This window comes from Arthrobacter sp. 10T425 (assembly GCF_056393985.1).
Genome location: NZ_JBFTGZ010000003.1, coordinates 110,820 through 166,722, shown reverse-complemented (window position 1 = coordinate 166,722; position 55,903 = coordinate 110,820). Strand labels below are relative to the sequence as shown.

At 68.6% G+C, this 55,903-nt stretch carries 52 protein-coding genes and 2 pseudogenes (2 of these 54 only partly in view); 17 read left to right on the top strand and 37 right to left on the bottom strand.

Features of this window, described 5'->3' with window-relative positions:
• Both pstC and pstS read right to left on the bottom strand, forming a co-directional pair.
• Window positions 1–235: the beginning of a phosphate ABC transporter permease subunit PstC gene (gene pstC / locus AC1DDH_RS05040; RefSeq protein ID WP_223914675.1), read on the bottom strand. The gene continues 698 nt to the left of window position 1, outside the view; 235 of the gene's 933 nt are visible here — the first part of the coding sequence; it begins with the start codon at window positions 233–235; its stop codon lies off the left edge, out of view.
• A gap of 211 nt (window positions 236–446) precedes the next feature.
• Window positions 447–1,568, bottom strand: coding sequence for a phosphate ABC transporter substrate-binding protein PstS (gene pstS / locus AC1DDH_RS05035; RefSeq protein ID WP_476849890.1), 1,122 nt, complete (start codon window positions 1,566–1,568; stop codon window positions 447–449).
• A 275-nt stretch (window positions 1,569–1,843) separates the two neighbouring features.
• On the opposite strand from pstS, the gene AC1DDH_RS05030 reads away from it, so the two are divergent.
• The 4 genes and pseudogenes from AC1DDH_RS05030 to AC1DDH_RS05015 form a co-directional block, all read left to right on the top strand.
• Window positions 1,844–2,971 carry an FUSC family protein gene (locus tag AC1DDH_RS05030; RefSeq protein ID WP_230007454.1) on the top strand — a complete coding sequence of 376 codons (1,128 nt, stop codon included), beginning with the start codon at window positions 1,844–1,846 and terminating at the stop codon, window positions 2,969–2,971.
• Between the two features lie 85 nt (window positions 2,972–3,056).
• The gene (radA, locus tag AC1DDH_RS05025; RefSeq protein WP_476954964.1) at window positions 3,057–4,430 is read left to right on the top strand and encodes a DNA repair protein RadA; all 1,374 of its coding nucleotides are present in this window, start codon (window positions 3,057–3,059) and stop codon (window positions 4,428–4,430) included.
• A 157-nt stretch (window positions 4,431–4,587) separates the two neighbouring features.
• Window positions 4,588–6,594, top strand: a pseudogene (locus AC1DDH_RS05020) (heavy metal translocating P-type ATPase); the annotation flags it as partial.
• 37 nt (window positions 6,595–6,631) lie between these two features.
• Window positions 6,632–6,973 (top strand): annotated as a pseudogene (locus AC1DDH_RS05015) (class I SAM-dependent methyltransferase); the annotation flags it as partial.
• A 320-nt stretch (window positions 6,974–7,293) separates the two neighbouring features.
• Here the strand turns inward: AC1DDH_RS05015 and AC1DDH_RS05010 are convergent.
• Window positions 7,294–8,505, bottom strand: coding sequence for a fatty acid desaturase family protein (locus tag AC1DDH_RS05010; protein WP_243178328.1), 1,212 nt, complete (start codon window positions 8,503–8,505; stop codon window positions 7,294–7,296).
• Window positions 8,506–8,518: 13 nt separating this feature from the next.
• A complete protein-coding gene (locus tag AC1DDH_RS05005; RefSeq protein ID WP_028276907.1) occupies window positions 8,519–9,598 on the bottom strand; it encodes a ferredoxin reductase in 1,080 nt (359 codons plus the stop codon).
• Window positions 9,599–9,695: 97 nt separating this feature from the next.
• Between AC1DDH_RS05005 and AC1DDH_RS05000 the strand changes: the two genes are divergently transcribed.
• A complete protein-coding gene (locus AC1DDH_RS05000) occupies window positions 9,696–10,904 on the top strand; it encodes a PucR family transcriptional regulator (RefSeq protein WP_476849894.1) in 1,209 nt (402 codons plus the stop codon).
• Window positions 10,905–10,963: 59 nt separating this feature from the next.
• Here the strand turns inward: AC1DDH_RS05000 and AC1DDH_RS04995 are convergent, their stop codons facing one another.
• Window positions 10,964–12,322 (bottom strand): protein kinase domain-containing protein, encoded by a 1,359-nt coding sequence (locus AC1DDH_RS04995; protein WP_476859583.1) that lies wholly within the window; start codon window positions 12,320–12,322, stop codon window positions 10,964–10,966.
• 172 nt (window positions 12,323–12,494) lie between these two features.
• Entirely contained in the window at window positions 12,495–14,108 is a 1,614-nt protein-coding gene (locus tag AC1DDH_RS04990) for a peptide chain release factor 3 (RefSeq protein ID WP_079552135.1), read from the bottom strand.
• 376 nt (window positions 14,109–14,484) lie between these two features.
• Here AC1DDH_RS04990 and disA point away from each other — a divergent pair, with 376 nt between their 5' ends.
• On the top strand, window positions 14,485–15,561 hold the full coding sequence (gene disA, locus AC1DDH_RS04985; RefSeq protein WP_018774911.1) for a DNA integrity scanning diadenylate cyclase DisA: 1,077 nt from the start codon (window positions 14,485–14,487) through the stop codon (window positions 15,559–15,561).
• A gap of 56 nt (window positions 15,562–15,617) precedes the next feature.
• Here disA and AC1DDH_RS04980 read toward each other — a convergent pair whose 3' ends face one another.
• Window positions 15,618–16,334 (bottom strand): hypothetical protein, encoded by a 717-nt coding sequence (locus AC1DDH_RS04980; protein WP_476954963.1) that lies wholly within the window; start codon window positions 16,332–16,334, stop codon window positions 15,618–15,620.
• 275 nt (window positions 16,335–16,609) lie between these two features.
• Here AC1DDH_RS04980 and AC1DDH_RS04975 point away from each other — a divergent pair, with 275 nt between their 5' ends.
• Both AC1DDH_RS04975 and AC1DDH_RS04970 read left to right on the top strand, forming a co-directional pair.
• Complete coding sequence (locus tag AC1DDH_RS04975; RefSeq protein WP_476954962.1) at window positions 16,610–17,446, top strand: HhH-GPD family protein; 837 nt, start codon at window positions 16,610–16,612, stop codon at window positions 17,444–17,446.
• Window positions 17,447–17,462: 16 nt separating this feature from the next.
• Window positions 17,463–17,960, top strand: a complete 498-nt coding sequence (locus AC1DDH_RS04970; RefSeq protein WP_476849899.1) for a hypothetical protein — start codon at window positions 17,463–17,465, stop codon at window positions 17,958–17,960.
• Between the two features lie 3 nt (window positions 17,961–17,963).
• On the opposite strand, the gene dhaM is transcribed toward AC1DDH_RS04970, so the two are convergent.
• From dhaM to AC1DDH_RS04950, 4 genes are all read right to left on the bottom strand, one after another.
• Window positions 17,964–18,635: a dihydroxyacetone kinase phosphoryl donor subunit DhaM gene (gene dhaM / locus AC1DDH_RS04965; RefSeq protein ID WP_476954961.1), complete on the bottom strand. Its 672-nt coding sequence runs from the start codon at window positions 18,633–18,635 to the stop codon at window positions 17,964–17,966.
• On the bottom strand, window positions 18,632–19,264 hold the full coding sequence (gene dhaL, locus AC1DDH_RS04960; protein WP_223914688.1) for a dihydroxyacetone kinase subunit DhaL: 633 nt from the start codon (window positions 19,262–19,264) through the stop codon (window positions 18,632–18,634). The genes dhaM and dhaL overlap by 4 nt, the downstream gene beginning before the upstream one ends.
• 2 nt (window positions 19,265–19,266) lie before the next feature.
• A complete protein-coding gene (gene dhaK / locus AC1DDH_RS04955; protein WP_476849901.1) occupies window positions 19,267–20,268 on the bottom strand; it encodes a dihydroxyacetone kinase subunit DhaK in 1,002 nt (333 codons plus the stop codon).
• Window positions 20,269–20,425: 157 nt separating this feature from the next.
• Entirely contained in the window at window positions 20,426–20,707 is a 282-nt protein-coding gene (locus AC1DDH_RS04950) for a hypothetical protein (protein ID WP_476859503.1), read from the bottom strand.
• Between the two features lie 94 nt (window positions 20,708–20,801).
• On the opposite strand from AC1DDH_RS04950, the gene AC1DDH_RS04945 reads away from it, so the two are divergent.
• Window positions 20,802–20,954: a hypothetical protein gene (locus tag AC1DDH_RS04945; RefSeq protein WP_476954960.1), complete on the top strand. Its 153-nt coding sequence runs from the start codon at window positions 20,802–20,804 to the stop codon at window positions 20,952–20,954.
• Here AC1DDH_RS04945 and AC1DDH_RS04940 read toward each other — a convergent pair.
• From AC1DDH_RS04940 to lysS, 6 genes are all read right to left on the bottom strand, one after another.
• Complete coding sequence (locus tag AC1DDH_RS04940; RefSeq protein ID WP_476954959.1) at window positions 20,941–21,474, bottom strand: amino-acid N-acetyltransferase; 534 nt, start codon at window positions 21,472–21,474, stop codon at window positions 20,941–20,943. The genes AC1DDH_RS04945 and AC1DDH_RS04940 overlap by 14 nt on opposite strands.
• 60 nt (window positions 21,475–21,534) lie before the next feature.
• On the bottom strand, window positions 21,535–23,658 hold the full coding sequence (locus AC1DDH_RS04935) for a S9 family peptidase (protein ID WP_476954958.1): 2,124 nt from the start codon (window positions 23,656–23,658) through the stop codon (window positions 21,535–21,537).
• 252 nt (window positions 23,659–23,910) lie between these two features.
• Window positions 23,911–26,403: an ATP-dependent Clp protease ATP-binding subunit gene (locus AC1DDH_RS04930; protein WP_028276917.1), complete on the bottom strand. Its 2,493-nt coding sequence runs from the start codon at window positions 26,401–26,403 to the stop codon at window positions 23,911–23,913.
• A gap of 590 nt (window positions 26,404–26,993) precedes the next feature.
• The gene (locus AC1DDH_RS04925; RefSeq protein WP_028276918.1) at window positions 26,994–27,320 is read right to left on the bottom strand and encodes a histone-like nucleoid-structuring protein Lsr2; all 327 of its coding nucleotides are present in this window, start codon (window positions 27,318–27,320) and stop codon (window positions 26,994–26,996) included.
• A gap of 152 nt (window positions 27,321–27,472) precedes the next feature.
• Window positions 27,473–27,643, bottom strand: coding sequence for a hypothetical protein (locus AC1DDH_RS04920; RefSeq protein WP_223914693.1), 171 nt, complete (start codon window positions 27,641–27,643; stop codon window positions 27,473–27,475).
• 2 nt (window positions 27,644–27,645) lie between these two features.
• The gene (gene lysS, locus AC1DDH_RS04915; RefSeq protein ID WP_223914694.1) at window positions 27,646–29,178 is read right to left on the bottom strand and encodes a lysine--tRNA ligase; all 1,533 of its coding nucleotides are present in this window, start codon (window positions 29,176–29,178) and stop codon (window positions 27,646–27,648) included.
• A 100-nt stretch (window positions 29,179–29,278) separates the two neighbouring features.
• Here lysS and AC1DDH_RS04910 point away from each other — a divergent pair, with 100 nt between their 5' ends.
• The 3 genes from AC1DDH_RS04910 (at window position 29,279) to AC1DDH_RS04900 (ending at window position 31,927) form a co-directional block, all read left to right on the top strand.
• Window positions 29,279–30,256: an alpha/beta fold hydrolase gene (locus tag AC1DDH_RS04910; protein ID WP_476954957.1), complete on the top strand. Its 978-nt coding sequence runs from the start codon at window positions 29,279–29,281 to the stop codon at window positions 30,254–30,256.
• A gap of 56 nt (window positions 30,257–30,312) precedes the next feature.
• Window positions 30,313–30,939 (top strand): thymidine kinase, encoded by a 627-nt coding sequence (locus AC1DDH_RS04905; protein ID WP_028276920.1) that lies wholly within the window; start codon window positions 30,313–30,315, stop codon window positions 30,937–30,939.
• Window positions 30,940–31,093: 154 nt separating this feature from the next.
• Window positions 31,094–31,927 carry an alpha/beta fold hydrolase gene (locus AC1DDH_RS04900; protein ID WP_028276921.1) on the top strand — a complete coding sequence of 278 codons (834 nt, stop codon included), beginning with the start codon at window positions 31,094–31,096 and terminating at the stop codon, window positions 31,925–31,927.
• A gap of 102 nt (window positions 31,928–32,029) precedes the next feature.
• Here the strand turns inward: AC1DDH_RS04900 and AC1DDH_RS04895 are convergent, their stop codons facing one another.
• The 15 genes from AC1DDH_RS04895 to dacB all read right to left on the bottom strand — a co-directional run bounded on the left by AC1DDH_RS04895 (window position 32,030) and on the right by dacB (window position 47,464).
• Entirely contained in the window at window positions 32,030–33,547 is a 1,518-nt protein-coding gene (locus tag AC1DDH_RS04895) for an MDR family MFS transporter (RefSeq protein WP_476954956.1), read from the bottom strand.
• A 183-nt stretch (window positions 33,548–33,730) separates the two neighbouring features.
• On the bottom strand, window positions 33,731–34,633 hold the full coding sequence (panC, locus tag AC1DDH_RS04890; protein WP_476954955.1) for a pantoate--beta-alanine ligase: 903 nt from the start codon (window positions 34,631–34,633) through the stop codon (window positions 33,731–33,733).
• Between the two features lies 1 nt (window position 34,634).
• Window positions 34,635–35,555: a Rossmann-like and DUF2520 domain-containing protein gene (locus AC1DDH_RS04885; RefSeq protein WP_476954954.1), complete on the bottom strand. Its 921-nt coding sequence runs from the start codon at window positions 35,553–35,555 to the stop codon at window positions 34,635–34,637.
• On the bottom strand, window positions 35,548–37,146 hold the full coding sequence (locus AC1DDH_RS04880) for a PH domain-containing protein (RefSeq protein ID WP_476873314.1): 1,599 nt from the start codon (window positions 37,144–37,146) through the stop codon (window positions 35,548–35,550). Before AC1DDH_RS04880 ends, AC1DDH_RS04885 begins: the two co-directional genes overlap by 8 nt.
• Before the next feature lie 18 nt (window positions 37,147–37,164).
• Complete coding sequence (locus AC1DDH_RS04875; RefSeq protein WP_476859510.1) at window positions 37,165–37,677, bottom strand: PH domain-containing protein; 513 nt, start codon at window positions 37,675–37,677, stop codon at window positions 37,165–37,167.
• Window positions 37,658–38,182 (bottom strand): DUF3180 domain-containing protein, encoded by a 525-nt coding sequence (locus AC1DDH_RS04870; RefSeq protein WP_223914701.1) that lies wholly within the window; start codon window positions 38,180–38,182, stop codon window positions 37,658–37,660. The genes AC1DDH_RS04875 and AC1DDH_RS04870 overlap by 20 nt, the downstream gene beginning before the upstream one ends.
• Window positions 38,179–38,748 (bottom strand): 2-amino-4-hydroxy-6-hydroxymethyldihydropteridine diphosphokinase, encoded by a 570-nt coding sequence (gene folK / locus AC1DDH_RS04865; protein ID WP_476870204.1) that lies wholly within the window; start codon window positions 38,746–38,748, stop codon window positions 38,179–38,181. Before folK ends, AC1DDH_RS04870 begins: the two co-directional genes overlap by 4 nt.
• Window positions 38,745–39,104: a dihydroneopterin aldolase gene (gene folB, locus AC1DDH_RS04860; RefSeq protein ID WP_476849912.1), complete on the bottom strand. Its 360-nt coding sequence runs from the start codon at window positions 39,102–39,104 to the stop codon at window positions 38,745–38,747. Before folB ends, folK begins: the two co-directional genes overlap by 4 nt.
• Before the next feature lie 13 nt (window positions 39,105–39,117).
• Window positions 39,118–40,059, bottom strand: a complete 942-nt coding sequence (folP, locus tag AC1DDH_RS04855; RefSeq protein WP_230007205.1) for a dihydropteroate synthase — start codon at window positions 40,057–40,059, stop codon at window positions 39,118–39,120.
• 11 nt (window positions 40,060–40,070) lie between these two features.
• Complete coding sequence (gene folE / locus AC1DDH_RS04850) at window positions 40,071–40,715, bottom strand: GTP cyclohydrolase I FolE (RefSeq protein WP_230007204.1); 645 nt, start codon at window positions 40,713–40,715, stop codon at window positions 40,071–40,073.
• A gap of 9 nt (window positions 40,716–40,724) precedes the next feature.
• Window positions 40,725–42,791: an ATP-dependent zinc metalloprotease FtsH gene (gene ftsH / locus AC1DDH_RS04845; protein ID WP_028276931.1), complete on the bottom strand. Its 2,067-nt coding sequence runs from the start codon at window positions 42,789–42,791 to the stop codon at window positions 40,725–40,727.
• Between the two features lie 198 nt (window positions 42,792–42,989).
• Complete coding sequence (gene hpt, locus AC1DDH_RS04840; RefSeq protein WP_018774939.1) at window positions 42,990–43,541, bottom strand: hypoxanthine phosphoribosyltransferase; 552 nt, start codon at window positions 43,539–43,541, stop codon at window positions 42,990–42,992.
• A gap of 30 nt (window positions 43,542–43,571) precedes the next feature.
• Window positions 43,572–44,606, bottom strand: a complete 1,035-nt coding sequence (tilS, locus tag AC1DDH_RS04835) for a tRNA lysidine(34) synthetase TilS (protein ID WP_476873379.1) — start codon at window positions 44,604–44,606, stop codon at window positions 43,572–43,574.
• A gap of 98 nt (window positions 44,607–44,704) precedes the next feature.
• Window positions 44,705–45,844, bottom strand: a complete 1,140-nt coding sequence (locus tag AC1DDH_RS04830) for a zinc-dependent metalloprotease (RefSeq protein WP_476954953.1) — start codon at window positions 45,842–45,844, stop codon at window positions 44,705–44,707.
• A 126-nt stretch (window positions 45,845–45,970) separates the two neighbouring features.
• On the bottom strand, window positions 45,971–47,464 hold the full coding sequence (gene dacB, locus AC1DDH_RS04825) for a D-alanyl-D-alanine carboxypeptidase/D-alanyl-D-alanine endopeptidase (RefSeq protein ID WP_476932408.1): 1,494 nt from the start codon (window positions 47,462–47,464) through the stop codon (window positions 45,971–45,973).
• A 142-nt stretch (window positions 47,465–47,606) separates the two neighbouring features.
• On the opposite strand from dacB, the gene AC1DDH_RS04820 reads away from it, so the two are divergent.
• The 3 genes from AC1DDH_RS04820 (at window position 47,607) to AC1DDH_RS04810 (ending at window position 49,660) form a co-directional block, all read left to right on the top strand.
• Window positions 47,607–48,098 carry an inorganic diphosphatase gene (locus AC1DDH_RS04820; protein ID WP_018774943.1) on the top strand — a complete coding sequence of 164 codons (492 nt, stop codon included), beginning with the start codon at window positions 47,607–47,609 and terminating at the stop codon, window positions 48,096–48,098.
• 127 nt (window positions 48,099–48,225) lie between these two features.
• Complete coding sequence (locus AC1DDH_RS04815; RefSeq protein WP_476873316.1) at window positions 48,226–48,981, top strand: DUF429 domain-containing protein; 756 nt, start codon at window positions 48,226–48,228, stop codon at window positions 48,979–48,981.
• A 79-nt stretch (window positions 48,982–49,060) separates the two neighbouring features.
• Window positions 49,061–49,660 carry a hypothetical protein gene (locus tag AC1DDH_RS04810; protein WP_223915353.1) on the top strand — a complete coding sequence of 200 codons (600 nt, stop codon included), beginning with the start codon at window positions 49,061–49,063 and terminating at the stop codon, window positions 49,658–49,660.
• A gap of 51 nt (window positions 49,661–49,711) precedes the next feature.
• Here AC1DDH_RS04810 and AC1DDH_RS04805 read toward each other — a convergent pair whose 3' ends face one another.
• Both AC1DDH_RS04805 and serS read right to left on the bottom strand, forming a co-directional pair.
• The gene (locus AC1DDH_RS04805; RefSeq protein ID WP_476849918.1) at window positions 49,712–50,647 is read right to left on the bottom strand and encodes an HAD family hydrolase; all 936 of its coding nucleotides are present in this window, start codon (window positions 50,645–50,647) and stop codon (window positions 49,712–49,714) included.
• Between the two features lie 144 nt (window positions 50,648–50,791).
• On the bottom strand, window positions 50,792–52,072 hold the full coding sequence (serS, locus tag AC1DDH_RS04800; protein WP_476886759.1) for a serine--tRNA ligase: 1,281 nt from the start codon (window positions 52,070–52,072) through the stop codon (window positions 50,792–50,794).
• Between the two features lie 78 nt (window positions 52,073–52,150).
• Here serS and AC1DDH_RS04795 point away from each other — a divergent pair, with 78 nt between their 5' ends.
• On the top strand, window positions 52,151–53,215 hold the full coding sequence (locus AC1DDH_RS04795; protein ID WP_230008895.1) for a diacylglycerol/lipid kinase family protein: 1,065 nt from the start codon (window positions 52,151–52,153) through the stop codon (window positions 53,213–53,215).
• Window positions 53,216–53,250: 35 nt separating this feature from the next.
• Here AC1DDH_RS04795 and AC1DDH_RS04790 read toward each other — a convergent pair whose 3' ends face one another.
• The 3 genes from AC1DDH_RS04790 to AC1DDH_RS04780 form a co-directional block, all read right to left on the bottom strand.
• Window positions 53,251–53,472: a hypothetical protein gene (locus tag AC1DDH_RS04790; protein WP_018774949.1), complete on the bottom strand. Its 222-nt coding sequence runs from the start codon at window positions 53,470–53,472 to the stop codon at window positions 53,251–53,253.
• A gap of 94 nt (window positions 53,473–53,566) precedes the next feature.
• Window positions 53,567–54,550, bottom strand: a complete 984-nt coding sequence (gene pheA, locus AC1DDH_RS04785) for a prephenate dehydratase (protein ID WP_476954952.1) — start codon at window positions 54,548–54,550, stop codon at window positions 53,567–53,569.
• 18 nt (window positions 54,551–54,568) lie between these two features.
• Window positions 54,569–54,895 (bottom strand): rhodanese-like domain-containing protein, encoded by a 327-nt coding sequence (locus AC1DDH_RS04780; protein ID WP_223914713.1) that lies wholly within the window; start codon window positions 54,893–54,895, stop codon window positions 54,569–54,571.
• 288 nt (window positions 54,896–55,183) lie between these two features.
• Here AC1DDH_RS04780 and AC1DDH_RS04775 point away from each other — a divergent pair, with 288 nt between their 5' ends.
• Window positions 55,184–55,903 carry the 5' end (the start) of an amidase gene (locus tag AC1DDH_RS04775; RefSeq protein ID WP_476954951.1) on the top strand. Its footprint extends 771 nt past the window's final position, so 720 of the gene's 1,491 nt are visible here — the first part of the coding sequence; the start codon lies at window positions 55,184–55,186; its stop codon lies beyond the right edge, outside the window.

Below are 55,903 nucleotides of genomic sequence, written 5' to 3'. Positions count from 1 at the left end.
CCGAGGCGATGAGGGTGCCGATGACGAGCGGCCAGATGTAGGTGAAGAATCCTTCGCCGCCCTGGATCTTGTCCGCCGGAGCCACGAGGGCGGGGAGCGCCTGGATCACCAGAAACAGTGCCACGCCGAAGAGCACGACGAGGATCAAACACCCTGCTGCCAAGGTGGCTGCGGAAAAGACTTTGTCACCGGCGTGGCCTGCGCCCCGGGACTTGGTCAGGGAGGTGGTGGTCACTTCACGGTCCTTCGGTTTGGATGGGATCCGGGCGCCGGGTGCGGAGGCCTCCGCGGCCGGTGCCCGGCAAATCTTGATGTATGGAACAAACGCGTCAGTTCCCTGCTCCATGGCGGCCGCCGGTGACGGCCGCCATGATGCAGGGAACCTTTGATCAGGCCTGTGTTTCCACTATGCCTTTTTCCACTTCGCCTCGCGGCGCAGCGTATCCCTAGGCCTTGGCCTTGACGGAGTCGACGGCAGCCATTGCCTTGTCCTGGAGGGTCTTGGACAGCGGCGCCGACTTGGCGGCGTCGGCGGCGGCCTGCTGGCCGGCGTCGGAGGCGGCGTACTTGACGAAGGCCTTGACCAGGTCAGCGGTGGCCTGCGTGTCGTAGCTGGTGCAGACGATGTGGTAGGACACCAGGACGATCGGGTAGGCGCCCGCGACCGTGGTGGTGCGGTCCAGCTTGATGGCGAGGTCGTTGGCGTTGCGGCCCTCGACCGGCTTGCCCTGGTCGACTGCCTTGGAAGCTGCCTCGGCGGAGATCTTCGTGAAGGAGTCGCCAACCTTGATCTGCGCGGTGCCGAGCTTGCCGCTGACAGCGGAGTCGTCGGCGTAGGTCACGGCGCCGGGGGTGTCGGTGACAGTCTTGACGACGCCGGAGGTGCCCTTGGCGTTCTCGCCCTTCAGACTGGCGGGCCAGACGCCGGCTGCCTTGTCGGTCCACACGGAGGGGGCTACGGCGGACAGGTAGTCGGTGAAGTTGGTGGTGGTGCCCGAGTCATCGGAGCGGTTCACCGGGGTGACCTTGAGGTCCGGAAGCTGGACGCCCGGGTTCATGGCCGCGATGGCGGGGTCGTTCCAGTTGGCGACCTCGCCGCGGAAGATCTTTGCGACGGTGGCGGCGTCGAGCTTCAGGTCCGTGATGCCAGGGACGTTGAAGGCGACGGCGATCGGGGAAATGTAGACCGGAATGTCAATGGCTCCGTCGGGACCACACTTTTCCTTGGAGCTGGCGAGCTCGTCATCCTTGAGGTAGGCATCGGAGCCGGCGAACTGGGCCGAGCCGTCGAGGATCGCCTTGCGCCCGGCGCCGGAACCGTCCGGGGAGTACTGCACAGTTGCGCCCTGGTTCGCGGTAGCGAAGTTGGTCTTCCAGACATCCATGGCTGCGCCCTGGGCGGAAGAACCGATGCCGGTCAGGGTGCCGGTGACCGCGGGACCCGAGGCAGATGGCGCCGCGGTCTGGGCCGTGTTGGTTGCGTTGTCCGAACCGCAGGCGGTCAGCGCAAGTGCGCCGACGGCGATTACAGCGATAGCCGCGTTGCGGCCGAAGCGGAGAGCCTTCACTGAGTTGTACCCCTTCCAGGGCTGTGAGTGCCGGGCCTGGAGAAGGCCCGCAGGGATGCGTACGGGTTTGTACCTTTACCGACCGTAAGTGGCCCAGGTGAAGAGAATTGCGGACCAAAGTGAACGGCCGGTGAACGACGCGGGACTATTGGCTTACATATGCCGGGCGGCCATTGTGTTCTGTGCGTCACAGTCGTATCGGCCGCGCAGTGCCCGCGGCCCGTGCCGTGTCCTGCCGTGCCGGCCGTCCCGGCGCAGCAAATAGACTGGAGGGCATGGCCTCCGCGACTGGACTCTCCGCAAGCGCACGATTCCTGCGCGGCCGGGTCCGCACCGGCTTTGTCCGGAGCCGGAACTCCCTGGGCCCGGCCATCCAGATGACCACTTGCGCCGTGGGCGCTTACGCTTTCGCAGAATACGTCCTGGGTCACAGCGGGCCGTTGTTTGCGGCCACGTCATCCCTTATTGCGCTCGGTTTTTCCCGCGACCCCAGACTGCGCCGCGTCATCGAGGTGGGCTTGGGCTGCACGCTCGGAATCGTGGTCGGAGACCTGCTGCTGCACTGGCTGGGCTCCGGAATCTGGCAGGCCGCCGTCGTGCTCCTTTTCTCCATCCTGCTGGCCAGGTTCCTGGACAGCGGGACGATTTTCACGACGCAACTGGGCCTGCAGTCGGTCCTCGTGGTGCTCCTGCCCGCACCGATCGGGGGCCCGTTCACCCGCAGCATCGACGCCGTGGTGGGCGGAGTGTTCGCGCTGCTGATGACCGTCCTCGTTCCCAAGGATCCGCGGCGTGAACCCCGCAGCGACGTCAAGAAGCTCCTGCACGAGCTCGCCGAGGTGCTGCGGGAATGCGCCTCGGCGCTGAGCTACAGCGATTCCACCCAGGCCTGGCATGCCCTCATCCGGGGCCGGAACTGCCAGCCGCTCGTCGACGCCATGCGCCAGTCGCTGCGTGCCTCCGGCGAAGTGGCAACCCTGGCCCCAGCCTACCGGCGGCACCGGGACGAGCTGGACCAGATGGAGCAGTCGCTGGACTACATCGATCTTGCGCTGCGCAACAGCCGGGTCTTTGCGCGCCGCCTGACCAGCGCCATCAACCATGCGGCGCTCTCGGACGAGGCCACCCAGAACATCGCCGAGGTCCTGCAGGAGACGGCCGCCGCCGTCGACGAACTCTCGCTCGGCCTGGCGGAAGTACACGACGGCGCCCGCCGCGCCCACCTGCGGACAGCACGCTCGGAGCTGCGCGAGATCGCCGTCCGGCTGCATCCGCGGATACTGGACGTCCAGCGGCTGGAGGGCGAAACGGTGGTCATGCTGTTCCGCCCGCTCATGGTGGACCTGCTCGAGGCCGCGGGGCTGGATTCCAAGGAAGCCCGGGACATCCTGCCCCCGCTGTAGCTGCTGCAGCTTGCGCACGGCGCGCTTGTTGTCGCTGGCCCCCGCCGGCGCACTTGTTGTCGCTGGCCCCCGATAGTGTGGACCAATGGCTACGAAGACTTCCCGGGGGCCGAAGGCGCCCGGCTATAAATGCGCCGAATGCGGCTGGACGACGGCCAAGTGGGTGGGCCGCTGCGGCGAGTGCCAGGCGTGGGGCAGCGTGGAGGAGACCGGCACCGCCGTCGCCCGGACGACGGCGGCCACGACGGTCCTGGAACCGGCCCGCCGGATCGCCGACGTCGACGCCACTACCGCCGCTTTCCTGCCCACCGGCGTGGATGAACTCGACCGTGTGCTCGGCGGCGGGCTGGTGCCAGGCGCCGTGATCCTGCTGGCGGGCGAGCCCGGGGTGGGCAAGTCGACGCTGCTGCTGGACGTTGCGGCCAAGTTCGCCCGCACGGCGCAGGACGTCCTCTACATCACCGGTGAGGAATCCGCGGCCCAGGTCAAGCTCCGCGCGGACCGGATCGACGCCGTCGCCGAATCCCTGTACCTGTCCGCCGAAACTGACCTGGGGCAGGCCCTGGGGCAGGTGGAGAAGCTGGAGCCGCGCCTGCTGGTGGTGGACTCAGTGCAGACCCTCAGCAGCGCCGACGTCGAGGGCAGCGCCGGCGGCGTGTCCCAGGTGCGCGAGGTGGCGGCGTCCCTGATCGCCGCGGCCAAGCGCCGCAACATGACCACGCTGCTGGTCGGGCACGTGACCAAGGACGGCTCCATCGCCGGGCCCCGGCTGCTGGAACACCTCGTGGACGTCGTCTGCCAGTTCGAAGGCGAACGGCACTCGCGGCTGCGGCTGCTGCGCGCGGTCAAGAACCGCTACGGACCCACCGACGACGTCGGCTGCTTCGATCTGAACGAGGACGGCATCGAGGGCCTCGCCGATCCCAGTGGGCTGTTCGTCTCCCGGACCAAGGAGCCCGTTTCGGGAACCTGCATCACGGTCACGCTGGAGGGCCGCCGGCCGCTGCTGGCCGAGGTGCAGGCGCTGCTCGCCGAGAGCGCCAGCTCCCAGCCCCGCCGCGCCACCAGCGGGCTCGACAGCTCGCGCGTCGCGATGCTGCTGGCGGTCCTGCAGCAGCGCGCCGGCTGCCTGCTGAGCAAGGACGACTCATACGTGGCAACGGTCGGCGGGGTCAAGCTCAGCGAACCCGCCACGGACCTCGCAGTGGCCCTGGCTGTGGCTTCGGCCAAGGCCAGGAAGCCGCTCCCCCAGCGGCTCATAGCCTTCGGCGAGGTGGGCCTGGCGGGCGAAGTCCGCCCGGTGCCCGGCATCAACCAGCGCATCCAGGAGGCGCACCGGCTCGGCTTCACCCATGCCGTGGTACCGGCCAGCCCCAACGGGCACGGACCGGTTCCGGCGGGCTTCTCGGTCCGCGAGGTCGGCCACCTGGCCGAGGCCCTGGGACTGCTGATCAGCTGACGCCGCGAATGCCGGGTGGTCTGGTGGTCTGGGACCTCGGGATGATGGGCGTTATCGAGGTCCGCTGAGGCTGGAAATGCCCTCTTGCCAAAGATACCCCCCGGGGGTATGTTTGGCGTAGCCGCAGATGACTGAGCATCCGTCAGGAGCACACACCATGGAACACCGGCACAGCAGCCCCGGCGCGGACCAGGGCCTCAGGAACCACAGCCCGGGCGGGACGCCGCACGGCAACCATGCCGTGGGCTCCGCCGCGGATGAGCACACGGTACACAGCCACGGCCAGCATGCCGGGCACAGCGTCGCGATGTTCAGGGACAGGTTCTGGCTGTCACTGGCCCTGGCCGTGCCGGTGGTCTTCTTCAGCCCCATGTTCGCGGAACTCCTGGGCTACGCTCCTCCCGCCTTCCCCGGCTCAGCGTGGATCCCGCCGGTGTTCGGCACGGCGATCTACCTCTACGGCGGCCGTCCGTTCCTCAAGGGCGGACTCAATGAACTGAAGACGCGAAAACCGGGGATGATGCTGCTGATTGCCATGGCCATCAGCGTCGCCTTTATCGCCTCGTGGGTGACCAGCCTCGGCATCGGCGGTTTCGATCTCGACTTCTGGTGGGAGCTGGCGCTGCTGGTCCCCATCATGCTGCTGGGCCACTGGATCGAGATGCGCGCCCTCGGCTCGGCGCAGGGTGCGCTGGATGCCCTGGCGGCGCTGCTGCCCGACGAAGCGGAACGCGTGACGTCCGCCGGCACGGAGACCGTCAGCCTCGCCGAACTCCGCGCCGGGGACACCATCCTGGTCCGCCCCGGCGGCCGGATGCCGGCCGACGGCACCGTAAGCGGCGGCCAGGCCGAATTCGACGAATCCATGATCACGGGCGAATCAAAAACCGTCCTGCGGGCCCCGGGGGATCCCGTGGTGGCCGGAACCATCGCCACTGACAACTCCGTGCGGGTCCGGGTGTCGGCCATCGGCGAGGACACGGCCCTCGCCGGGATCCGGCGCCTCGTGGCCGAGGCGCAGGCGTCCTCCTCCCGGGCCCAGGCCCTGGCCGACCGGGCCGCGGCCTTCCTCTTCTACTTCGCAGCCGGCACCGGCGTCCTGACGTTCATCTTCTGGACCCTGATGGGCAGCATAGGAGACGCGGTCACCCGCACCGTGACGGTCCTGGTAATCGCCTGCCCCCACGCCCTCGGCCTTGCCATCCCGCTCGTCATCGCCATTTCCACCGAGCGCGCCGCCCGGGCGGGCGTCCTGATCAAGAACCGGATGGCGCTGGAGCGCATGCGGACAGTCGATGTCGTGCTGTTCGACAAGACCGGAACCCTGACCAGGGGCGAACCGGAACTCAAGGAAGTCGCCGCCGCAGACGCGGGAACAACCGGCCAAGACGCCGCGCAGGATACGGTGCTGGCACTCGCGGCCGCCGTGGAGGCTGACAGCGAACATCCTCTTGCCCGCTCAATCGTTGCCGCCGCCCGGGAACGGGGACTGAAGCTTCCGACGGCGGACGGGTTCACGTCGCTGACCGGCCGCGGGGTCCGCGCCACGGTCGATGGCCGCACGGTCCAGGTGGGCGGTCCGGCCCTGCTCCGGGAGCTGGGTCTGCAGGAGCCGCCGGAGTTGGCCGCCACGACCGGCACCTGGCTGGAGCGCGGCGCAGCGGTGCTCCACGTCGTGGACAGCGGCAGGGTCCTGGGTGCTGTCAGCCTCGAGGACGCTGTACGGCCCGAGTCCCGCCAGGCCGTCCGGGCCCTGCAGGCACGCGGCATCAAGGTGGCCATGGTCACCGGCGACGCCCGGCAGGTGGCGCACGCCGTCGCCGCCGAGCTCGGCATCGACGAAGTGTTCGCAGAGGTCCTCCCCGCCGACAAGGACAAGAAAGTGGCGGAGCTCCAGGGCCGCGGGCTGAAGGTGGCCATGGTGGGCGACGGCGTCAACGACTCCCCCGCGCTGGCACGGGCGGAGGTGGGGATCGCGATTGGCGGCGGCACGGACGTGGCCGTGGAATCCGCCGGTGTGGTCCTGGCCGGCAACGATCCGCGGGCTGTGCTGTCAATGCTCGATCTTTCCAGGGCGAGCTACCGGAAGATGTGGCAAAACCTCGTGTGGGCCACCGGATACAACATCATCTCGGTGCCGCTGGCTGCCGGTGTCCTCGCCTTCGTCATTCGGGAGATCGTATGCCCGGGTGGGTCCGCGGATGGACGCCCGCGGCGCAGCAGAGCACCGCCGCCGGCTCGTCGCGCCGGCGCACGGCTTCGTCATCGAAATCGGGGCGGGCTACGGGGCCACCTTCCCGTTCTACCCTTCCACGGTGTCCGGCGTGCTGGCCCTCGAACCGGACCCCACGCTTCGTGCGCTGGCCCTCGCCGCCGCCGGCAAGGCGCCTGTGCCCGTCACGGTGAGGGACGGCGTGGCGGAAACGCTGCCGGCGGCGGATGCCTCGGCCGACGTCGTCGTCTCCAGTTTGGTGCTGTGCAGTGTGGCGGACCCGTCCCTCGCCCTGGCGGAGGTGGTCCGGGTCCTGCGCCCCGGCGGCCTGCTGCTGTTCTACGAACATGTCCGCTCAGCGCACCGCCTGCTGGGGGCTGCCGAAGACCTGCTCACACCGCTGTGGGGCCGGCTGGCAGGCGGATGCCACCCGAACCGTGACACCGCAGCCATGATCGCCGCGGCAGGCCTGAGCGTGCAGGGCATCGAGCGCTTCGGCTTTTCGGTGCTTCCCGGCAATCCGCGGCTGGCCCACGTCCTCGGCGTGGCGGGCAAATCCTGACCCCGTCCCGGCACAACGAAGAGGGGCGCCTGCCGCGATGGCAGACGCCCCTCTCATGATTTCGCTCCGGCTGAGCCGGCCTGGACTTGCTAGGCCTTCTTGGGCGGCAGGGCCAGCTTGAAGATCTTCGCCCACGTGGAGCCGACCTGCTTCAGCAGCGGACCCGTGGTGTACGGCAGTCCGTAGCGCTTGCAGATCTCCTGCACCTTCGGCTGCACCTCCGCGTAGCGGTTCGAGGGCAGGTCCGGGAACAGGTGGTGCTCAATCTGGTGCGAGAGGTTGCCGGTCATGAGGTGCATGAACTTGGAGCCGGAGATGTTGGCCGAGCCGATCATCTGCCGCACATACCAGTCACCGCGGGTCTCGCCCTCCACCATTTCCTCGGTGAAGGTGTCGGTGCCTTCGGGGAAGTGGCCGCAGAAGATCACTGCGTGCGCCCACACGTTGCGGACGGCGTTGGCGGTCAGAGTGCCGTAGAGGGCCTGCTTGCCGGAACCGGTCAGCATGGCGACGGCGGGAGTGGCGGCGTAGTCCTTGGTGAACTGCGTCAGTGCCTTGCGGCCGAGGGCCTTCAGGTCCTTGGTCAGGGCTTCCTTGGACTTCCGGCCCTCTTTGTAGTCCACCAGTTCGAGGTCGTAGATCGCGATGCCCCACTCGAAGACCGGTGCCAGCAGCGCGTTGTACAGCGGGTTGCCCAGGTTGAAGGGCGTCCATTTCTGGTCCGGATCCATCCGCAGCAGGTTGTATCCGATGTCGTTGTCCTTGCCGACCACATTTGTCCAGCGGTGGTGGAGATCGTTGTGGGTGTGCTGCCAGGAGCGCGCGGGGGTGACGAAGTCCCATTCCCAGGTGGTGGAGTGGATGTCCGGGTCCCGCATCCAGTCCCACTGCCCGTGCAGGATGTTATGCCCAAGTTCCATGTTTTCCAGGATCTTGGCGAAGCTCAGCAGCGCGGTGCCGGCGAACCAGGCGGGCTTCTTCTTGCTGACAAGGAGCAGGGCACGGCCGGAGAGCTCCAGGCCGCGCTGGATCTTGATCATGCGGCGGATGTAGGCGGCATCGGCGGACCCGCGCTTGGCGAGGATGTCATCCTTGATGGCGTCGAGTTCGCGCCCCAGCTCCGCCACCTGCTCGTCGGAGAGGTGGGCGGCCGCGGGCGGACGCAGCAACGGGCTGCCGGTCTCGGCGAGGGCGCCGGGCCGCGTCTTCGCGACCGTGACGACCTTTGCTGTGTCGGCTGAACCGCTGGTGGCGGGGGTGTCGGCGTCGGAAAGGTCCGGTTTGTTGGAAACAATCGTCATGCGGTGATACTCCTCAGAGGTCGAGGTTAACGGGGCCGGCGGCTGCCGACACGCACGTCTGGATTAGTTGGCCGGGCTCGCCGTGCACTTCGTTGGTGCGCAGGTCACGGACGTGGCCGGCCCGCAGCGGGATGAGGCAGCTGTGGCAGATACCCATCCGGCAGCCGCTGGGCATGAGGATGCCGGCGTCCTCGCCGACATCGAGCAGCGGGGTGTCGCCATCGGCCTCGACTTCACGGTCGGAGGCCTCGAAGGTGACCAGGCCGCCGTCGTGCCCGGCGCCGCCGGCGAGGCTGGTGCTGAAGCGTTCGATGGTCAGGGTGCCCGAGCTGGCCGCGGCCTGCTGGGCGTCCTCCGCTTCGGCCTCCCACAGCGCCTCGGCGTCGTTGAGGAACCCTTCCGGACCGCATGCGTAGGCGGCGCGCTGGCGCCAGTCCGGGCAGAGCCGGTCCAGGTCGGCGGCCGAGGTGAAGTCCAGCCGTCCGCTCTCACCGGTGAACCAGTGCGTGACGCGCAGGTTGGGGAACTGGTCGGCGAGCTCGGCGAGTTCTTCACGGAAGATGGTGTCCGCAGCGGTGCGGGCTGTGTGGATCAGGACGACGTCCGAATCCGGGCGGTGCGGAACGAGCGTGCGGATCATCGACATCACCGGGGTGATCCCGCTGCCGGCCGTGAGCATGAGCAGCGGCCGCGGATGCTCGGGCAGGACGAAATCGCCCTGCGGGGGCGCCAGGAACAGGACGTCGCCGGGCTTGGTGCCGCGCACGAGGGCCCCGGAGACGGCGCCCATGTCGGTCACGGTGATTGCCGGGTCCTGTCCGGCGGGGGCGCTGAGCGAGTAGGACCGCCAGTGGCGGACACCGTCGAGCTCGACGCCAATACGGGCCCACTGGCCGGCAAGATGTGCTTGCCAGCCGCGGCCGGGACGGAAGAAAATGGTGGCGGAATCGGCCGTTTCTGGAACCACCCTGGTGACTACGCCGCGCAATTGGCGGGCGGAAAACACAGGATTGAACAGCGACAGAATGTCTTCTGGAGCTAGTGGGGTGGTCAGTAGAGATGCGGCGCGCGCCAGCTTACGGAGCCGGATCATTCATCAAGCTTATGTCAGATTGCGCCATACTTCTTCACCCAAGGCATACGATCGACTCAAGAAAACTATCCCGCCGCAACAACTCATCGGACTGTTCATGAACACATCCCCTGCCCGGGAGCCTGCCGGCCCCACCCCCGCCTACGATCCTCCCTGGCTGGCCCTGCCGCGGGAGGTCAGCGACATGCTGCGGCCGCGGATGCCCGGCATTGTGGAGGCCATCATCGAAGCCGTCCCGCAGCTCGTCCCGGCGTACGCCAGACCGATCGAGGGGCGCTTTGGCAGGGGGCTGCGCAGGGGCGTGGCCGCGGCACTGGACCGCTTCCTGCAACTGCCCGGGACCCGGCTGCCAGCGCTGTCCGAGGAAAGCCGGGAGCTGGTGGCCGGGCTGGGCAGCGGCGAGTTCCGGCAGGGGCGGAGCATGGACGCGCTCCTGAGCGCCTACCGGATGGGCGCCCGCGTGACGTTCCGGGAGATGTCCAAAGTCTCAGTGGAACATCATCTGGGCCAGGGCGTCGTGGTGGATCTGGGCGAATCGATCCTCGCGTACATCGATGAGCTGTCAGCGGTCAGCGCCGAGGCCTACGCCTTTGAGCAGTCCGAACGGGCCGGAGCAGTGGACCGGCGGCGCACCGAACTGCTGGACCTGCTCCTGCTCGGCCAGGCGGACGAGGCGGCCCTGCGCCAGACGGCGGCGATGGCGGACTGGTCCCTGCCCCAGCGCATGGCGGTGGTGACGCTGCCGCTGGACCGCGCGGCCGGGCTGCGGCTGCGCCTGGGCCCGGGCACCCTTGTGATTGAGCGCGAGACCGATGTTGTCGCCCTGGTGCCGGCGCGGATGTCGCGCTCCGCCCGGGACGACCTGGACCGTGCCCTGAAGGGGCGCGGCGCTTCCGTGGGACCGGCCGGGGGCTGGGAGAGGGTTCCGGATTCGCTGCGGCTGGCCGTGCTGGCCGCCGCAGCACTGCCTCCGCGGGAGGGACCGGATGATCCCCCGATCTGGGCCGACGAGCACCTGGCGCAGGTGATTCTCGGTGCAGAGCCCTCGGCGATCACCGAACTCGCCAACCGCCGTCTCGCGCCGCTGGAAGGGCTCCGGCCCGCACAGCGCGACCGGCTCGCCGAAACCCTGCTCTCCTGGTTGCGCCACTGGGGCCAGCGGGCGCCCGTGGCCGCCGAGCTCGGGATCCACCCGCAGACCGTGGGCTACCGGGCAGCGCAGCTGCGCGAGCTCTTTGGCGACGCCCTCGAGGACCCAACGGCGCGCTTCGAACTCGAACTGGCCCTGCACGCCGGCCGGCGGTAGGCCAAGCCCGTCGGGCGGACCGCAGGTTACCCGGCGAGCGCCCGCCGGCGGACCGCAGGTTACCCGGCGAGCGCCCGCCGGCTGTGGAGCCGCAGCTCCAGGTCGTGCATCACGAGCGCCGCCAGGTCCTCCAGCGCGGCAGTGTCCTCATCGCTGAACTCGCGGGGCTCACGGTCCAGGATGCAGAAGGTGCCCAGATTGTAGCCGTCCGGAGTGCGCAGCGGCACCCCGGCATAGAACTGCAGGCCGAACTCGCCTGCCACGAGGGGGTTGGCCAGCGTCCGGGGATCGTTGACGGCGTCCCGGACAATCCAGGCATCGCCCTGCAGGACGGCGGAGGCGCACAATCCGGGGTCCCGGCCGATTTCCGTGACATCCGTGCCGTGGTGGGACTTGAACCAGATCCGGTCATGGTCCACAACACTGACAATCGCCACGGGCACCGAGAACATGCGTGCGGCCAGCGCCGCGATCCGGTCAAAGACGCCGTCCGCGGGAGTGTCCAGGATCCGGTACCGCTCGACCGCACGCATGCGCCCTTCTTCGTCGGTCAACAGCGCGGCCGGGTCCCGGCGGCGGCGTCCTGTGCCGCTGATGACTTCCTGGCGCAGGGCCAGGGACACTTCCCGGGCCGGCGGGCGGGCGGCCGGATCCCTGTCCAGCATGGAGGTCAGCAGGGCCGCCCACATGGGCGCGATGTCTTCGGGGACGTCCGGGTCGTGGAGCAACCGGGCCAGGGCGGACTGCACCGGCGCGCCCGGATAGGCCATTTTCCCTGTCAGGCCTTCCAGCAGGACCAGCCCCAGCGAATAGACGTCGCTGGCGGGGCCTGCCGGTTCGCCGGCAGCCTGTTCAGGGCTGAGGTAGGCCGGGGTGCCGGAGCTGTCATCGGGGTCGCCGTGGTGGCCTTCGCGGATGGTGATGGCCACGCCGAAGTCGCTGAGTTTGGCGCGGGCGCGCCGGTCCTCGACGCTGTAGTCCACGAGCAGGATGTTGGCCGGCTTGACGTCCCGGTGGATGATGCCGTGGTGGTGGATGTGCGCAAGACCGTCGGCGAGATCGTGTCCGATCAGCGCCATGTGGGCCGCCGACAGCGGACCCTCGGCCGAGCGGCGGCGCAGGTCGGGGCCGCGGACGAGTTCCATCACCAGATAACTGAGCCGGCGGGTCGGGTCGCTGAGGTCCGTGCCGGCGTCGAACAGTGTCACGAGGGCGTGGTGGGCCATCCCCGCCAGGATCCGCACTTCATCGGCCTGCCTGCGGGTCCGCTCTTCGTCCACTGTCCCGTCGCGGAAGAGTTTGACTGCCACTTCACGCCCCAGGACCTCGTCCGTGGCACGGTACACGCTCGATTGGCTGCCCCTGCCAATGAGTTCTTCGATCCGGTAGCGCCCGCTGAGCAGGAAACCGGGGTCCATGGTTGTCAAAGGTCTACGTGGTCCCTCTAATGGGGCCGCCGCTGGAAGCGGGCGGATCAGTCCAAAGCCGGGACAAATCCCGGCACCCGCACCATAAGCAAGCTTACTTATCATAACGCGGAAACCGGATTCCGGAAGACTTCCCGGGCCCCTTTCGGTCCGCCGCCTTGGGCTATTTTGCGGGGTTGTGGGTCCCGATCGGCACCAGGGTGAGGTCAGGGTGGTTCTTTTCGATCCGGCGCAGGGCCCAGACGTCGTTGAACAGGGCCAGGTATTCCCCGTCGGAGCGCAACAGGACTTCGGCGCCGGGGACGTTGGCCAGCGCCGGCATGGCGTCGGCGGTCGAGATCCGGGCCATGGAATACGGGAGCCGCTCCAGCCGCATCGGGGCGCTGAAGTCGTGCGCCATGCGGTCCTCGACCACTTCGAACTGCATGGGGCCGACGGCGGCAAGAACGGGCGCCTGGTCACCGCGGATGTCGGAGCGGAGCACTTGGATGACACCCTCGTGCTCGAGTTGTTCGATGCCGCGGCGGAACTGCTTGAACCGGCTCGGGTCCTTGGAGCGCGCCACCTGGAAGTGCTCCGGGGCGAACAGCGGGATCGCCGGGAACTCCACGGGCTGGTCCAGGAACAGGCTGTCCCCCACCCGGAGGGAGGAGGCGTTCACGAGGCCCACCACATCGCCCGGGAAGGCCTCGTCGATCACCTCGCGTTCGCGGCCGAAAACCTGCTGGGCGTACTTGGTGGCGAAGGATTTCCCCGTCCGGGCCTGGGTGACCACCATGCCGCGCTCGAACATGCCGGAGCAGACACGGATGAAGGCAACGTGGTCGCGGTGGGCCTTGTTCATGCCGGCCTGGACCTTGAAGACGAACCCGGCGAACGGGGCATCCACGGGGCGGGGGTCGCCGTCGACGTCGGGCCGCGGGGCAGCGGGCGGGGCGAAGTCGACGAGGGCGTCGAGGATTTCCTTGACGCCGAAGTTCAGCGCGGCCGAGCTGAACAGGATCGGCGTCGCCTTGCCGGCGTGGAAGGCCGCGACGTCGAACGCCAGGTTGGATTCGATGACCAGCCCGGCCTCGTCCACGGCGTTGGACCAGTCGTCGCCCTGGCTGGCGGCGGCCTCGTCGGGGGTGAAGTATTCGGTGAGGGCGATGTTGGCGCCGGCGTTGTTGCGCTTGAACTGCGCGAAGCGGTCGTTGCGCAGGTCCCAGACGCCGCGGAAGTCGCCGGAGATGCCAACAGCCCAGGTCAGCGGCATCGGCTGCAGGCCGGTGCGCTCGGTGATCTCGTCCATCAGCGCCAGGGCGTCCAGGCCGGGCCGGTCCCACTTGTTGATGACAGTGATGATGGGCAGGTTGCGCTGCTTGCAGACCTCGAAGAGCTTCATGGTCTGGGTTTCCAGGCCCTTCGCTGCGTCGACCAGCATGACGGCACAGTCCACGGCCGCGAGCACGCGGTAGGTGTCCTCGGAGAAGTCGGCGTGGCCCGGGGTGTCCAGGAGGTTGATGACGGTGTCCCGGTAGGCGAACTGCAGAGCGGCAGAGCTGATGGAGATGCCGCGGTCCTTTTCCATCTGCATCCAGTCCGAGACCGTCTCCTTGCGGTTGGCCTTTCCGCTGGAGGCGCCGGCCGTGCCGATCACCTTTGCGTGCAGCGCCAGGGCCTCCGTCAGGGTGGATTTGCCGGCGTCGGGGTGCGAAATGACCGCGAAAGTCCGGCGCCGGGCCGCCTGCTTGTGAATCTCCTGGACTCGGGCGGGGCTGAGGACTTCTTGAGACACGATGCTACTTTCGCTGCGGCAGTGGACGGGTCACGGCGCGGAGAGCCCGCGGTACACCCAAGGATCCAAGTTTATCGCAGGCCGCGGACCACGGTCGAAGCTGCGTCCGGACCGCGCATGAAGCTGCGCGAGGCCCGGGCACAAAGCTGCGGCCTTGCGGCGCCAAAATGCCGTCACGGACGGCGCCCGGGGCAGCCCTTCAGGAGGGCCGCGGCGGCACGCCGCAATGGACCACTTTAAGGCTTGCCTGTGCGGAAGTGGCCTTGCTTTACCCCTATCATGGGGAGAGCGGGGAACTGAGTACTTTGATCCTGCCGGGAGACCCTGGAATCCGGCGCACTTGCAGGCTCGTTCCTGCACCTTTGAAGGGAAATCTATGGCTCGGAGCCCTGAAGATGCGCTCAAGGCGACCCTGGCCAGGGTGGCACCGGGCACAGCCCTCCGCGACGGCCTGGAACGCATCCTCCGCGGCCGGACCGGCGCGCTGATCGTGCTGGGCATCGACAGGACCATCGAGTCCATCTGTTCGGGCGGCTTCGAGATCGGCATCGACTTCTCCCCCACCCGGCTGCGGGAACTGGCGAAGATGGACGGCGCCATCGTCTGCGACAAGGATGCCAGCAACATCCTGCGCGCGGCGGTCCAGCTCGTCCCGGATTCGAGCATCGAAACGCAGGAATCGGGCACCAGGCACCGGACCGCGGAACGCGTGGCCATCCAGACGGGCGTCCCGGTCATTTCGGTCAGCCAGTCAATGCAGATCATCGCGCTGTACGTGCACGGGCTGCGCCACGTCCTGGAGGGCTCCGAAAAGGTCCTGGCCCGCGCCAACCAGGCCCTGGCAACCCTGGAACGCTACCGCTCGCGCCTGGACCAGGTCACCAGCTCGCTCTCGGCCCTGGAAATCGAGGCCATGGTGACGGTCCGTGACGTCGCGGTCACCCTGCAGCGCCAGGAAATGGTGCGCAGGATCTCCGAGGAAATCTCCCAGTACGTCCTGGAACTGGGCGAGGACGGCCGCCTGCTCTCGCTGCAGCTGGACGAGCTCACCGTCGGCCGCGGCCCGGGCAGCGACGTCATCATCCGCGACTACTCCGGGCCGGCCGCAACAGCGGAGGACATCGACAAAGCGGTCAAGGCCCTCGTCAGCCTGGGCCCAACCGAGCTGATCGACCTGGGCAAGATCGCCGGGATCGTCGGCTTCGCCGGCGGCGAGGCCAACCTCGACGCCGTCGTGCAGCCGCGCGGCTACCGCCTGCTCTCCGGGCTCAAGGCCGTGCCGAAGGCCGTCGCCGACCGGCTCGTCGACCACTTCGGCGGCCTGCAGTTCCTGATGGCGGCAACAATCGATGACCTCATGACCGTCGACGGGATCGGTGACCAGCGTGCCAGGACCGTCAGGGAGGGCCTGAGCCGCATGGCCGAGGCCAGCCTGCTGGACCGCTTCCTCTAACCCCCTCCACAAGCCCACCGGGGGGTAATCGGGGGGGGTAACAGGAGTTATGCGGGTCAGCTGAGCTGGAACACGGCCTTGGGGCTGTTCTTGTTCGCCAGCCGCGCGGTGAAGACGTAGTAGGCGCCGCCGGCACCGGGCGTGGCCTCGACGGGCTCGCAGCCCTGCACCGTGCGGTTGCGCTGCCACGGGAAGTTCGCCGTCTCGCTCTTGCCCGGAGCAATGGTCTTCATCAGGTCCGCGCTCTCCGCCTGGCAGTCCTTGGAGGAGAAGATCCGGTCCGAGCCGCTGGTGATCATGTACTCCATCTGCGACGTCCCGATGTTGACCTCGCACGGGACCTTGTTGTTGTTGGTCACCGTGAGGCTCAGCAGCGGCTTCTCACCGGCGGTGTAAGCCTGTTTGTCGGTGGCGGCCGTAACGGTGATCAGATTCTGCTCGCAGCCCTCCCCCGAAGTGGCCGTGGGTGAGGCCGAAGCCTCCCCGGACGCCGTCGGGCTCCCCGACGCGGAGCCAGCCGGGCTGGCCGCCGGCGACGCTCCTGCCCCGGACGGCTGGGCGCCGGCGGACTGGCCTCCGCCCATGGCATTCGAGACCGCCACAAAGCCGCCGAAGGCTACGGCGATGGCGAGCAGCAGGACCACCCCTGCAAACAGCCGGCGGCGGCGGTAGACCCGGAGCAGCGGGGGCCGTCCGGATTTGCGCCCGGATTGCCCCGGGGCGGAACCTTTCGGCCGCGAACCGCCCGTACCTGAAGTGCCTTGCCTGACCATTCTTCTAGCCTAGAGAACCGCGCGGGCTATGGCGCCCGACCACGCCGCGGGACCTGACGCCGTCCCGATCCGTTACCCCGATCTATTACGCTGAATGGATCGAAACTCTAGCCCCCACGCCCCCCGTATCCGCCGCGGCACCGCGGGACCCCCTGCCCGCCGGGGCGCCCGGCCGTGCCGACAATCTCCCAGCGCTCCATGCGGCCCTGGATGACTGGTTCGCGTCCAACGCCAGGGATCTGCCGTGGCGGGCCGCGGACTGCTCGCCCTGGGGTGTGCTGGTCAGCGAAGTGATGCTCCAGCAGACGCCGGTGGTCCGGGTCCTGCCGGTCTGGGAGGAGTGGCTGCGCCGCTGGCCGGAACCGGCAGATCTGGCCGGCGAACCCGCCGGGGAGGCCGTCCGGTCCTGGGGCCGGCTGGGATATCCCCGGCGCGCCCTGCGCCTTCATGCTGCCGCCGTCGCCATCAGGGACAGCCACGGCGGGGCCGTCCCCGGCACCTACACCGAGCTCCTGGACCTGCCGGGCGTGGGCAGCTACACGGCCGCGGCCGTCGCCGCGTTCGCCTACGGATGCCGCGAAACGGTGGTGGACACGAACATCCGCCGGGTCCACGCGCGGCTGGTCACCGGCTCTGCCCTGCCGGCGCAGGCCCTGACCGCCGCCGAAATGCGGCTGGCGGCATCGCTGCTTCCGGAACGCCCCGGCGCCTCGGTGCGCTGGAACGCCGCCGTCATGGAACTCGGCGCCCTGGTCTGCACTGCGCGGACCCCCAAGTGCGGCCAGTGCCCTGTCCGGGAGTCCTGCGCCTGGCTGGCGGCCGGGGAGCCGGCGCCGACGTACACGCCCAAGGGACAGGCCTGGCACGGCACGGACCGGCAGGTACGCGGCGCCGTGATGGCCGTCCTGCGGGCAGCCGAGGAGCCCGTGGCGCCGGTCCTGTTCCACCAGGCTCCCGCGGACCTGGGCTTCGAACCGCAGGGCATCGGCATTCCGCTCGCGGACCTGCACCGGCTCAACGCGGCCCCCGAGCAGCTGGAACGGGCGCTGGCAGGGCTGCTGGGCGACGGCCTCGCCGAACTGCACCAGGGCGGCTTCCGGCTCCCGGGCTGAGGATCTACGCTGGAGCATGCGCAAGCTGGCGGCCGCGGCCGTGCTGGTCCTCACCGCAGTCGTGGCTGTCGCGTGCCGGCCGGAGGCCGCCTGCCCGGCGATCGCCCAGGCGCCCGTTGTGTCGCTCACGGTGGACCGGGAGTACGCCCCGTCAGTGCGGACCATCCACCTGGCCGCCTGCCAGGACGGCCGCTGCAAGGAGGCGGACCTCGAACTGGTTCCCGGAAGCACGGCCGTGGACCAAGGCTGCGAGCCCGGCCCCTACGGCGGCGACGGCGTCTGCTCGGCCACTTCTTCGCCCGACGGCACCCTGACCGGAATGCTGATGATGGAGACGCTGAGCGCCAGCCGGATCGAGGTGACGGCCACGGGCACGGACACCGCCGGGAACCCGCTGCCGGCCCGGACCGCGGCGTTCACGCCCCGGGCGGCACACCCGTTTGGTGAGCAGTGCGGAACCTTCATCACCGCCAGCGTGGTGCTCGACGCGGCCGGCCTCCGCCAGGCACCCTAGCGCTTACGGTTCTCCGAACCCCGAGCCGACCAGGCGTTCAAGGTAGTCGACCGCCTTGGCGGCGTCCGGGCCGCTGGCCTCCACGTGCAGGACGGCTCCCTTGCCGGCGGCAAGCATCATGAGCTCGGTCATGGAGGCGCCATCGGCGCCGTTCACGGTCACCTCGGCGTCCATGGCGGACAGGCCTCCGGCGATCTTCGCTGCCGGCCGGGCATGCATGCCGGTCTGGTTGACGAGCACAAAGTCCCCGGTGGCGTCCGGCGGCTGCTGGTGCACATGCCCCGCCTCCGCGGGATGGGCGGGGGGCCGGTAGACGGCCTCGGCCGCGTCCTTCACCGCTGCCGCTTCGGCCCCTGCCTGGGCAGCCACCGCGGCCGCGACGAGTCCTTCGACGATGGGCGCGTCAGCAATCAGCACCGAGCCTGGATCGGCTGCAAACTCCGCAGCGGACTCGGCCGTCATCACCGCGGAGCCGAGGTCGGCGAGCACCACCACACCGTCACCGGCAGCCTGCTCCAGGGCCGCCATGACCTTGTCCAGGCTCGTGCCGATGCGGCCGTCGTCGGTGCCGCCGGCGGGGAGGATCAGGACGTCGGGAGCCATCTGCGCGGCGAGTTCGACGGCGCCGTCCGCGATCTTGGAGCTGTGCGAGACGACCACCAGCCGGACTGTCATTCGGCCGCTCCGGCCGCGGCGCGCAGAATCAGCGCGCTGGAGACCGCTCCGGGGTCGCGGTGGCCGATGCTGCGCTCCCCCAGGTAGCTGGCCCGGCCCTTGCGGGCGAGCATCGGATCCGTGGACACGGCGCCGGCTTCGGCGGCTTCCGCCGCGGCAAGCAGCACCTTTCTGACGTCCCCGTCGCCGTCGCCAGCCGCTGCGGCGGCCGCCTCGATCGCGGGAGTCCAGGCGTCCACCATGGTCTTGTCGCCGGATTCGGCCTTGCCGCGGGCGACGATCCCGTCGCGGGCGGCCTGCAGCGCGGCGGCGAGGGTGGCGGCGTCGACGTCGGAGCTCTCACCCAGGGCCGTGGCGGCCCGCAGGAACGCCGTGCCGTAAAGCGGGCCGGCCGCCCCGCCAACCTTGGACATCAGCGTCATGGCCGTCAGTTTCAGCGCCGCGGCCGGGGTTTCCGGCGGCGCCTCGGCAAGTTTGTCCATCACGGCCCTGAAGCCGCGGTCCATGTTCTCGCCGTGGTCCGAGTCCCCGATGGGCCGGTCCAGCTCGATCAGTTCCACCCGGTGTTCCGCCATGGCCTGCGCCGAAAGCGTCAGCCACCGCACCGCCCAGCCGACGTCCAAGCCCACGGTCAGACGCCCCAGCGAAGGGCCGGAGTGTGCACTGGAGCGTCCCAGAGCGTTGTCATCTCGTCATCGAGGCGCAGGACAGTGATGGAGCAGCCCTGCATTTCGAGGGAGGTGATGAAGTTGCCCACCAGGGAGCGGGCCACGGTGACGCCCTGCTCGGCCAGTTTCTGCGCGGCCCTGCGGTAGACGATGTACAGCTCGCTTTGCGGGGTGCCGCCCATGCCGTTGACGAACAGGAGCACCTGGTCCCCGGAAGCAAGGCCGAGGTCGCTGACCACCGGATCCAGGAGCCGGTCGGTGATGCCGTCGGCGTTTTCCATCGGGATGCGGTGCCGTCCCGGTTCGCCGTGGATGCCGATGCCGATCTCGATCTCGTTTTCCTCGAGCTCAAAACTGGGCACCCCGGCATGCGGAACGGTGCAGGCGGACAGCGCCACGCCCATGCTGCGCACGTTCTGGTTGACGCGGTCACCGATCGCGGCGACGGCGTCCAGGTTGTCACCGCGCTCCGCGGCCGCACCGGCAATTTTCTCGACCAGGACGGTGCCGCCAACGCCCCGGCGCCCGGCCGTGTACAGCGAATCCTCCACGGCGACGTCGTCGTTGACGAGCACGGTGCGGATCTCGACGCCTTCGGCCTGCGCGAGTTCGGCGGCGGTTTCGAAGTTCAGGACGTCACCGGTGTAGTTCTTCACGATGTGCACGACGCCGGCGCCGGAGCTTACGGCCAGCGTGGCCGGCAGGATCTGGTCCGGAGTGGGAGAGGTGAACACGGCGCCCGGGACGGCGGCGTCGAGCATGCCCAGGCCCACGTACCCGCCGTGCAGCGGCTCGTGTCCGCTGCCGCCGCCGGAGACGAGCCCGACTTTCCCTGCGACGGGAGCGTCCTTGCGCACGATGTACTTCGGGTCCGGGAAGACGGTCACGAGGTCGGCGTGAGCAAGCCCGAACCCTTCCACTGACTCGTCGACCACGGCTTTGGGATCATTGATGAGTTTCTTCATGGCGGTGCTCCCTGGATGGTGTCCTGGCTGCTTGCTTAGACCCTACTACCGGGGCACGGCCGGCGGTAGGCTCCCCGTTCCCCCGGCCCGGGCTCCCTGGCGGGCTGCGAATCCCGGGGCGGCGGGGTTGTGGCCGTGCGTTCCGAACCCCCGCGCTTCAGGCTTGCTGGTCGGCCCACGCCGGAGAATGCGGCCAGGCATCCACGCCCAGCCATGAGAACGGCGGCGCGGTGAGCCGGCCCTTGCGGGCGCGGGACGCGGCCGGCGGTCCTGACGCGGCAGATACCGCCCCGGCGGTCTGCCCCGTCACGCCGGCGCCGGCGCCGGGCGAGGAGTGGTTGGCGGGCTCGGGCGGCAGCGCTTCCAGCGGCTGGTCCGGCGGCCCTGCCGGAGCGCTGGCGATTGACCTGTGGATTGCGGAGAGATCGGGAAAAATCACGGCTTTGTGCAATTTTTTGCCTCCGGAAGTATGGCGGCCCACCCCCTGGGCCGGCATCAGTTTATCCATCAAATTTATTGAAGGGAAGCCCTGCGTGGACGTCGAGTTCCTGGCGGCCGCCGATGCCGGCGCCGTCTTCGCCGGCCGGGACGCCGCCTTCGCCGACCGGGGCCGCCCTCGCCGGCCGGGGCGCAGCCGTCGCTGGCCCGGGCGCAGCCGCAACCCGGCCGGGGCTACAGCTCCTTGATCATCCTGGTGTTGCCCAGCGTGTTCGGTTTAACCCGCGCCAGGTCCAGGAACTCGGCCACGCCTTCGTCGTGCGAGCGCAGGAGCTCGGAATACACCACGGGGTCGACGGCGGTCTGGTCAGCCATGACTTCAAAGCCGTGCTTCTTGAAGAACTCCACTTCGAACGTCAGGCAGAAGACCCGGGAGACTCCCAGCGCGCGGGCATCCTCCAGCAGGCGCTCCACCAGCGCGTGGCCCACGCCCTTGCCGCGCCAGGTGTCCGAGGCCGCGAGGGTGCGGACCTCGGCGAGGTCCTCCCACATGACGTGCAGCGCCCCGCAGCCGATCACCTCGCCGTCTTCGGATTCTGCGATCCGGAACTCCTGCAGGCTTTCGTAATAGGCCACGGTTTCCTTGGCCATGAGGATCCGCTGGTCAGCCAGCGGCGCCACGAGGGTCTTGATGGCGCCAACGTCGTCGGTGCGGGCGGGGCGGATGCGGATCGTCTCAGTGGCGGTCTCAGTCACGGTCTCAGTCACAGCCCAATCTTACGGGTGCCCCGGGCGCGGCCGGCTCCCTGCCGGCACGGCCCCGGGCCGTCAGAGACCTAGTTCGTCGGGGACGGGAACGTCCTTGTCCAGCAGGTTTCTGGCCAGGAAGTGCTCCACGACGCCGTACCAGACCTTGGCGTGCTGCGGCTGCAGGATCCAGTGGTTCTCGTCCGGGAAATACAGGAAACGGTGGTCCGTTTCGCCGTTTCCGTCCGCCGCCAGCTGCGACTTGGCGAGCAGCTCGTACCAGAGCCGGAGTCCCTCGCCGATCGGCACGCGGTAGTCCTTGTCGCCATGGATGACCAGCATGGGAGTGCGGATGTTCTCCACGTGCAGGTGCGGGGAGTTCTCCAGCGCCATCTCTGCCGTCATCTCCTTGAGCCAGTACTGCGCGGCGTCGGTGGTGGGGCCGAACTGGTCCAGGGCCCAGAGGCTGGCGTGCGTGACGATTGCCTTGAAGCGGTCCGTCTGCCCGGCCACCCAGTTGGCCATGTACCCGCCGAACGAGCCGCCCATGGCTGCCGTGCGCGTCTGGTCGATGTCGGAGCGCTGCACGACGGCGTCGGTGATGGCCATCAGGTCGGTGAACGGAGCCTTGCCCCATTCCCCCCAGCCGCGCTGGATGTGTTCCTGACCGTAGCCGGTGGAGAGGGCAGGGTCCGGGAGCAGCACCGCGTAGCCGCGCGCCACCAGCAGCCACGGGTTCCAGCGCCACGTCCAGGCGTTCCAGGATCCCAGCGGGCCGCCATGGATCCAGAGCAGCAGCGGGGCCGGGGCCGCGGCGGACGCGCCCTCGGGCAGGGCCAGGTACGCGGGCACACGGGCGCCGCCGGCCGCCGTCGTCTCCACGCGCTCCAGCGTGCCCTTGAAGTGCGGGCGTTCCGCGGGCGCGGGCAGGCGGACGACGTCACCGGAGGCGAGGTCGATCCGCACAGGTTCGGCGGGGAATTCGTAGGAGCTGCGCAGGGCGTAGGCGCTGTGTCCGTCCGGTGCGACGACGACGTCGGTGTACGCCGCGGCGTCGGCCGTCAGGCGTAGCACCGGGGCCGCCCCGTCCGGGTCTCCGGCCACACCGATCCGGAATACCGGCGATGCGCCGTCCTCGTCGGCGGTGACCAGCAGGGCCGATCCGTCCGGCAGCCATGCGGCGGGGCGGGCCCAGCGGTCCCAGTCATGGGCGAGCGGCGTCAGGGCGCTGCCCCCTGCCGCCGGGCCAGTGACGTGGAGGAGGTGCAGCTTGACCTGCGGCGCCGCCAGCGGCGTGGTGTCGCTTTCGCTGACCACCACCAGGCTCCGGCCGTCCGGGCTGACCGGGCCCGGGAAGTAGCTCAGGCCTTCTGTGTCCAGCAGGACCGTGCGGGTGCCGGTGGCGACGTCGATGGCGACCAGCACGGAACGTGAATCGGCGTTGGCGAGGGGCTTGGCGAAACTGCTGTAAATCGTCGTGCCGTCCGGACTGAGCACCGATTCGGCGTCCCTGAGCCGCGTGCCGGCGTCGGGCGTCAGGTTGCGCAGCTTCAGCGGCGGCGCGGCGTCGACGGTGGCCGGCTTTCCGGCCTCCAACGGGTCTCCGGGTTCGACGGCGAACAGCCGCGGCTGCGCCGGGCCCAGGTCCGCGTCCCAGTAGCGGACTGGGTAGCCGCTGTGCAGGATGGCCGCGACCTTGTTGTCCTTGCGCGCTTTCCGGCGTTCCTCGTCATTGTCCTCGTCCGTGGAGCCTGCCAGGACCGAGGCCGCGACCACCACGGTGTCGGCGTCCTTGGCGGCGTGGACCCCGCCGATTCCGCCGGCCCGGGACAAGGCCACCCGGGCTTCGCCGCCGTCGGACGGCAGGATCCATAGGGCGTTCACCGGGTCTGCCTCGGGGCTCTCCGGATCGGGACGGGCCGAGGTGAAGTACAGGTCGCCGTTGGCGGCAAACACCGCACCGGCCTCCCCCTTGGCGCTGCGCGTGATCCGGCGGGCCTGTTTGGCCCCGCCCGGATCCACCTCCCACAGCGCGGTGCAGTATTCGGTGCCCTTCGCGCCGAGGGTCGCCACTGTGGTCACCAGCCGGGTGCCGTCCGGGCTCAGCGTCAAACCGCTCACTCTGGGGATCGCGAGGTAGTGGTCCAGATCGTGGAAGGGGGTCTCGGGTTGTTCGCTCAGGGTCTCTGAGTCCTTAGCAGCCATGCACCGATTCAACACCGAATGTGGCATCGATCACAAAACGTTCACTAAGAGTGAAACATTGCTTTCAGATAGGGCTCCCGAATCATGCGGGACGGGCCCTGGCGCTTCAGCACGGACACCGCCCACCGCCCGCCGAAGATGGCCGCTAAGCCAGGTCCCATAGCGGCCATCTCTGGCAAATGGTTCACGACGGCGGGCAACGCAAAGGCCCCGCCGTCCCTTTCGGGGCAGCGGGGCCGTTGTTGATGGTGCTTAGACGCTCGGAGCGATCTCCGGGATGCGCGGCTTGGCGTTGCCGGCGAAGGTGAACTTCGCGTCGTCGCCTTCGCCTTCGACGTCCACCACGACGATGTCGCCGGAGTGCAGTTCGCCGAAGAGGATCTTCTCGGAGAGCTGGTCCTCGATCTCGCGCTGGATGGTGCGGCGCAGCGGCCGGGCACCCATGGCGGGGTCGTAGCCGCGGGTCGCCAGGAGCACCTTGGCCGCGGACGTGAGCTCGATGCCCATGTCCTTGTCCTTGAGGCGCTTCTCCAGGCGGGCGACGAACATGTCCACGATCTCGATGATCTCGTCCTGCGTCAGCTGCGGGAAGACCACAACATCGTCAACACGGTTCAGGAACTCGGGGCGGAAGTGCTGCTTGAGCTCTTCCGTGACCCGGGCCCGCATCCGGTTGTAGCCGGTCTGCGTGTCCGTGCCGGACTGGAAGCCGGTGGCAACGCTCTTGGAGATGTCCCGGGTGCCGAGGTTCGTGGTCATGATGATCACGGTGTTCTTGAAGTCCACCACGCGGCCCTGGGAGTCGGTCAGGCGGCCGTCTTCCAGGATCTGCAGGAGCGAGTTGAAGAGATCGGCGTGCGCCTTCTCCACTTCGTCGAACAGGACCACGGAGAACGGACGACGGCGGACCTTCTCGGTCAGCTGGCCGCCTTCCTCGTAGCCCACGTAGCCCGGAGGGGCACCGAAGAGCCGCGACACCGTGTGCTTCTCCGAGTACTCGGACATGTCCAGGGTGATCAGGGCGTCTTCCTCGCCGAACAGGAACTCGGCGAGGGCCTTGGCCAGTTCGGTCTTGCCGACGCCGGTGGGGCCGGCGAAGATGAACGAGCCGCCCGGACGCTTGGGGTCCTTGAGGCCTGCACGGGTGCGCCGGATCGCCTGGGACAGGGCCTTGATGGCCTCGTTCTGGCCGACCACGCGCTTGTGGAGCTCGTCTTCCATCTTCAGCAGGCGCGAGGACTCTTCCTCGGTCAGCTTGAAGACCGGTATGCCGGTGGAGTTCGCCAGCACTTCAGCGATGAGGTCTTCATCAACTTCGGAGATGTCGTCCATGCCGCCGGTCTTCCACTGGCGTTCCTTTTCGGCGCGCTCGGCAATGAGTTTCTGCTCCTTGTCGCGCAGCGACGCGGCGCCTTCGAAGTCCTGCGCGTCGATCGCGGATTCCTTCTCCAGCTTCATGGCGGCGATCTTCTCGTCCATGATCTTGAGCTCCGGCGGGGCAGTCATGCGGCGGATACGCAACCGCGCACCGGCCTCGTCGATCAGGTCGATCGCCTTGTCCGGCAGGAAGCGGTCCGAGATGTAGCGCTCGGAAAGGGCCGCCGCCGAGGCGAGGGCGCCGTCGGTGATGGTGACGCGGTGGTGTGCCTCATACCGGTCGCGGAGGCCCTTGAGGATCTCGATCGCGTGCGCGACGGAGGGTTCCTTGACCTGGATCGGCTGGAAGCGGCGCTCCAGCGCGGCATCCTTCTCGATGTGCTTGCGGTATTCGTCCAGCGTGGTGGCACCGATGGTCTGGAGTTCGCCGCGGGCCAGCATGGGCTTCAGGATCGAGGCCGCATCGATGGCGCCTTCGGCGGCACCGGCGCCCACCAGGGTGTGGATCTCATCGATGAACAGGATGATGTCACCGCGCGTGCGGATCTCCTTGAGGACCTTCTTCAGGCGCTCTTCGAAGTCGCCGCGGTAGCGGGAGCCGGCCACGAGGGACCCGAGGTCCAGCGTGTAAAGCTGCTTGTCCTTGATGGTCTCCGGGACATCGCCGCGGACGATCGCCTGGGCCAGGCCCTCGACGACGGCGGTCTTGCCGACGCCGGGCTCACCGATCAGCACAGGGTTGTTCTTGGTGCGGCGGGAAAGGACCTGCATGACGCGTTCCATTTCCTGCTCGCGGCCGATCACGGGGTCCAGTTTGTTCTCGCGCGCAGCCTGGGTCAGGTTGCGGCCGAACTGGTCCAGGACAACGGAACCGGCCGGGGTCCCCTCAGCCTGCCCGGGGCCGACACCGGCGCCCGTGGCTTCCTTGCCCTGGTAACCCGAGAGCAGCTGGATGACCTGCGAGCGGACCCGGTTCAGGTCTGCGCCGAGCTTGACGAGCACCTGGGCGGCAACGCCTTCACCCTCCCGGATAAGGCCGAGGAGGATGTGCTCGGTACCAATGTAGTTATGGCCCAGCTGCAGCGCCTCGCGCAGCGAGAGCTCCAGGACCTTCTTGGCGCGGGGGGTAAAGGGGATGTGGCCGGAGGGCGCCTGCTGGCCCTGGCCGATGATCTCCTGGACCTGCTCGCGGACACCGTCGAGCGAAATGCTCAAGGATTCAAGGGCTTTGGCGGCAACACCTTCACCCTCATGGATCAGACCCAAGAGGATGTGTTCGGTACCAATGTAATTGTGGTTCAGCATGCGTGCCTCTTCTTGGGCAAGCACAACTACGCGACGGGCACGGTCCGTAAATCGCTCAAACATTTCGCCACACTCCTAGCTACGACGTACTTTGATGCTACGTGGCCGGGTTCCAGATTTGGGGCTTGTTCGCCACAGGGGAAACCGGAGGGTTGCGCAACCGCGCCCGGACCGGGTCCCGGACAAGGGGCAAGAACCGCCCGGAACCCCACCGGATCGGCGCAACCGGCCGATCCGGAAGGGCGCATTCGGCCCTTCCGGACGGGCGCAACCGGCCGCTAAGCGGGCCAGCCGGGTGGACGGGCGCACCGACGGAAGGGCGCCGTCGGCATGGCAAAGGTGCCCGAATTGACGAAGATGGCCGCTAAGCCTGGCCCCATAGCGGCCATCGTCGGCAAATGGTTCACTTCGTGCGGGACATATGCCTGGAAATGCTGCAGGGGAGGAACATGGGCGGCGCAGCCTGTTCATCGCCGGACGGGCGGGCCGATCTGCCGGACGGGCGCACCGACGCCGGCATGGCAATGCCCCCGTCAGATAACGGGGGCATTGGCATTTGACAGACGCTCGATTACGACGGCATGAAACGTGATTGCGGCTTGATACTGCGCCCACATGCCGGGCCCGGCACTGCGGCCTGACGCCGGGCCCTGCTAGGAATTAGCCTTTTGGTAGGCTTCCTGAATTTCAGCCTGGATGCGTCCGCGGCTGTTTACCGCATAGCCGTTGTCCCGTGCCCACTGGCGGATCTGGGCAGAGTCCTGATTCCGTCCGCTGGAAATTTTCGTGCGCGTGGCGCGTCCGCTTGACGTTTTGCGCGCGTGCGTCACAAATCGGTCCACTGCGGAGCGCAGTTCTGATGCATTGCTTGACGACAGGTCAATTTCGTAGCTGACGCCGTCAAGGCCAAACCGGACAGTTTCGTCCGCGGATCCCCCATCCAGATCATCAACGAGGATGATTTTTACTTTCTGTGCCATAAAGGACTCTCTTTCCAAAGATCGAGCGTTTAGAAAAGCAGGATGTATCTGGAATAAGTATCCTCCGCGTTACAGCAGGGAGTCAAAGCGCAAAACTCTGTCCAAAGGAAAACCTAAGGCGGCAATAGGGAACTATTACTTCTTTCGGGTAATTAGCTTCCCAGGGTCCCGGATTCCGGTCCTTTGGCCCTAGTTTCGGCCTCGGCATGGGCGCGGGCTTCTGCCTGCCGCTCTGATTTGTCGGCATTGAATATGGATTTCATGGCAAACCAGAAAAGCAGGCCCACCACGATGGGGGGCAGCAATACGGCGATATAGTCCATGCTCAGTGTCCTTCGGGCTTCAGCAGGGGGAAGAGGATCGTTTCGCGGATGCCGGCTCCGGTGAAGAGCATCACGAGCCGGTCAATGCCGAGGCCGATCCCGCCCATGGGCGGCGCGCCGTACTCGAGCGCACGGAGGAAGTCTTCGTCCAGCTGCATTGCCTCCACGTCACCCGCGGCGGAACGGCGGGACTGTTCGGTGAGGCGTTCGCGCTGGATGACCGGGTCGATCAGTTCGGAGAACGCCGTGCCCCGCTCCATGCCGCCGATGATGAGGTCCCAGGCCTCGATCAGGCGGCCGTCTTCGCGGTGCTGGCGGGCCAGCGGCTGCGCGGACGGCGGATAGTCGTAGACGAACGTGGGGTTGAGCAACGTCGGCTCCACCAGTTCACCGAAGAGTTCGACGACGAGCTTCTCGGCTTCCCAGGCGGCGTCGACCTTGACCTCGTGCTTGGCAGCCAGCTCCAGCAGCTCGGCAACCGGGGTGTCGGGGGTTACTTCCTGGCCCACGAAGTCGGACAGCCCCGGGTAGACCGCCAGCCAGGTCCATTCGCCGTCGAGGTTGATCTCCCCGGCTTCGGTCTGCAGCACGCGGCCCACACCGGCGGCGTCGGCGGCGTCCAGGATGATCTCCTTGATCCGGTCCGCCATGACGAACTGGTCCGCCCACGCCTCGTAGGACTCCAGGGTGGTGAACTCGGGGCTGTGCGTGGAGTCCACGCCCTCGTTGCGGAAGACCCGGCCCATGTCGTAGACGCGGTCGATCCCGCCGACCACCGTGCGCTTGAGGTAGAGCTCGGTAGCGATGCGCAGCGTCATCTTCTGGTCGAAGGCGTTCATGTGCGTCTCGAAGGGACGGGCCGTGGCGCCGCCGTGAACCAGCTGCAGCATGGGGGTTTCCACCTCAACGTAGCCCTGGCGGTGCAGGGTTTCGCGGATGGAGCGGGTGATCGCGGCGCGGGTGTACACCATCTCGCGGGCCTCGTCGCGGACAATGAGGTCCACGTAGCGCTGGCGGACACGCGTTTCTTCGTTCAGCCCGGCGTGCAGCACGGGCAGCGGGCGCAGCGCCTTCGAGGCCATGGTCCAGGAATCCGCCATGACGGAGAGTTCGCCGCGGCGTGAGGAAATGACCTCGCCCTTGATGAAGACGTGATCGCCGAGGTCCACGAGAGACTTCCACTCCGCGAGCGCCTCCTCACCGATGTTGGCCAGGCTCAGCATGACCTGCAGCCGCACGGCCTTCCCGTCCAGGCCGCCCTCCTGGAGGGTGGCGAAGCAGAGTTTGCCCGTGTTGCGGATGAAGACGATGCGGCCGGTCACGCCAACGGCGTCGCCAGTGGTTTCATCGGCCTGCAGGTAGGCGTATTTCTCCCGGATTTCCGTGAGCGAGTGCGTGCGTTCGACACCCACCGGATATGCCTCGACGCCGCGTTCGATCAGCTTGGCGCGCTTCTCCATGCGGATGCGGGTCTGTTCGCTGGCATCATGCGGCTCGGCGGCGTTGTTCGGGGTGGGGGTGTTTTGGGAAGTCACAATCCCCAAGTTTACCGTCGATTTGCGTCCGGGAAGGTCCCGGCCCGGTTCTGCCCGGGCGGCAGCCAGGCGGACGGGGTGCGGGAATAGACTCGAAGTTGTGGAGACATGGACAGTGAGGACCGACGACGGCAAGGGACACCTTGAGCTGCACACCATCCGCCCGGCGGGGCACGCACCGGGCAGAACAGCCGCGTCCGACGCCGCCGTGGCGTCCCGCGGCGAAGGATCCGGCGTCGTCGTCGTGCACGGGACCCTGATCACCGATGCGCTCTACCGGTCCTTTGCCCGAAAACTTTGCCGGCTGCTGGACCAGCCGGTGCACTGCTACAACCGCCGCGGACGCGCAGGTTCCTCGCACCAGCCGGCCGACTATTCCGCCGCCACCGAGGTGGCCGACCTGGCAACCGTGCTCCGCGAGACCGGCGCCAGCGACGTCGTGGCCCACAGCTATGGCGGGTTCGTGGCCCTCGAGGCCGCCCGGCGCCTGCAGATCCGCAGGATGGTGACTTACGACGCCGCCGTGAGCCTCTCCGGGAACCTCACCCAGCGCTGGCGGCCCGAACTGGAAAGGTCCGTGGCTGCCGGCGAACTCGACCACGCCTGGGCGCATTTGGTGCAAGGCCTGGAGACGGCCGGCCCGGTGTCCATGCTGCCCTTGGGCGCGCTGCGCATGCTCAGCATCCTCTCGGCCCGGACCAGGCTCGGCGCCGAAATGCGGCAACTGCTGCCCACGGCCGTCGCCGAGATGCGCGCGGTACTGGATGCCGACGCCGAACTCGAGGATTTTGCCGCCATCACCACCCCCACCCTCATGCTCAGCGGCGGCTGGAGCCCCGGCTACTTCGCCGACACGAGCCGCCAGCTTGCCGACGCCGTCCCCGCGGTCAGCTTCGCCGTGGTCCCCGGGCAGCTCCACGAAGGCCCCATCCGGCCGGGAAGCCGGCTGGCCCTCCGCACGGCCCGGTTCCTCCACGGCGGGCCCGGGGCAGCGACCCCGCCGCCCGTCAGCCTGGCCGGCAGCCTTGCAGCCGCGGGCGTGCCGGCCCGGTGGCGGCGCAGTGGGCCCGGCCGCTGAGGGCTGCGACGCGACCGACCGCTAGAATCGGGGGCGACCCTTTCGAAAGGACCCCCTTGGCCAAGCTCTACTTCCGCTACGGCGCCATGAACTCCGGCAAATCTACGGGGCTTCTGCAGGCGGCCTTCAACTATGAGGAACGCGGCCAGCGGGTCCTGCTGGCCAAGCCGGACGTGGACACCAAGGGCGACTCCGACGTCGTGTCCCGCCTGGGCATGACCCGTTCGGTGGACTTCCTGATCCCCGCCGGCGCGTCGGCCCGCGACCTGTTCACCGCCCAGGCCCACGGCGACGATCCCGACGCCCTGCTGCAGCACGTGGACACCCCGCCGGTGGCCTGCCTGCTGGTGGACGAGGCCCAGTTCCTGGAACCGGAGCAGGTGGACGACCTCTTCCGCATCGCGGTCCTGGACAACGTCCCCGTCCTCGCCTACGGCATCCGCACCGACTTCCGGACCCGCGCGTTCCCCGGTTCCCTGCGCCTGCTGGAGATCGCGCACACCCTCGAAGAGCTCAAGACCATCTGCCGCTGCGGACGGAAGGCCATCTTCAACACGCGCCGGATCGGGGACCACGTGGTGTTCGACGGGAACCAGGTTGCGATCGATGGCCAGGACGTCTGGTACGAGTCGCTCTGCGGCGCCTGCTACCTCGAGGTCTCCGGCGGCCGGCTGGGCAACTAGCGCCGGCGCGATCATGCAGCGCCGCTGCGACGGGACCACAACTGAACTGCGGTCATACTGGACTGCGGTCATAGTGGACTGCGCCCTACTTGACTGGCGCCATAGTGCACCGCGGCTTACTGCACTGGGGCGTGGCCTCGGCTAGGCTCGGAGCATGACCCGCGAGAACATCAGAACCCCCAACGGCGGAACGATCGAGCTTTTGAGCACGGGCGCCGAGCTCGCCTCGGCGGGTTCGGGCATCGTCGTCGTGCCGGCCTCGATGGTGACGGCCGCCGACTACACCCGTTTCGCGCAGAAACTCAGCGCGTCACTGGGGCGGCCGGTGCACACCTTCAACCGTCGCGGCCGCGGCTCGTCCTCCCCGCAGCCTGAGGATTACACCCTCGACGTGGACATCCACGACCTCGACGCCGTCATGAAGCACACCGCCAGCACGGACGTCTTCGGCCACAGCTTCGGCGGGGCAGTGGCCCTGCACGCGGCCCGCACCCTGCCGGTGGAACGGCTGGCCGTGTACGACCCCGCCGTGTCCGTCAACCACAGCGTCACGGCGGACTGGACGCCCGAATACGAGCGGGCGACCGCAGCCGGCGACGACGACCGCGCCCTCGCCGTCCTGCTCAAGGGCCTGGAGACCGGCAGCGCCCTGTCCCGGATGCCGCTGTCCATGCTGACGCTGGCGAACAAGCTTTCGGCTGGCACCCCGATCGGCAAGCAGCTGCGCGACCTCATGCAGACCGGCGTCCGCGAGATCAAGGCGATCATCGCCGCGGACATGCCGGCCGAACCCTTCCTGGAACTGCCGCTGGAAACGCTGATCATCGTGGGCGAGAAGAGCCCGGCCTATTTCGGGGTGGCCTGCGCCCAGATCCACGATGTCCTCTCCGGCTCCAGCTACACAATCCTGCCCGGCATGGGACATGACGGTGTCAACAAGGCGCCGGACAAGCTGATCGCCGAGCTCAGCGCGTTTTACGCAGGCTGACCCGCAACACGCAACGCCCTACAAGCAACGCGGGGTCACTTAGCGCCCATTCCGGAGGCTCAGACCGGCGCTAAGGGACCCCGCGTTGTTTGTTAATTGCAGCTAGTGGGCGGCCGCGTGTGCCGCGCCTTCGGTTTTGCGCATCATGGCGGACAGCACGACGGCGGCGACGGCTATGACGGCCGCCGTCAGGAAGGCAGCATGCATGCCGGCGACCATGCCCGAGGCAACGGCCACGAAAGCGTAGATCGAGACCAGCAGCGCCGTGCCGGCGGCACCGGCCACCTGCTGCAGTGTGCTCATGATGGCCGAGCCGTGGGAGTACAGGTGCGGCGGCAGCGGGTTCAGCCCGGTCGTGAACGCGGGAGTGAACAGCAGCGCCAGGCCCAGGCTCAGTGTCACGTGCAGGGCGATGATCCACCCCAGCGGCGACGTGGCGTCCAGCATGGAAAACTGCCAGAGCGAGAGCACCATCATGATCGAGCCCGTCACTGTCAGCGGCAGGGGCCCGACCTTGTCGAATACGCGGCCGATGAAGGGCCCCAGCAGGCCCATGGCGAGGCCGCCGGGCAGCAGCACCAGGCCGGTCTCGAGGGACGTCAGGCCGCGGATCTCCTGCAGGTACAACGGCAGCAGGATCACCGCGCCGAACAGCGCGATCATGGCCACGACCAGCAGCAGCACCGAAACGGTGAACATCCGGAAGGTGAAGGCGCGCAGGTCCAGCAGGGGCCCGCCGGTCTTCTGCAGCTTCAGCTGGCGCAGGACGAACGCTGCCAGGGCCAGCACACCGACGGCCAGGGCCATCACGGCGGGGGTGCGGGAGCCGGCCTGGCCGCCGCCGATCTGGCTCAGGCCGTAAACCAGGCCGCCGAAGGCGGGGACCGTGAGCACCACGGAGAGGGCGTCGAGCCGGGTTTTCTCGGTTTCGCCGATGTTGGTCAGGTACCTGGCCCCGATGGCCAGTGCGGCGAGGGCGATCGGCAGTACGAAGACGAACATGAACCGCCAGGAAAAATGCTGGAGGATCAGGCCGGAAACTGTCGGACCCAGTGCCGGCGCGACGGAAATGGCGATGCTGACGTTGCCCATGACGGCGCCGCGGCGCTCCAGCGGCACGAGCGTGAGGATGGTGGTCATCAGGAGCGGCAGCATGATGGCGGTGCCGCCGGCCTGGACGATGCGGGCCAGCAGCAGGACTTCGAAGCCCGGCGCGAGGGCGGCCAGCAGGGTGCCGCCGGAGAACAGTCCCATGGCCAGCATGAACACTGCACGGGTGGTCAGCCGCTGCAGGATGAATCCGGTGGTGGGGATCACGACGGCCATGGTGAGCATGAAACCGGTGGACAGCCACTGCACGGTGGGCGCATCGATGTTCAGGTCCACCATCAGCCGTTGCAGGGCCACGTTCATGATGGTCTCGTTGAGGATCACGACGAAGGTGGCCACCAGCAGCGTGGCGATGATGGCCACGGACTCCCGGGGCATCTTTGCCGGCGCAGTGGGCGCGGTGGATGCCGCGGGCGCGGCCGGCGTGGCTGGCACGTTCTGCGCGGCGACGGCGGGGGCAGCGCCCGGTGCGGGATCGCCAGAGGCGTTGGAAGAGACGTCTGTTGACATGGGAATTCCCTCAGGGAGTTTGGTGTGGGTCCGGCGAGCGTCGGCGCTGCTGCAGGTTCCAACAGTCTAGGGCCCGGGGGCATTCCCGTCACCGCGAAAGCAACGCGGGGTCAGTTACGGCCCATGACGGGCGGCGGCATGGGCCGTAACTGACCCCGCGTTGCTTTGTGGTGGGGCTGGGGGCTAGGAATTCAGGGGCACGTTGTCGATGAGGCGGACGGGGCCGACCGTGGCGGCGATAATCGCCAGCCCCTCGCCGCGGAACGGGGTGTCCCGGCAGTTCTCCGCGAGGGGCTCGAGGGTGCGCGGATCCACTACCTCGAAATAGTCCAGCTCCACGAGCGGCTGGGACCGGACGAGGGCCTGCGCCGATTCGATGTCCAGCGGCTCATGGGCGTTGGCGCGCTCCTCGATGAGCCGCAGTGCGCGGGAGAGCACCAGGGCCGCCTCGCGCTGGTCTTCGGAGAGGAAGCGGTTGCGGCTGGACAGCGCCAAGCCGTCGGCCGAGCGCACAATGGGCACCGGCACGATCTCCACGGGAAAATCCAGGTCAGCCACCATGCGCTGGACCAGGGCCAGCTGCTGCGCGTCCTTCTGGCCGAAATAGGCGCGGTACGCGGGCTGGCCGCCACCGGGCAGGCCGGCCCCAGGGATGCCGTAGTGGAGCAGTTTCGCGACGACGGTCAGCGCGCCGTCGAAGTGCCCTGGCCGGGACGCGCCTTCCCATTTTTCGCCCAGGGGTCCCGCCGTGATCCGCACGAGGGGTGCCCCGCCGGGGTAGACCTCCTCAACACCCGGCGCGAACGCCAGGTCCACCCCTTCGGCGTCGAGCAGCGCGAGGTCGGCGTCGAGCGTCCGGGGGTAGCGTTCGAGGTCCGCGGCCTCGCCAAACTGAAGCGGGTTGACGAAGATGGTGGCCGCCACGACGTCGTTCTGGGCGACGGCCGTCCGGGCCAGCTGGGCATGTCCCTCGTGCAGGGCGCCCATGGTGGGCACGAGGCCCTGGGACGTGCCGCCTTTCTGTGCCAGCAGCCGGGCGCTTGCGGCGCGGAACTGGGCAGCTGTGGTGACGAGTTGGATTGCCATGTCAGGGTCCTTCCGGGGCGGGCGTCCCGTTCTGGCCGGGGCCGCCGAGCGCCTGTTCGATGCCGTCGAGTTGTTCCGGCTTCAGCAGTCCGCGGCTTCCTGCCCGGCGGGCTGTCGCCCGGGCCATGGCCAGGTACGCCTCAAGAATATCGCCGGCGGCGCCGCCGTCGTACTCGCGGAGGGCGCCGGCGTGCGCGGCCACCGTGCCGGTGTCGCCGCGGGCCACGGGCCCGGTCAGGGCCGTTTCGCCGGAGGCGAGGGCGTTCTCGAGGGTGGCGCGCAGCAGCGGGCCCAGCATCCGGTCCGGGGCGTCGACGCCGACGTCGCGGAGTAGCTGCGAGGCCTGCGCCACGAGCGTGACCAGGTGGTTGGAGCCGTGCGCGAGGGCAGCGTGGTAGAGGACGCGGTCTGCCTCGGCGATCGCGACGGGCTCGGCGCCCATTTCGACGACGAGTGCCTGGGCGATCGGCAGCATCGCGGCGTCGGCCGTGACACCGAAGGTGCAGTCCAGCAGCCGGGTGAGGTCCAGGCTCATGCCGGTGAAGGTCATGGCCGGGTGCAGCGCCAGCGGGATGGCACCCGCGGCGCGGACCGGGTGCAGGATGCCGACGCCGAAGCGGCCCGAGGTGTGGGCCACCAGCTGGCCCGGCTGCCAGGCCCCGAGCTTCGCGAGGCCCTCCACGAGCGGGCCCAGGGCATCGTCCGGGACGGCGAGGAGGACCAGTTCGGCCCGCTCCACGATGTCCTGCACGTCCAGGATCGGGACGCCGGGCAGGAGCGTTTCGACGCGTTCTTTGCTGGCGTCCGAAACGGCCGACGCCCCGATGACGGCGTGCTCGGCTCCGCGCAGCGCCGCCCCCAGGACGGCTCCGACCTTCCCCGCGCCAATGATTCCGACGCCGAGGCGTCCTGGTTTAGCCATGATGCGGGCCTTCCTGGTGGTCTTCTGCGGGTGGTGCGGCCGGCTGGGCCGCCGGCTCCAGCCAGTGTTCGCTCTTCTGGTGCTTGCGCGCGGCACGGGCACGGGCCGACTGGGCATCGAACAGTGCCCGGGCTTCGTCGAGGCCGGCCTGGATGAGCCGCGGGGCCACCGGACCCGCCGTGGTGTGCAGGACCAGGTCGGCCACCCGGAACCGCCGGGCGAGCGGGCCCTGCTGGAGCGCCATGGACTGGGTGCGCTGGTGCGGCACCACCACGAAGTTCCGCCACCAGCGGCCCGACCTCAGGAGCAGGGCGGTCTCCGTTGCCGCGAAGCCGTTGCGGCGCCAGCCCAGCGGCGCCAGGAACCGGGCCCGGCGCGGGCTGGTGACGAAGCCGCCGTCGGCGGCCTTCCCTGCTGGGCTGCCCGGGGTCCCGGCAGGGTCCGCGAGGCCGGTGATCCCCGCGGTGAACAGCCCCACCGGGTCCTGGGTCCCGGGATCCGGGAGCACCAGGGAGAGGATGTCCATGACGTCGCCGAGGTATCCCACCGGAAGCAGCGTGGTCCGGGCCGATCCTTCGCCGGCGCTGCCGGCCAGGCCGTAGCCGGCCACGTTGACCTGGATCCGGTACCAGCCGAACATCCGCCACAGCGGCGGCTGGCTGACCTTCAGCGCCTGGATCCTGCCCGGCGGAACGGTCTGCGCCTGCGTGTCCAGCAGGCCGTAGCGCAGCCGGATGCCGTCCGGGGAAATGGCGGCGGTGAAGTTGTAGCCCTTGTTGAACGAGGACCAGTAGGAGGCGATGAGCCCGATTGCGGCTGGGATCAGGAAGACCGTGAAGTTCCGGTTTTCCGTGACGGCGGAGAGCATCACCGAGGCAATGCCGCCAGCCAGGATCACGACACTTTGTTCGCTCAGGAGCAGCGAGCCCACCAGGCGCGGCGGCGGCACGGTGAGCACGGCCTGTTCGGGGGCTTCCACGGCGGCGGCCGCCGGCTCTCCGGACTCCGGGTCTCCCGGCTCCCGCGCCGGCGTCCCGCCCGCGGCACCGGAGGCGCGGGCCAGGATTGTCGCGCGGAGCTGCCGGGCCTCGTCCGCGCGCAGGTACGCCAGGCGCACCGCGGACTGGCCGGCGTCGGCGACTTCGAACCGCAATTCAGCCAGTCCGAAGATCCGTGCCAGCAGGGGTTGCACGACGTCGATCGCCTGCACCCGGTCCAGCCTGGCCTGCCGCTGCTGCTTGAACAGGAAACCGGTGTTGACGCGGACGTAGCCGCCGGCCACCTGGTAGCGGGTGAAGTACCAGCTCAGGACGTAGCCGAGAACGGTCAGCAGAATCAGGGCGCCGCCGCCGAGGAGCAGCCAGGGCGCCCGTCCGGCCAGCCGCTCGTCAAAGAGCGGGCCGCCCTGCAGGAACCGTTCGAAACTGTCGCGTCCAAAAAAGAACAGCAGTGCAGCCAGCGCCACCCAGCCGCGGACAAAGGGCGACGCGGGGTGCACGCGCAGCCAGCCGGCGTCGGCAGTTCCTTCGATACCGGAGCCGACGGCGGTTCCGTCGGCGGCGCGCCCGGCATCCTCCGGTGTCAGCGCCATCCCGTCACGGCCTTCCCGTCACAGCCCGGCCAGCCGGGCTTCGCCGCGGGCGGACAGTTGTTCGCGGAGCCGGGCGCCTTCGCTCGCGGGCAGCCCGGGAATCTCGGCGCTGGTCGCGGCGGCCGCGGTGTGCAGTTTCAGTGTGCACAGGCCCAGCTGGCGTTCGACCGGGCCCACCGCGATGTCCACGTACTGCATCCGCCCGTAAGGAACCACGAGCGTGCGCTGGAAGAAAATGCCGCGCCGGATCAGGAGGTCATCATCACGCTCGGCGTAGCCGATCGAGCGCACCTGCCGGGGAATCAGCGCGAGCCGCCACAGGGCCAGCAGCAGCGCGACAGCGGGCAGGGCGACGGCCAGCCAGACAGGCAGCCAGGTCCACACGCCGGTCAGCACCAGGATTAGGGGAAGCGACAGCAGAGCCACCGCGACCAGGGTTCCCAGCGCCCATCCCGCGAGGCGCACCGTGACGTACTTCGGGGACACCCGGAGCCAGTCGATGCCCGGAGGATCAATCGCTTCGGTAGGCATATTCGCCTTCCGCCGAGGGCTTGCTGCGCTTTCCCTGCACGCCGGGCCGGGATTCGGCGTCGCCGTCCTCGGGGGGAATCCGGCAGAACCGCTCGACGACGAGCCCGACGATCACCATGATCAGTCCGCCGCCAGCCATGGCCAGGGCCTGCCAGGTGATCTCCTGGTTGCTGCGCAGGTTCCACAGCCGCAGTTGCTCCACCACGATTCCCGCATGCCAGCCCAGCAGGACCGACCCGGTGTAGGCGCAGGCCTGCGCGAGGACCAGGGTCCAGGCAGCCAGGATGGGGTTGAGGATTTTCTTCTTCTTGCCGTTGCGCCACCGGAGCACGCGGATGCCCAGCACCAGCGTGAGGGCCACGATCACGCCCATGGTCACCAGGCCCGTCAGCGGCAGCACCGGGGTGGCCAGGCCGTAGCGGCCGGAGAGCATGGTGGCGAACCAGCCGGCCACGGCCAGGACCACGCAAATGGCCAGCAGGAGCAGGGGGCTGGTCAGCTTCACGGCCGCTCCGCCGCACCGGGCACGCCGGTGATCTCCGTGGCAGTGACATCCCCTGCGGCGGGGTTCTGGAAGCCGTCAAAGGTGGCAAGGCCGGCGAAATCGGCGGCTTTCGCCGCGAGGTCGCCCACGCGTTCGCCGTTGAGCTCCGCCGCGGGATCGATCAGCGACCACGGGTAGAGCACGAACGCCCGTTCCGCGGCCCGGGGGTGGGGCAGAGTGAGCTCGGGATCGGAGCTGACCACATCCCCGTACGTGATGATGTCCACGTCCAGGGTCCGCGGCCCCCACCGGACCTCGCGCACGCGCAAATGCTTCTGCTCCACGTCGTGGCAGTGCTCGAGCAGACCGCGCGGCGGCAGCGACGTCTCGACGGCAATCACCATGTTCAGGAAGTCAGGCTGGTCCGGCGGGCCTCCCACGGCCTTGGTCTGGACGATCGGCGAGATGGCGAGCAGGCGCACCTCCGGCGGGTCGACGAGGTCCGCGACGGCGGCGGACAGGGTGTCGCTGCGCTCCCCCAGGTTGCTGCCGAGCGCGATCACGGCACGGGTGTAGAGCGGGCTCACGTCCGTCTCCGGTGCACGCTGACGGCGACGTCGCCAAAGTCGACTTCGATCGGGGCCTTGGGCTTGTGCACGGTGATGTCCACGGCGTCGACGGCGAATTTCTGCAGGATGTCCTCGGCAATCCGCACCGCGAGGGCCTCGATCAGGTTCAGCGGCTCACCCGTGATCCAGTCCCGGATGCAGTTGGCCACCTCGCCGTAATGCGCGGTGTCCAGGACGTCGTCGGAAGCGGCCGCTTTGCTGAAGTCCAGGTGCAGCACCGCGTCGACGACGAAGGGCTGCCCGTCGCGGCGCTCAAAATCGAACACACCGTGATGGCCGACGGCGGTGACGCCGCTCAGCGTGATCTGATCCATGGTGCCGGCCGGATCAGTTGGTGCCGGCGTGGGCGGAACCGGCCGGTGCCGGGGGAACCATGCGGGCGGCGACCTTGACGGCGTCGAGGCTCGCGCCGACGTCGTGCACGCGCACAGCCCAGGCGCCGCGGAAGGCGCTGATGGCGGTCATGGCGGCGGTGGCGGCGTCGCGTTCAACCGGCTGGGCGGCCTTGCCGGCCACGGTCAGGAGGCTGCCGAGGAAGCGTTTGCGTGAGCCGGCGACGAGGACCTTGTGGCCCATGGCCTGCAGGACATCCAGGTGCTGCAGGAGCTCCCAGTTCTGGCCCTCGTTCTTGGCGAAGCCCAGTCCCGGGTCCACAATGATCTGTTCCGGCGCGACCCCGGCGGCGTACAGCTTGTCGCGGACGCCGGCGAGCTCGGTCACGACTTCCCCGGCGACGTCACGGTAGTCCGTCAGGGAGTTCATGGTGCTGGCGTCGCCGCGGCGGTGCGTGAGGATGTAGGGGACCTTGGTGCGGGCGGCGAGTTCGGCCATTTCCGGTTCCATGGTCAGGCCCGAGACGTCGTTGATGATCGCGGCGCCGGCCTTCAGGGCCGCGGCAGCCGTCGCGGCGTGGGTGGTGTCGATGCTGACCAGGGCGCCGGCCTTGACCAGGGCCTCGATGACCGGCAGGACCCGGCGCTGTTCCTCGTCAGCGCCGACTGCCGTGGCACCCGGGCGCGTGGACTCGCCGCCGACGTCGATGATGTCCGCCCCGGCGTAGAACATCCGCAGCCCGGCCGCGATCGCTGTGTCCGCCGTCGCGTGTGCTCCGCCGTCGCTGAAGGAATCAGGGGTGACGTTGAGGATTCCCATCACCAGTGTCCGGTCCGTGGGCAGGTCCTGGAACTTCGCCGCCGGGCGCGGTTTGCGCAGGATGGGCAGGGGCGAAGTGGCGGGGCCGGTGCCCGGGGCTGCAGCTAGGGAGTCCATGGTCTGTGTTCTTACCTTCCGAGTATGAGGCTCATGGCTTCGGCACGGGTGGCCGGGTCATGGAGTTGCCCGCGCACTGCGCTGGTGACGGTCTTGGCGCCGGGCTTGCGGATTCCCCGCATGGACATGCACAGGTGTTCACATTCGACGACGACGATCGCGCCACGCGGATTGAGGTGCGTGACGAGGGCCTCGACGATCTGGGTGGTCAGGCGTTCTTGGACCTGCGGGCGCTTGGCGAACATGTCCACCACGCGCGCCAGCTTGCTCAGGCCCGTGACCTTGCCGTCGTGGGACGGGATGTAGCCCACATGCGCCACCCCGTGGAACGGCACCAGGTGGTGCTCGCAGGTGGAATAGAACGGAATGTCCTTGACCAGCACGAGTTCCTCGTGCTCGAGGTCGAAGGTGGTGGCCAGGATCTCGGCGGGGTCGTGGTGCAGGCCGGCGAACATTTCCACGTAGGCCTTGGCCACCCGCTTCGGGGTGTCAATGAGGCCGCCGCGGTCCGGGTCCTCACCGATCGCCAGCAGGATTTCCCGTACTGCCGCTTCGATCCTGGGGCGGTCCACTTTGGACTTTGAATGCGGGGCTCCCCCGTCCCCCGCCGAAGCAGCGGCGGGGGCGGGAACGTCGTCGTCGAAGTTAGAAGTCACAGAAGAAGCCTAGCCGGGATGACCATCAGTCCCGATATCTGTTGCACCGCCCTGGAAGGACTCCTGCCCGCCGACGCCCTGGGCATGCGGGGGCTGGGCATCCAAGGGCTCTTCGAGCCGGGCGTGGGTGGCTTCCTCCTGGGCTTCACGCTCCGCCTTTTCACGGCGCGACTCCACCGGGCCGGCGGTCTGGAGCGTGCGGGTCTCCTTGGAGAGCCAGACATCGCGGAAGTCGCGCTTGCGGATGTGGGTGAATATTTGCGCGATTTCGGCCTGGTTCAGTGTTTCGCGTTCGAGCAGTTCCAGCGCCAGCTCGTCCAGGACATCCCGGTTCTCGGTCAGGATGGCGTAGGCCTCATCATGGGCACCGTCGATCAGGCGGCGCACTTCCTCGTCGACGATGTAGGCGATCTGGTCCGAGTAGTTGCGCTCGTGGCCGGCGTCGCGGCCCAGGAACGGCTCGCCGCCGCCCTGGCCGAGGCGCACGGACCCGACCCGTTCGCTCATGCCGAATTCGGTGACCATCTTCCGGGCGATCCCGGTGGCCTTCTCGATGTCATTGGATGCACCCGTGGACGGATCATGGAAGACGAGTTCCTCGGCGACGCGGCCGCCCATGGCGTAGGCCATCTGATCGAGCAGTTCGTTGCGGGTGATGGAGTACTTGTCGTTTTCCGGGACCACCATGGTGTAGCCGAGGGCACGGCCGCGGGGCAGGATGGTGATCTTGGTGACCGGGGCGGAGTTCCGCAGGGCAGCCGCGACGAGGGCGTGGCCGCCTTCGTGGTACGCGGTGACTTTGCGTTCGTGTTCCTTCATGACCCGGCTGCGCTTCTGCGGGCCGGCCATGACGCGGTCGATCGCCTCGTCCAGGGCGCGGTCATCGATCAGGTTGGCGTTGGACCGGGCCGTCAGCAGGGCGGCCTCGTTCAGGACGTTGGCCAGGTCGGCGCCCGTGTAGCCGGGGGTCTTCTTGGCAACAGCCTTGAGGTCGACGCCGGCAGCCATCGGCTTGCCCTTGGCGTGCACCTGCAGGATCTGGTCGCGGCCGATCAAATCGGGGGCCTCAACCCCGATCTGCCGGTCGAAGCGGCCGGGGCGCAGCAGGGCGGGGTCCAGGACGTCGGGGCGGTTCGTGGCGGCAATCAGGATGACGTTGGTCTTGACGTCGAAGCCGTCCATTTCCACCAGCAGCTGGTTCAGGGTCTGCTCGCGCTCGTCGTTGCCGCCGCCGATGCCGGCGCCGCGGTGCCGGCCGACGGCGTCGATCTCATCGACGAAGATGATCGCCGGGGCGTTGGACTTGGCCTGCTCGAAGAGGTCGCGGACACGGGAGGCACCCACGCCGACGAACATTTCCACGAAGTCGGAGCCTGAGATGGAGAAGAAGGGTACGCCGGCCTCGCCGGCAACCGCGCGGGCCAGGAGGGTTTTGCCGGTGCCCGGAGGGCCGTAGAGCAGCACGCCCTTGGGGATTTTGGCGCCAACGGCCTGGAACTTGGCAGGTTCCTGCAGGAATTCCTTGATCTCCTCGAGTTCCTCGACGGCCTCATCGGCGCCGGCGACATCGCTGAAGGTCACCTGGGGCATGTCCTTGTTGACGAGCTTGGCCTTGGACTTGCCGAACTGCATCACCTTGGACCCGCCGCCCTGCATCCGGGAGAGCAGGAACCAGAACAGGACGCCGAGCAACAGCACGGGCACCAGCAGGGAGAAGAGCCCGGAGAACCAGTTGTTTTCGATCGGCTGGTCGGTGAAGCCGCCGGACGGTTTGGAGTCCGTGACGGCCTTGACGACGTCCTGGGCGCGGGCGTTGACGAAGTAGAACTGGACGTTCTTGCCCTTGTCCTGCCCGTCGACCTGAAGGTTGTCCTTCAGGACCAGGTCCACCCGGTTCTCGGCGTCAAAAATCTTGGCCTGTTCAACCTTGCCGCCGGCTGTCAGCAGCTCAAGGCCCTTGTCGGTGTCGATCCGGCTGGCGCCGCCCGGCGCAAGCGTGGCAAATGCCAGCAGCAGCATGGCCACCACGACGACAATCCAGATGCCGGGGCCCTTGAAGAAACTCTTAGCTTTCATCTGTTCGGGGCTGGCCCCGTCCCTCCTGGTAGTGCTGCACGGCGACCGGTCTGCGCGCGTGTGGTGCTGCGTCAGCTTCTAGCTATACACCGTCGCACTACCTCACGCACGGCAAAGGGCAAAAGTTCCCTGTGGGCGTAGCGGGGCCGGGCCTCCGGCCGCCCGGGGCCCGGGCGGGGTTGCCATCGCGTGAACGATTTACTCGTAGACGTGCGGGGCCAGGGTGCCGACGAAGTCCAGGTTGCGGTACTTCTCGGCGTAGTCCAGGCCATAGCCCACCACGAACTCGTTGGGGATGTCATAGCCGACGTACTTGACGTCGATCTTAACCTTGGCGGCCGTCGGCTTGCGGAAGGCGGTGCAGATTTCCACCGACGCCGTGCCGCGGGATTCCAGGTTCGTCTTGAGCCAGGACAGCGTGAGGCCGGAATCGATGATGTCCTCGACGATCAGGACGTCTTTGCCCATGAGGTCGGTGTCGAGGTCCTTCAGGATGCGGACGACGCCTGAGGACTGCGTGCCCGAGCCGTACGAGGACACGGCCATCCAGTCCATGGAGACGTGGGTGTGCAGCGCACGGGCCAGATCCGCCATGACCATGACGGCGCCCTTGAGCACGCCGACGATCAGGAGGTCGCGGCCCTCGTAGTCCTTGTCGATCTGCGCCGCGAGTTCGGTGATCCGTTGCTGGATCTGTTCCTTGGTGTAGAGAACGTGTTTGAGGTCTGCCTGGACGTCGTTTGAATCCACCAATGGCTCCTGTGTAGATGCGGGGTGCGACTAATTTCGGGGCGGCTGTTGAGGCCGGAATACAAGCTTCCCACAGCGGGCGGCTTCGCGGGGAACACTTGCGGCGGACGGCTCCGCCGCAAGGAGCTGCGCGAGCGAGAGCCGGTAGACGCTGACCGCGCCGGGAAGCTCCACCGGGCCGGCCGATCCCTGCCGGCGCAGGAGCGCTTCCGCCGCGAGCAGCCGCTGGTAGCTGGGCTGCTGACCGCCGACGGCGGCGGCGGCCTTGGCGATCACCCGGAACCTCACGGCCGGGGCCAGGTCCCTCAGCCCGGCCTCCGGAAGGCTGATCTCCTCCCCTGTCTGCTGGCGCAGCCGCTCGAACGTGTCGTTCGCCACGTCCTCCAGGTAATCGGCGTCGAGCTGCAGGATCGCGGCCGTGCGGGCGAGCGATTCGGCAACGCCGGGGCCAAGCTTGTCCTCCAGCAGGGGCAGCACCTCAACCCGGGTCCGGGAACGCGCGTATACGGGATCGGCATTGGACGGGTCGTGCCAGGGCTCGAGGTCCTCCACCCGGCAGATCTCCAGGGTGTCCGCACGCCGCAGGCCCAGGAACGGGCGCAGCAGCCGGCCGCGGGCCGGCCGCATCCCGGCGAGGGACCGGGTGCCCGACCCGCGCGCCAGGCCCAGGAGCACTTGTTCGGCCTGGTCATCGAGGGTGTGGCCGAGCAGGATGGCGGTTGCACCTGCCTCGTCCGCGGCGGCCTCAAGGGCAGCATGGCGGGCGTCCCGGGCGGCGGCCTCTGGGCCCGCGCCGCTGGAGGCGACGTCGACAGTCCGGATCGTCACGGGAGAGAGCCCGAGCTCCTCGAGGGTGCGGGCCGTGGTGGCCGCGACCCCGGCCGAGCCCGGCTGCAGCTGGTGGTCCACGACGACGGCGCCGACAGAGACAAGATGGCCGTCCACGTGGCCCCGGCGCCCGAAATAGGCGGCGACGGCGGCGAGAGCCAGCGAGTCCGGTCCGCCGCTGCAGGCTACCAGGACGCGGTCCGGGTAGCCGGCCGCGGCGAGGGCGTCCTGCAGCATTTTTCGTGCCGTGCCGACCACCGGCGCGAGGCGGCCGGGCCGGCGTCGTCCGCTGGAAATCGAGGTAGAGCCGGCGCCGTCGGGGGCAGTCATGGCGGCTAGAGGGCCATCCGGTCGAGCCAGAGCCTGGAGTCGTGGATCTCGGGTTCGCTGGGGAGGTGGTCCGCGGACTCCCAGACTTTGTTGAAGCCCGCCATGCCGGCGGCGGCCACCACTTCCCGGACGAACTTGGCGCCGTCACTGTACTGGCGCATCTTGGCGTCGAGGCCGAGCAGGTTGCGGATGAATTTCTCGATCATGCCGCGGTCCTGGCCTCGGTCGTTGAAACGTTGCCGGATGGTCTTCACCGAGGGAACGATGCTGGCGTCCACGGCGTCCATGACCACATTGGCGTGACCCTCGAGAAGGCTCATGAGCGCAGTCAGGCGGGACAGGGCCGCCTTTTCCTCCGGGTTCTGGAGCAGGTCCAGGATGGCGCCGCGTCCGGGCGCGGCGCCGGGTGCCGCGCGGTCCTTCAGCGATTTCGCGGCCGCCGAGGCCCGTTCCATCAGGGAATCGACATTGCCCAGCAACAGTCCGCTGAGGTTTTCGATCTCCTGGAGCATGTGGTGCCGCAACCACGGTGCGGCGGCGAACTGCACCCGGTGGGTCTGTTCGTGGAGGCAGACCCAGAGCCGGAAGTCCGCGGGTTCGACTTTCAGTTCGCGTTCCACGGAGATGATGTTCGGCGCTACGAGCAGCAGCCGTCCGGAAGCGGGGGCCGTGGAGTTTTCGGCCAGCGCGGAGAAGGGATCGTACTGGCCCAGGACTTTGCTCGAAAGGAAGGCCAGGATGGCGCCGAGCTGGCTGCCGGTGATGGCCGCGCTGACCCCGGCAGCTCCGGGGCTGAGGGAACCACGGCCCTCCAGCAGCTTTCCCATGGCGGGCTTGAGCATGACGGCGAAGCTCTGCGTGTTGGCCTTGGCCCATGAGGCCCGGTCCACGACGAGGACCTCGGAGTCGCGCAGGTCCCGGGCGGCGTCCAGTCCGGTGATGTGGTGGACGTGCGGCACGGAAATGTCCGCCATGAGCCGCAGATTTTCGACGGCGGCGCCGATCTCGGCGCTGCCCAGGACGGGGCCTGCCGGCGTCAGCCGGGCTGCCGTGGACGCGGCGAGCTCCCAGTTGATGAGATCCGGGACCTGGACCGATGCCGCACTCGGCGTCTTGGGTGATGTCTCGCTTGCAGAGGACTCCATGGGGTCCATCAGATCACAGGGCCCCGACAATGCGCCTTAATTTTCGCTGACCGGCGAACCGGCCGGGGCTCCGTGACCCCGGGCCGAAGGGCCAGACCGGCGCGGGGTCCGGGCCGGCCCGCGCTGTCAGCGGCAGCCGCAGCCGGCGAGGACGGCGGCGGAGCGGTCCAGTGCGGCTTTGTTCGCGGCGCCGGGGGTCAGCCCGTTGCCGACGAAGGAAAAGACCAGGAGCCGGCCGTCGGCGTCGACCACGGAACCGCTAAGCGCAATGACCGTGTTCAGTGTGCCCGTCTTGGCGCGGACCAGCCCGGCGCCCGCGGCCGAGGCCGCATCCGTGTAGCGGTCCCCCAGGGTGCCGGTGAGCCCGGCGACCGGGAACCCGCTCAGGGCTGCGCGCAGCCGGGGGTCTGTGCCCGAGGTCATGGCCCGGACCACGTCCGTGAGCTGCCGGGCCGAGACCCGGTTGGCCAGGGCAAGGCCGGAGACGTCCGCGGCCCGGAGCGAGTCAGTGGGAACGCCCATGTCCTTGACCTGCTGCAGCACGGCGGCAATGGCGTCGTCGCTGCTGCCGGGCCGGCCGACGCCGAGGGCGGTCATCCGTCCCATCACCTCGGCGAGGTAGTTGTCCGAGGTCTGCAGCATCATGTCCACCTGCTGCCCCACCGTGGCGGACTGGACCTCGGCCAGGACTTTGGCGTGCCCGCCCTCCGGCGCGTCACCGGTCCGGCCCCGGGCGACGCCGGGGGCAACGGACAGCCCCCCGGCCGCCGCGGCCGCCGTGAGCCGGGCGGCGAACACCTCGGCGGCGGTCATGGCGGCGTCCTGCGGGCGGGGTCCGGTGGTCTTGGCGGGATCGAACCTCGCGGAGTTCAGCGCCAGCGGGTACAGCGGGGCCATCTCCCCGGCGGCGACGTCCTCTGGGCTCCACGCCTGGCTGAGCGAGGGGCCGCTGAAGAGGGAGTCATCCAGCAGGACGGTCACCGTGCCGGTGACGCCGCCGGCTTTGAGGGCATCGATAGTGGCCTTCGCGAGCGTGGTCAGCCCGGCGCGGCCCAGAACGGCGCCCGGGGCCGATTCCCCGGCGCCCAGGAGGACATCGCCCCCGCCGGTCAGGACCACCGAGCCGGGGGTCGGCCCCGCCAGCACCCGGGTGCTGAAGCGGCGGTCGGGGCCCAGGACGCGCAGGGCCGCGCCGGCTGTGAGGAGCTTCATGTTCGACGCCGGAACGCGGGCCTCGTCGGCAGCCTGGTCGAAGAGGACCTGCCCCGTGGCGGCGTCCTGGACGATGCCGGTGAAGGTGCCGGCGCCGTCGGGCTTAAGGGTCTGGTTCAGCTGCGCGGCGAGGGCGGCCCCGGCCGGAACCGGCGCGGAAGCGCTGAGGGGCCCGACTGCCCCCGAACTGTTGCCGGGAGGGCTCAGTGTGGCGGGGATCTGCTGCCAGGGCGGTGCTGTCTGCGAGGCGTCGGAGGACCTGTCATGGCCGAGGAACGCCGGGGCGATGGCGATGCCTGCCGGCACTGCCACTGCCACCACGAGGAGGGTCTGGAGCAGCAGCGCGGGCATCCTGCGACCCCTGCCGGGCGCCGGCTGGGTACCCTCGCGGCTGGTTCTCGGTTTCATGCTGCTGCTGGTCCTTAGTCCTGAAATGTCCCCACTAGTTCCTGAAACCAGCGCCTCTCGCTATATCCTCAATAGTAGTCGGCGGCACCGACAGCCCTTATGCACGTGCCGCGCACCCCCTGAATTCGTCAAGGAGCATTCCATGAAGCATGACGTGACCATCGAGATCCCCAAGGGATCGCGCGTCAAGTACGAAGTCGACCACGAGACCGGCCGCGTCCGCCTGGACCGCGTCCTGTTCACGTCGATGCAGTACCCCACCCACTACGGTTTCTTCGAGAACACCCTGGGTGAGGATGGGGATCCGCTGGACGCGCTGGTGCTCCTGCAGGACTTCGACCTCTACCCCGGCGTGATCGTCGAGTCCCGCCCGATCGGCGTGTTCAACATGACCGACGACGGCGGCGGCGACGCCAAGGTCCTGTGCGTCCCGACCGATGCCCGGTTCGACCACATCAAAGAGATCAGCGATGTCAGCGAGTTCCTGATCAAGGAAATCGAGCACTTCTTTACCCGTTACAAGGATCTGGAGCCGGGCAAGTGGGTCAAGGCCGAGGGCTGGGGCGACCGTGCCGCCGCCGAAGCCGAACTGGCAGCCTCCATCAAGCGTTACGTTCCGGCAGCCGGCCACTGACCGTTCCTGCACTCCAGCGCGGGGTCACGTACCGCCCATCCGGGGTTCCGGAACGGGCGGTACGTGACCCCGCGTTTTTGTTGGGCGTTTTTCGATTGGCGTTCAGTCAAGTGGCTGGGGCGCGGTGATGCGGACTCTCGGCGTCGACCTCGCTGCCGCCGCGAAGAAGACGGCGGCGGCCGTCATCGAATGGGATGGCGGCGCGGCGCGCCTGGCGCATCTGTCGTTGAACGTGGGCGACGAGGAGATCCTCCGCCTCTTCGACACCAGCGCCATGACGGGGATCGATTCCCCCCTCGGCTGGCCGGACGCGTTTCTTCCCTTCATCGCCGGGCACCTGAGCTTCGAACCCCATCCGGTGCTGGACCATGACGGGATCGAGGGCCGCCGGCTGCTCGCCTACCGCGACACCGACCGTTTCGTCACCGGCAACACCGGCATGATCCCGCTCAGCGTCTCCGCGGACCGGCTGGCCCACCCGGCGATGCGTTGCGCGGTGATCCAGGCGAAGATCGCAAGGGAGTACGGTCCGCAGGCCAGGGACGGCAGCGGCCGGCTTGCCGAGGTGTACCCGGCGGCGTCGCTGAAGCTCTGGGGGATCCATGCCCGCGGCTACAAGGGGCGCGGGGCGCCGGAGGCGGAAATGCTGTCCTCAGCGGTGGCGGACCTGGCCGTGAAGGCGCCGTGGCTGGACCTGGCGGAGTACCGGGCCGATCTTGCGGCGTCCGATGACATGTTCGATGCCCTCATCGCTTCCCTGTCCGCGCGGGCCGTCGCCGTCGGCGCGACGCTGCGGCCCGGGCCCGGGCACGCCGCGGCGGCCCTGACCGAAGGCTGGATCCACCTGCCCTCCGGCCAGCTTTCCGGCCTCGCTTCCCGGTAACCGCCTCTGTTACGGCCCCGGCACAGCACGCCCGCCAACAACTTGCCCCGCAAGTGCCAGCAGGTAGTGTGTCATCAGAATGTTCACGCTGACCATCAATCAAACCGACAGCCGGCGCGACGGCGACCGCGTGCCGCAGCTCCTCAAGGACCTGCGGCACATTCCGGCGCGCCTTGATTTCGACCGTTCCGTCGAGGATGAGGTCCAAGGGATCCTGGACTGTCCGCATCAGACGGTGGAAGCGGCCATGATCGCCCTGCGCAGCGGCAGCTGGTACGTGGGCATTGGCGTGGGCCCGGTCAACGAACCCCTGCCGAACCAGATCAAGGACGCCTCCGGGCACGGGCTGATCTATGCCCGGCGCGCGGTGGATCGTCTCCGGAACCACAAGGACCGCGTCCGGGTGGCCGTGGAGGGCCCGCTGGCCGATCTTGCCGCAGAGGCGGAAGCCGTGCTGCGCCTCCTGGGCCACATTGTGCACGACCGCAGCCACGCGGAATGGCGGGTACTGGACCTGCTCACCCCGGGGGTGCGGGGTCAACAGAAGGCGGTCGCAGAGGAACTCGGGATCACCACCCAGGCCGTGAGCAAGGCCGTGGCCCGGTCCCAGTGGAATGAAGAGCACGCGGCCCGCCCCGCTGCGGCGCGGCTCTTGGGCCTCATCCTCGACGTCCGCTAGCCGTCCCGGCCCCTCCTCGGAACCGCCCGACCCTGCCGCGCCTTTGAGGCCTTAGAGGAGGCTGCGAAGCACGTGCGCGGCGCCGTCGTCGTAGACCGATTTCGTCACTTCGTCAGCGGCGGCAATCACCTCAACGGGGGCCTGGCCCATGGCCACGCCGCGGCGCGCCCAGGTCAGCATCTCGATGTCATTGCGGCCGTCGCCGACGGCGACAGTGCGGTGCGTTTCGATGCTGAGCCGGTCGCGGAGCTGTTCCAGTGCACTGGCCTTCGTGACACCGGCAGCGGCGATGTCCAGCCACGCCGTCCAGCCCACCGAGTACGTGACGCCAGCGAGCCCGATGTGGCGGATCGCGGTGTTGAATTCTTCGGGCGTGTTCTCCGAACTGAAGACCACCACGCGCACGGCGGTTGCCTCCAGCATGGTCTGGAAGTCGACGCCGACCGCTTCGACGCCGAAGCTGGCGTCCTGGAAGCGTTCCGTGGACAGGAAGTTACCGTCCCCGTCCTCGAGCGCGTACTTGGCCGAGGGCAGCCGCTTGCGCAGCGCGCGAAGGACCGGCCCGGGGTCAAACGTTGCCTTGTGGAGGATTTCGTAGCCCTCGGGCAGGCCGGAGTCGACGCGCAGGATCACACCGCCGTTGGAGCACACGGCGTAACCGTTCTCGATCCCGATGTGTTCGATGACGGGCAATGTGGCGTTGAGCGAGCGGCCGGTCGCGATCATGACGTGGTGGCCTGCGGCCACCACGGCCTGGGCGGCCTCGCGGACGGGAACCGACATGTGCCCGTCGTGGTCCACGAGGGTGCCATCGACGTCCAGGGCGATCAGCATCTTGTCGCCGGCCCGGTTCCGGGAGTTTCCCACCCGGGCCGCGCTGGCCGGGGCCGCCGTGTTCTGGTCTGTCGTGTTCTGGTCTGTCGTGTTCTGGTGTGTGGTGCGCCGGTCATCGTTGCCGGCGACTGAGGATTCAGTCATTGTTGTCATCTCACAAGTAGAGCAGAGACCCCCGACTGCCGCTAGGACACACGCCACAGCGAGGCGTGAACTTGCGGTAAACACCCACGGAATGTCCCCGTTGTGGGCGTTTACCCGGCGGCCATCGGAGGCCTGGCTGGGGTCGGATCGGGGTTAGAGGACGGGGAAGACCGTCATGCCGCCGAGGTACTTCTGCAGGGCGGCGGGGACGTTGACGGAGCCGTCGGGGTTCTGGTGGTGCTCCAGGATGGCGACGATCCAGCGGGTGGTGGCCAGGGTGCCGTTGAGCGTGGCGACTGCCCGCGTGCCCTTGGGCGCGCCGTCCTCGTTCAGAACCCGTTCCCGGATGTTCAGCCGGCGCGCCTGGAACGTGGTGCAGTTCGACGTCGAGGTCAGCTCCCGGTATGCGCCCTGGGTGGGGACCCAGGCCTCACAGTCAAACTTCCGGGCCGCGGAATTGCCCAGATCGCCGGCGGCGGTGTCAATGACGCGGTACGGGAGCTCGCACTTGGCCAGCATCTCCTCTTCCCATGCCAGCAGGCGGGCGTGCTCGGCGGCAGCGTCCTCAACCGTGGTGTAGATGAACATCTCCACCTTGTTGAACTGGTGGACCCGGATGATGCCGCGGGTGTCCTTGCCGTGCGAGCCCGCCTCGCGCCGGTAGCACGAGCTCTGGCCCGCATAGCGGATGGGGCCGGCCGAAAGGTCCAGGATCTCGTCGGCGTGGTAGCCGGCGAGGGCCACCTCCGAGGTGCCCACAAGGTACAGGTCGTCCTCGGCGAGACGGTAGATCTCGGCGTCGTGCTTGACGTCAAAGCCGGTGCCCTGCATGGTTTCCGGGCGGACCAGGGTGGGCGTGATCATGGGGACGAACCCGGCGTCGATCGCCTGTTCCATGGCCATCTGGAGCAGCGCCATTTCCAGCCGGGCGCCGACGCCGCGCAGGAAGTAGAAGCGTGAACCGGAAACCTTCGCCCCGCGTTCCATATCGATGGCCCCGATCAGCTCACCGATCTCGAGGTGGTCCTTCGGCTCGAAGTCGGGGAATTCGCGCGGCGTGCCCACCGTCTTGACCACAATGTAGTCGTCCTCACCGCCGGCCGGGACGCCGTCCTCGATCAGGTTCGGGATGGTCCGGAGGAGTTCGTCCTGGGCGGCCTGGACGAGATCGGCCTCGGCCGATGCCGCTTTGACGGAGGCCGCCAGAGCCTTGACCTCGGCGAGGAGGGCCTGCTTTTCCTCGCCCTTGGCCTGCGCGACCTTCTTGCCGTACGCATTCTGCTCGGCCCGCAGGTTCTCGAACCGGATCAGGGCTGCCCGCCGGGCCGAGTCCCCAGCGATGATCGCGTCCACCGCGGATTCGTCGGCGCCTCGGGCGCGCTGGCTGGCACGGAACTTGTCCGGATTTTCGCTGAGGTCTTTTACGTCGATCACCAGACAAGAGTATCCAATCCGGTCACGGTTGCCCGGCAAGCCGGCCTGCATGCGCTGGCGGGATACTGTTGGATCACAATGCGCGACTGGCTGCTCTACCTCGTCATCGCTGGGGCCCTGGTCTTTGCCGTCTCCAGCTGGTGGGGGGTGCGCCGGCTGAAGGCCAAGCACACCCGCCGTGCCGTGTGGGAGGAAACCCACAGCCCGGGCCCGGGCCGCCAGAAGGTGGCCGTGGTCCTGAACCCCATCAAAGCCAAGTCTGCCGAGGCCCGGGGCCTGATTGAGGCAGCGTGCGCGGCGGCCGGCTGGCCGGCGCCCCGCGTCTTTGAAACCACCGCAGAGGATCCCGGCTTCTCGCAGGCGCGGGCTGCGGTGGCCTACGGGGCCGACGTCGTCCTGGCCGGCGGCGGCGACGGTACCGTGCGTGTGGTGGCGGAGGTCCTCGCCGGGACGCACACCGCCATGGGCGTGATCCCGCTGGGCACCGCAAACCTCTTGGCCCGCAATGTGCATCTGGAGGTCAACGACCTCGCCGGCAACGTGCAGGCCGCCCTGTTCGGGCACCAGCGGTTCATCGATACGGCGCGGCTCACCCTGGAAAATTCCCTCACCGGGGAGTCAGCGCAACACACGTTCCTGGTGATTGCGGGCATCGGCATGGACGCCGAAGTAGTCAGCGACACCCTTGACGGCCTGAAGAGGGCGGTGGGCTGGCTGGCGTACACGGAAGCCGGGGCCAGGCACCTTCTGGGGCGCCGCAAGAAGGTCTCCATCGCGCTGGATGGCCAGCCTGAGCAGGCCCGGAAGATCCGCAGCGTCCTGTTCGCGAACTGCGGCCTGATCCCCGGGGGAATCGACTTCATCCCGCAGGCCATGATCGATGACGGGATGCTGGACGTGGTGGTGATGAGCCCGCGCAGTGCGATCGGCTGGCTGGCCATGTACACAAAGATCGTCCTGAAGCACAAGAAGGACCTGCCGGTCATGACGTATTACCGGTGCGGCAAGATCACCATCCGGTGCCCGGAACCCATGCCCACCCAGGTCGACGGCGATCCTTCCGGCGAGGCCACGATGGTCACCGTCGAGGTGGACCCGGGATCCCTGCTGGTGAGGGTAAAGGACGGCGCCAAAGGCCGCTAGGCCGACGGCGGCTGGAGCGCGCCAGGAGCGAGGGACTAGGCGCTGGCGGCCTTCTTGGCCTCTGCCGCCTTCTTCGCCTCGGCCGCAGCCTTGGCGGCCCGGGCTTCGGACTGCTCACGGATCATTGCCTGCTCCTCTTCGAAGCGCAGGCGGTCCGCGCGGTCGGCGTCGTCGCCGTCCCAGTCCTGATTTTCAGCTGTCGGCTTGGGATTGACAATCATTCCCTGGCCGTCATTTTCTGTGCTGGTGCCTGACATGACCCGCTCCCTCCCGTAGGGGAATTCCCCAATATGGATCAGGTAAGCATACGCACAGTTGGGAGGGCGTGGAAGTGCGCCCTATGGCATTTGCCTACGCTCTGGGCGAAGCCCCCGGGGTATATTCCGGCACAGCAGATGCGCCGCCCAGTATGTCTTTCACCCACGCATGCGCGGCGCGGAATGCCTGGTCGGAGGTGTGCGGCGCGACGCTGGTCCGGTGGCCGTCGGCACGCTGGTAGGACCCGAGGAAGCGGGTGGCCGGGCTGATCCGGTGAAGACCTGCGAGTGCGTCGGCCACCCGGGCGTCGGCGACATGGCCGTCGGCGTCAATGCTGAAGAAATAGTGGCCCAGGTACTGCCCGGTGGGCCGGGATTCGATCCGGCTCAGGTTTACGCCGCGGGTGGCGAACTGGTCCAGGATCTCCATCAGCGCACCCGGCCGGTCCTCGGGCAGCGGCACCACGACAGTGGTCTTGTCGGCTCCGGTGGGGGCCGGCAGTTCGCCCGGGCGGCCCACCAGCACGAACCGGGTGACGGCTCCGGGGTTGTCGCCGATGTTTTCCGCCAGCACCTTCAGGCCCGGCTGCTCGGTGGCCACGATCGGGGCGCAGATCGCGGCGTCGTAGTGGGCGCCGTCGCCATCCAGCAAGCCCATGGCGGCAGCGGCGGTGGAAGAACCGGGAATGTATTCCGCATTGGGAATATTGGCGTCCACCCAGAGCCTGCACTGGGCCCAGGCGTGGCCGTGGGTGGAGAGGCGCCGGATGTCCCCGAGCGCCACGCCGGGCCTGGCCACCAGGACGAAACTGATGGGCACCAGAGCCTCCCGGAGGATCCGGAGTTCCTGGCCGGTGGCGATGGCGTCGAGGGTGGCGGTGACCCCGCCCTCGACCGAGTTTTCGATCGGTACCATGGCCGCATCGGCGGAGCCGTCCCGCACCTTGTCCAGCGCCGTGTTCACATTCGAGGACGGGATGCGGATGGCCTCCGCCGCGTCCGGGACCTGCATCAGGGCCGCTTCGGTGAAGGTGCCCTCGGGTCCGAGGAATGTGTAGGTGAGCGTCGGTACGGGCATCAGTTCTTCCTTCTTCAGTTACAGGACAACCGGTTTGAGGCCGTTGTCGGACACCAGCGGCATGCCGGTCTCAACCCACTGGTCCATGCCGCCGGCCACATTCACGGCGGAATATCCCATTCCGACCAGCCACTGGGTGGCCCGGAAGGAGCGGCCGCCGGTGCGGCAGATGACGTAGACGTCCTCGTCCGGGTCCAGCTCCTCGATCCGGGCCGGCAACTGGTCCATGGGAATGTGCAGGGCACCCTCGGCGTGGCCCGCAGCCCACTCATAGTCCTCGCGGACGTCCACGATCTTGGCACCATCGGGGATGCCAGACACGCTTACGCTCTGGAAGTCGCTCATGTTGACCCTTTCCGCAGAATTCAAGCTCCGATCCCAGCGTATCCCCCGCCGCTGGCACCGCACCCCCGCTGGCGGCACGTTACGCTTCTGGGGACCGCAAAGGAGACCTCATGGCTGCCGAACACCCCGCGGAGCGGCCGGTCCGCGGCCCCCGCCACGGGACATGCCCTCCCCTGGCCGCGCGCGCTGGGCATGATGCCAACGTGTCCTTCCGCCGGACCCAGGAATGGGCATGTCCCCCGGGCAGCCGGCCCGCGCGGCCCCACGTACGGCCGGAGCCCCGCCTCCTTGGCTGAAATCCACGAACTCTCCGCCGTCGAGCTCCGCGATGCGCTCCGTTCCGGCGAGCTGTCCGCCAGGGCCGCCGCCGATCATTTCCTGGACCGGATCGAAGCCGAGAATCCGCACCTCGGTGCCTTCATCACGGTCACCGCGGAACAGGCGCGGAAAGACGCCACGGCAGCTGACCGGCGCTACGCCCTCCGGAGCCGGAACGGCGGCGCCTTGCCCCTGCTGCATGGAATGCCGGTCGCCTTCAAGGACCTGACGGATGTGGCAGGGGTCGTCACCACGCATGGAAGCGCGGCCCTGGAACGCAAGCCGGCCTTGGCCGACGGCGCAGTTCCCGCCGCGCTCAAGGCCGCCGGGGTCCTCTCGCTGGGCAAGACACAGGTCCCGGAGTTCGGCCTGACCGCCTACAGCGAGAACCGGATCGCCCCGCCGTCGCGCAATCCGTATGCACTCAGCCGCAGTTCGGGCGGCTCCTCGGGCGGCAGTGCTGCCGCGGTGGCCGCGGGGCTGTTGCCGTTCGCCCCCGGGTCCGACGGCGGGGGCTCCGTGCGGATCCCGGCCGCGGCATGCGGACTGGTCGGGTTGAAGCCCGGACGTGGGCTTCTGCCGGCCGGGGAAAGCTCAGGCGATCCCGCGCAGCTCGTGGTTGCCGGACCGCTCGCCCGCTCCGCCGCCGACGCCGCGCTGCTGCTGGATGCTCTGGTGCCGGGCCCGGAC

Excerpts from the sequence above, each read along its gene's own strand:
- AC1DDH_RS05030 (WP_230007454.1), top strand. The coding sequence starts at position 1,844 with ATGGCCTCCGCGACTGGACTCTCCGCAAGCGCACGATTCCTGCGCGGC.
- radA (WP_476954964.1), top strand. The coding sequence starts at position 3,057 with ATGGCTACGAAGACTTCCCGGGGGCCGAAGGCGCCCGGCTATAAATGC.
- AC1DDH_RS05010 (WP_243178328.1), bottom strand. The coding sequence starts at position 8,505 with ATGACGATTGTTTCCAACAAACCGGACCTTTCCGACGCCGACACCCCC.
- AC1DDH_RS05005 (WP_028276907.1), bottom strand. The coding sequence starts at position 9,598 with ATGATCCGGCTCCGTAAGCTGGCGCGCGCCGCATCTCTACTGACCACC.
- AC1DDH_RS05000 (WP_476849894.1), top strand. The coding sequence starts at position 9,696 with ATGAACACATCCCCTGCCCGGGAGCCTGCCGGCCCCACCCCCGCCTAC.
- AC1DDH_RS04995 (WP_476859583.1), bottom strand. The coding sequence starts at position 12,322 with ATGGACCCCGGTTTCCTGCTCAGCGGGCGCTACCGGATCGAAGAACTC.
- disA (WP_018774911.1), top strand. The coding sequence starts at position 14,485 with ATGGCTCGGAGCCCTGAAGATGCGCTCAAGGCGACCCTGGCCAGGGTG.
- AC1DDH_RS04980 (WP_476954963.1), bottom strand. The coding sequence starts at position 16,334 with ATGGTCAGGCAAGGCACTTCAGGTACGGGCGGTTCGCGGCCGAAAGGT.
- AC1DDH_RS04970 (WP_476849899.1), top strand. The coding sequence starts at position 17,463 with ATGCGCAAGCTGGCGGCCGCGGCCGTGCTGGTCCTCACCGCAGTCGTG.
- dhaM (WP_476954961.1), bottom strand. The coding sequence starts at position 18,635 with ATGACAGTCCGGCTGGTGGTCGTCTCGCACAGCTCCAAGATCGCGGAC.
- dhaK (WP_476849901.1), bottom strand. The coding sequence starts at position 20,268 with ATGAAGAAACTCATCAATGATCCCAAAGCCGTGGTCGACGAGTCAGTG.
- AC1DDH_RS04935 (WP_476954958.1), bottom strand. The coding sequence starts at position 23,658 with ATGGCTGCTAAGGACTCAGAGACCCTGAGCGAACAACCCGAGACCCCC.
- AC1DDH_RS04930 (WP_028276917.1), bottom strand. The coding sequence starts at position 26,403 with ATGTTTGAGCGATTTACGGACCGTGCCCGTCGCGTAGTTGTGCTTGCC.
- AC1DDH_RS04925 (WP_028276918.1), bottom strand. The coding sequence starts at position 27,320 with ATGGCACAGAAAGTAAAAATCATCCTCGTTGATGATCTGGATGGGGGA.
- AC1DDH_RS04920 (WP_223914693.1), bottom strand. The coding sequence starts at position 27,643 with ATGGACTATATCGCCGTATTGCTGCCCCCCATCGTGGTGGGCCTGCTT.
- AC1DDH_RS04900 (WP_028276921.1), top strand. The coding sequence starts at position 31,094 with ATGACCCGCGAGAACATCAGAACCCCCAACGGCGGAACGATCGAGCTT.
- AC1DDH_RS04895 (WP_476954956.1), bottom strand. The coding sequence starts at position 33,547 with ATGTCAACAGACGTCTCTTCCAACGCCTCTGGCGATCCCGCACCGGGC.
- panC (WP_476954955.1), bottom strand. The coding sequence starts at position 34,633 with ATGGCAATCCAACTCGTCACCACAGCTGCCCAGTTCCGCGCCGCAAGC.
- AC1DDH_RS04885 (WP_476954954.1), bottom strand. The coding sequence starts at position 35,555 with ATGGCTAAACCAGGACGCCTCGGCGTCGGAATCATTGGCGCGGGGAAG.
- AC1DDH_RS04880 (WP_476873314.1), bottom strand. The coding sequence starts at position 37,146 with ATGGCGCTGACACCGGAGGATGCCGGGCGCGCCGCCGACGGAACCGCC.
- AC1DDH_RS04875 (WP_476859510.1), bottom strand. The coding sequence starts at position 37,677 with ATGCCTACCGAAGCGATTGATCCTCCGGGCATCGACTGGCTCCGGGTG.
- folB (WP_476849912.1), bottom strand. The coding sequence starts at position 39,104 with ATGGATCAGATCACGCTGAGCGGCGTCACCGCCGTCGGCCATCACGGT.
- folP (WP_230007205.1), bottom strand. The coding sequence starts at position 40,059 with ATGGACTCCCTAGCTGCAGCCCCGGGCACCGGCCCCGCCACTTCGCCC.
- ftsH (WP_028276931.1), bottom strand. The coding sequence starts at position 42,791 with ATGAAAGCTAAGAGTTTCTTCAAGGGCCCCGGCATCTGGATTGTCGTC.
- tilS (WP_476873379.1), bottom strand. The coding sequence starts at position 44,606 with ATGCTGCAGGACGCCCTCGCCGCGGCCGGCTACCCGGACCGCGTCCTG.
- AC1DDH_RS04830 (WP_476954953.1), bottom strand. The coding sequence starts at position 45,844 with ATGGAGTCCTCTGCAAGCGAGACATCACCCAAGACGCCGAGTGCGGCA.
- dacB (WP_476932408.1), bottom strand. The coding sequence starts at position 47,464 with ATGAAACCGAGAACCAGCCGCGAGGGTACCCAGCCGGCGCCCGGCAGG.
- AC1DDH_RS04820 (WP_018774943.1), top strand. The coding sequence starts at position 47,607 with ATGAAGCATGACGTGACCATCGAGATCCCCAAGGGATCGCGCGTCAAG.
- AC1DDH_RS04815 (WP_476873316.1), top strand. The coding sequence starts at position 48,226 with ATGCGGACTCTCGGCGTCGACCTCGCTGCCGCCGCGAAGAAGACGGCG.
- AC1DDH_RS04810 (WP_223915353.1), top strand. The coding sequence starts at position 49,061 with ATGTTCACGCTGACCATCAATCAAACCGACAGCCGGCGCGACGGCGAC.
- AC1DDH_RS04805 (WP_476849918.1), bottom strand. The coding sequence starts at position 50,647 with ATGACAACAATGACTGAATCCTCAGTCGCCGGCAACGATGACCGGCGC.
- AC1DDH_RS04795 (WP_230008895.1), top strand. The coding sequence starts at position 52,151 with ATGCGCGACTGGCTGCTCTACCTCGTCATCGCTGGGGCCCTGGTCTTT.
- AC1DDH_RS04790 (WP_018774949.1), bottom strand. The coding sequence starts at position 53,472 with ATGTCAGGCACCAGCACAGAAAATGACGGCCAGGGAATGATTGTCAAT.
- pheA (WP_476954952.1), bottom strand. The coding sequence starts at position 54,550 with ATGCCCGTACCGACGCTCACCTACACATTCCTCGGACCCGAGGGCACC.
- AC1DDH_RS04780 (WP_223914713.1), bottom strand. The coding sequence starts at position 54,895 with ATGAGCGACTTCCAGAGCGTAAGCGTGTCTGGCATCCCCGATGGTGCC.